Annotated in this window: 32 protein-coding genes, 2 pseudogenes and 1 riboswitch (1 of these 35 cut by a window edge); of the genes and pseudogenes, 11 read left to right on the forward strand and 23 right to left on the reverse strand. The window is 62.0% G+C overall.

The genetic code is table 11. From position 1 onward, the window contains the following. A protein-coding gene (locus tag GX515_00215; protein HHY31435.1) for a phosphoglycerate mutase (2,3-diphosphoglycerate-independent) crosses the window boundary here: on the forward strand, positions 1-43 show its 3' portion. The gene continues 1532 nt to the left of window position 1, outside the view; the window shows 43 of its 1575 coding nt (coding positions 1533-1575); its start codon lies beyond the left edge, outside the window; it ends in the stop codon at positions 41-43. Between the two features lie 121 nt (positions 44-164). Here the strand turns inward: GX515_00215 and GX515_00220 are convergent, their stop codons facing one another. Further along, entirely contained in the window at positions 165-2723 is a 2559-nt protein-coding gene (locus GX515_00220) for a DUF5110 domain-containing protein (protein ID HHY31436.1), read from the reverse strand. Between the two features lie 398 nt (positions 2724-3121). On the opposite strand from GX515_00220, the gene GX515_00225 reads away from it, so the two are divergent. The 4 genes from GX515_00225 to GX515_00240 all read left to right on the forward strand — a co-directional run bounded on the left by GX515_00225 (position 3122) and on the right by GX515_00240 (position 7726). After that, positions 3122-3868: a cell wall-active antibiotics response protein gene (locus GX515_00225; protein ID HHY31437.1), complete on the forward strand. Its 747-nt coding sequence runs from the start codon at positions 3122-3124 to the stop codon at positions 3866-3868. A 296-nt stretch (positions 3869-4164) separates the two neighbouring features. Then, a riboswitch (SAM riboswitch) is annotated at positions 4165-4321 on the forward strand. Between the two features lie 191 nt (positions 4322-4512). Then, positions 4513-5646 carry a methionine ABC transporter ATP-binding protein gene (locus GX515_00230; protein HHY31438.1) on the forward strand — a complete coding sequence of 378 codons (1134 nt, stop codon included), beginning with the start codon at positions 4513-4515 and terminating at the stop codon, positions 5644-5646. A 6-nt stretch (positions 5647-5652) separates the two neighbouring features. Next, on the forward strand, positions 5653-6315 hold the full coding sequence (locus tag GX515_00235) for an ABC transporter permease (GenBank protein ID HHY31439.1): 663 nt from the start codon (positions 5653-5655) through the stop codon (positions 6313-6315). Positions 6316-6895: 580 nt separating this feature from the next. Beyond that, a complete protein-coding gene (locus GX515_00240; protein HHY31440.1) occupies positions 6896-7726 on the forward strand; it encodes a MetQ/NlpA family ABC transporter substrate-binding protein in 831 nt (276 codons plus the stop codon). Between the two features lie 50 nt (positions 7727-7776). Here the strand turns inward: GX515_00240 and GX515_00245 are convergent, their stop codons facing one another. The 17 genes and pseudogenes from GX515_00245 to GX515_00325 form a co-directional block, all read right to left on the reverse strand. Next, positions 7777-8697, reverse strand: a complete 921-nt coding sequence (locus GX515_00245) for an alanine-tRNA synthetase second additional domain-containing protein (GenBank protein ID HHY31441.1) — start codon at positions 8695-8697, stop codon at positions 7777-7779. Between the two features lie 30 nt (positions 8698-8727). After that, positions 8728-9072, reverse strand: coding sequence for a DUF4387 domain-containing protein (locus GX515_00250; protein HHY31442.1), 345 nt, complete (start codon positions 9070-9072; stop codon positions 8728-8730). An 8-nt stretch (positions 9073-9080) separates the two neighbouring features. After that, entirely contained in the window at positions 9081-10457 is a 1377-nt protein-coding gene (locus tag GX515_00255; protein ID HHY31443.1) for a DUF1446 domain-containing protein, read from the reverse strand. 60 nt (positions 10458-10517) lie between these two features. Beyond that, positions 10518-11855: a methylaspartate ammonia-lyase gene (locus GX515_00260; GenBank protein ID HHY31444.1), complete on the reverse strand. Its 1338-nt coding sequence runs from the start codon at positions 11853-11855 to the stop codon at positions 10518-10520. A 119-nt stretch (positions 11856-11974) separates the two neighbouring features. Further along, complete coding sequence (locus GX515_00265) at positions 11975-13432, reverse strand: methylaspartate mutase subunit E (GenBank protein ID HHY31445.1); 1458 nt, start codon at positions 13430-13432, stop codon at positions 11975-11977. After that, a pseudogene (locus tag GX515_00270) lies at positions 13423-15021 on the reverse strand (hypothetical protein). The gene GX515_00265 and the pseudogene GX515_00270 overlap by 10 nt, the downstream one beginning before the upstream one ends. Positions 15022-15140: 119 nt before the next feature. Continuing rightward, entirely contained in the window at positions 15141-15572 is a 432-nt protein-coding gene (locus tag GX515_00275) for a methylaspartate mutase subunit S (protein ID HHY31446.1), read from the reverse strand. 254 nt (positions 15573-15826) lie between these two features. After that, positions 15827-16678 carry a response regulator gene (locus GX515_00280; protein ID HHY31447.1) on the reverse strand — a complete coding sequence of 284 codons (852 nt, stop codon included), beginning with the start codon at positions 16676-16678 and terminating at the stop codon, positions 15827-15829. Beyond that, positions 16654-18105 carry a HAMP domain-containing histidine kinase gene (locus tag GX515_00285; protein ID HHY31448.1) on the reverse strand — a complete coding sequence of 484 codons (1452 nt, stop codon included), beginning with the start codon at positions 18103-18105 and terminating at the stop codon, positions 16654-16656. The genes GX515_00280 and GX515_00285 overlap by 25 nt, the downstream gene beginning before the upstream one ends. Before the next feature lie 275 nt (positions 18106-18380). Next, the gene (locus tag GX515_00290) at positions 18381-18560 is read right to left on the reverse strand and encodes a hypothetical protein (GenBank protein HHY31449.1); all 180 of its coding nucleotides are present in this window, start codon (positions 18558-18560) and stop codon (positions 18381-18383) included. Positions 18561-18679: 119 nt separating this feature from the next. Beyond that, positions 18680-20044 (reverse strand): TRAP transporter large permease subunit, encoded by a 1365-nt coding sequence (locus tag GX515_00295; protein ID HHY31450.1) that lies wholly within the window; start codon positions 20042-20044, stop codon positions 18680-18682. Positions 20045-20418: 374 nt separating this feature from the next. After that, positions 20419-22155, reverse strand: coding sequence for a gamma-glutamyltransferase (gene ggt, locus GX515_00300; GenBank protein ID HHY31451.1), 1737 nt, complete (start codon positions 22153-22155; stop codon positions 20419-20421). A 124-nt stretch (positions 22156-22279) separates the two neighbouring features. Next, positions 22280-23581 carry a hypothetical protein gene (locus tag GX515_00305; protein HHY31452.1) on the reverse strand — a complete coding sequence of 434 codons (1302 nt, stop codon included), beginning with the start codon at positions 23579-23581 and terminating at the stop codon, positions 22280-22282. Positions 23582-23625: 44 nt separating this feature from the next. Continuing rightward, on the reverse strand, positions 23626-24231 hold the full coding sequence (locus GX515_00310; GenBank protein ID HHY31453.1) for a glycoside hydrolase family 5 protein: 606 nt from the start codon (positions 24229-24231) through the stop codon (positions 23626-23628). 154 nt (positions 24232-24385) lie between these two features. Continuing rightward, the gene (locus tag GX515_00315) at positions 24386-25525 is read right to left on the reverse strand and encodes a succinylglutamate desuccinylase (GenBank protein ID HHY31454.1); all 1140 of its coding nucleotides are present in this window, start codon (positions 25523-25525) and stop codon (positions 24386-24388) included. 1270 nt (positions 25526-26795) lie between these two features. Beyond that, a complete protein-coding gene (locus GX515_00320; protein ID HHY31455.1) occupies positions 26796-28514 on the reverse strand; it encodes an FAD-binding protein in 1719 nt (572 codons plus the stop codon). A gap of 281 nt (positions 28515-28795) precedes the next feature. Next, the gene (locus GX515_00325; protein ID HHY31456.1) at positions 28796-29536 is read right to left on the reverse strand and encodes an ABC transporter permease; all 741 of its coding nucleotides are present in this window, start codon (positions 29534-29536) and stop codon (positions 28796-28798) included. A 123-nt stretch (positions 29537-29659) separates the two neighbouring features. Here GX515_00325 and GX515_00330 point away from each other — a divergent pair, with 123 nt between their 5' ends. The 5 genes and pseudogenes from GX515_00330 (at position 29660) to GX515_00350 (ending at position 36652) form a co-directional block, all read left to right on the forward strand. After that, on the forward strand, positions 29660-33406 hold the full coding sequence (locus GX515_00330; GenBank protein ID HHY31457.1) for a UvrD-helicase domain-containing protein: 3747 nt from the start codon (positions 29660-29662) through the stop codon (positions 33404-33406). Positions 33407-33662: 256 nt separating this feature from the next. Beyond that, on the forward strand, positions 33663-34127 hold the full coding sequence (locus GX515_00335; GenBank protein HHY31458.1) for a MarR family transcriptional regulator: 465 nt from the start codon (positions 33663-33665) through the stop codon (positions 34125-34127). A gap of 239 nt (positions 34128-34366) precedes the next feature. Beyond that, on the forward strand, positions 34367-35347 hold the full coding sequence (locus GX515_00340) for an SDR family oxidoreductase (protein ID HHY31459.1): 981 nt from the start codon (positions 34367-34369) through the stop codon (positions 35345-35347). 80 nt (positions 35348-35427) lie between these two features. Beyond that, positions 35428-35796, forward strand: coding sequence for a nucleotidyltransferase domain-containing protein (locus GX515_00345; GenBank protein HHY31460.1), 369 nt, complete (start codon positions 35428-35430; stop codon positions 35794-35796). A 760-nt stretch (positions 35797-36556) separates the two neighbouring features. Continuing rightward, positions 36557-36652: pseudogene (locus GX515_00350) on the forward strand (DUF4365 domain-containing protein). Positions 36653-36836: 184 nt separating this feature from the next. Here GX515_00350 and GX515_00355 read toward each other — a convergent pair. The 3 genes from GX515_00355 to GX515_00365 all read right to left on the reverse strand — a co-directional run bounded on the left by GX515_00355 (position 36837) and on the right by GX515_00365 (position 41243). Then, positions 36837-38903 (reverse strand): iron ABC transporter permease, encoded by a 2067-nt coding sequence (locus GX515_00355; protein HHY31461.1) that lies wholly within the window; start codon positions 38901-38903, stop codon positions 36837-36839. A gap of 39 nt (positions 38904-38942) precedes the next feature. Continuing rightward, positions 38943-40019 (reverse strand): ABC transporter ATP-binding protein, encoded by a 1077-nt coding sequence (locus GX515_00360; GenBank protein HHY31462.1) that lies wholly within the window; start codon positions 40017-40019, stop codon positions 38943-38945. A gap of 96 nt (positions 40020-40115) precedes the next feature. Continuing rightward, complete coding sequence (locus GX515_00365) at positions 40116-41243, reverse strand: extracellular solute-binding protein (GenBank protein HHY31463.1); 1128 nt, start codon at positions 41241-41243, stop codon at positions 40116-40118. A 585-nt stretch (positions 41244-41828) separates the two neighbouring features. Between GX515_00365 and GX515_00370 the strand changes: the two genes are divergently transcribed. Beyond that, the gene (locus GX515_00370; GenBank protein HHY31464.1) at positions 41829-42251 is read left to right on the forward strand and encodes a transposase; all 423 of its coding nucleotides are present in this window, start codon (positions 41829-41831) and stop codon (positions 42249-42251) included. A gap of 178 nt (positions 42252-42429) precedes the next feature. Here the strand turns inward: GX515_00370 and GX515_00375 are convergent, their stop codons facing one another. Together GX515_00375 and GX515_00380 are read right to left on the reverse strand one after the other, a co-directional pair. Then, on the reverse strand, positions 42430-42633 hold the full coding sequence (locus GX515_00375; protein ID HHY31465.1) for a hypothetical protein: 204 nt from the start codon (positions 42631-42633) through the stop codon (positions 42430-42432). Between the two features lie 365 nt (positions 42634-42998). Beyond that, positions 42999-43724, reverse strand: a complete 726-nt coding sequence (locus tag GX515_00380) for a DinB family protein (GenBank protein HHY31466.1) — start codon at positions 43722-43724, stop codon at positions 42999-43001. Between the last annotated feature and the right edge of the window lie 70 nt (positions 43725-43794).

Below are 43794 nucleotides of genomic sequence, written 5' to 3' on the forward strand. Positions count from 1 at the left end.
GGCCTACATGGCTCTCACGCGCGGGCAGGGCGAGATCTTCTGACGGCGCATGAGGATATAGCCTGACCTCCCGGTCTTTCGGTCCACTTGCTCCCCGGGACGCGAAGGGCTGCGGAGGGATAAAGGTCCCATACAACTCCGCGCTGGTGAGCCTCCGTTGTACATCAATCCCCTCCCCGTTCCGCCTCGCCGGGCTCGACCCTCCACCCGGTCCTGTCGACGACTACGCGTACGGGCCGTGCCTCGTCCGGGATGTCTATCTCGATGACCTCACGTTCTGGCGGCGACCCCGCATCGGCTCTTCCGTCGGCCGCACGCTCAAGCCCGCCCTCCTCGCCCGCCCCCGCGCTGGCGCGCCGGGCCTTTCCCAGACATGCCCTGCCCCCCGGCACGCCGACCTCCGGTGGAGCGCCGTGGAAACGGAGGCGATAGCTTTTCCTGCCGCTGCGGTATTCCGATACTACGGGAGTGATTTGAAAAACGATCTCTTTCTCCGTGGCGCTGCAACGGAACTCGGTGAGGCTGTATTCCCCATCCTCGTGCCTGCGGGTGAGGCCGTCATCTTCATAGAGGGTGTACCGGGCCTCTGAGCCGCTAGATGCGTCGAGGTACACGTCGAGACGCATGGTCTCTGCCCGCGCCTCACCCACGTAGTTTACGGGGGCAACAGAGGGAATCACCGAGCCCGCCTTGACGAAGAGAGGCAGGGTATCGAGAGGCGCGTCCACGAGATAATCTGTCTTGCCGGGGTACCTGCGGTCGGTCCAGTAATCGAACCAGGTCCCCTCCGGCAAGTACACGCATCGCTTGACGGCCGCCGGCTCGGTTACGGGCGCGACCAGGAACGATTCACCCCACAAGAACTCGGTGTTCAAGTTGTGCGTTCGCTCGTCATCGGGATAGTCCAGGACGAGCGGACGCATGACAGGCAGACCGGTCTGGCTCGCCTTGTAGAACTCATTGTAGGTGTATGGAAGCAGCGCGTACCGAAGTTTGATATACCTGCGACAGATCTCTTCCACCTCGGGTCCCCACGCCCAAGGCTCGTGAGGGCGCGTGTCGTGCATGGAGTGCGCCCTGAAGAATGGGGTGAAAGCACCGAGTTGCATCCACCGCACGAAAAGCTCTGGCGTGGCGTTTCCCTGAAACCCGCCGACATCGCTTCCGACGAACGGCACGCCTGAAAGGCCGATGTTCATGCACAAAGGAAGCGACATCGCCAGATGTTCCCACCAGCTGCAATTGTCGCCAGTCCAGACCGCCGCATACCGCTGTATGCCCGCATAGGCGGCCCTGGTGAGGATGAACGGGCGGGCTTCGGGCTTAAGCAACCGGAACGCCTCGCACGTGCTCCGGCACATCTCCAGGGCGTATGCATTATGGATGCGGCCGAACGTGCACGGGTCGCCATCGTTCTCAGCCATCAACTCGTCCGGCACGGTGGCCTTCGTGCGGTCCTGGGCAGGAGATCCTTGCGCGGTAGACCTCTGCGTGGAAGGCGTGGGAGGCAACGAGAAATCGCTGGGTTCGTTCATGTCGTTCCATATGCCTGCCACTCCCTTGCCGAGCAGCGCGTCGTGTTTCTCCGCCCACCACCTGCGAGCCTCCTTCTTCGTGAAATCCGGGAAAGCGGCTTCACCCGGCCAGACACGGCCGTGGTAGACCTCGCCAGTCAACCATCGACAAAACAAGTGCCTCTGCACGCCTTCGACGTACACACCGTAATTCGGATCCCTCTTCACACCTGGGTTCACGATCGTCACGACCTTGAACCCCTGCGCGCCGAGGTCGGCCAACATGCGCTCGGGGTCCGGGAAGCGCTCCCGGTCCCAGGTGAAGACCCGGTAACCGTCCATGTAGTCGATGTCAAGGTAGATGACGTCGCAGGGGATGTCTTTTTCGCGGAACGTATCGGCCAGGTCCCGCACGACGGCCTCCGGGTAATAGCTCCAACGGCACTGCTGGTAACCGAGGGCCCAAAGGGGCGGCAGGGGCATTCTCCCTGTGAGGTCGGTGTACGTGCCGAGAACCCGCTTCAGATCGGGGCCGTAGATGAAGTAGTAGTCCAGTTCGTGGTCGTCCACCTTGAAGCTATAGCTTCCGTCGGACGCCACGCCAAGATCGAACCAGATCCTCCCGGCATAGTCCACGAGCGTGCCGGTAGCCCATTCCCCGTTGAAAGTCAGGAGCAAAGGGATGGACTTGTAAAGCGGGTCCTTGGTGGGCGTGTGCAGTGGATCGTCAGTGTTCCACATGAGGTACTCCCTGCCCCGCTTGTCCAGGAAGCCCGTCTTTTCTCCCAGGCCGTAGAAATGCGTTTCACCGTCCATGGCCTTGGAACACATCACGGTGTGGCGGTTCCAGGTCAGGCCGTCGCCCGCGTCCTCGCACACAACGCGGCCGACTGAATCGCACATCCTTATCCTAGCGTCCGCTTTGACAACCTCGACGGCCAGCTCGGCGGTGCGAAGCACGACCGCGACGGCAGTGTCCTGGACGGTGAAGGCCTCGCAAGAGGACGCGTTCACCACCGCGAAGGAACGCCTGCCCGTGAAACGGTAGTCGCGATTGAAGGTCACGCGCACCGAGTTGCTGTGCAGCACGGCAATGCGCAAGATGCCCCCCTCGCAGTGGAAGATGACGCAATCCCTTTCTCGCTGAAAGCTCTTCACGCGACCGGCACGTTGTCTGCCATTCGAGACAGTTTTCCACAAGGAAGCCACGCTCCACCCCTCCTCAAAGGTGCATGCAGACGCGCGGAAGGGGCTCCCGAGGACGGGGGGCCAAGTCCGTCCCGCCGCCCCCCGCCGCGCCGCCCGGCCCCCGGGCCTTTCATCTAGGTTCCCCGGCCAGGGCGATGAGTTCGCGCTTGCCACGAGGAGCCTGACAAGAACAGGTGATCTCTCCAAGACCGCGCACTGCTATTCACAAAGGTGCAGGATTGACAACTTCCGGTATAGTATGCCATCATCATAAGGGCCCGCGAGGACAGCTGTGCCGACGGCTCCCTTGTCTTGCCAGCTTCCCCGGCCTCCGATTCGACCGGGCGGCGGCGTGCGGCGGAGCCGGGCGGAGCGCCGGCTGACCGCTTGCGGAGAACGTCGAGAAGGGAGTCGGTGACATGGGCCACCCCCGGATTCATTCAGTCCTGCTGGGCCTTCTCATAATCGCGCTCGGTGCTGTATGGCTTCTTCGCAACCTCGGCATCGTCAACACGGATATCGGCAAGCTCATAGCGACGTACTGGCCCCTCTTGCTCATCGTCTGGGGCCTAGATTCTATGTACTGCGCGCTATCTCCTCCACGCCAAGATGGCCACGGCCGGTCACACGCCTTCCCGAGCGTGTCCGTCGTCTTCGGGCTGATCCTCGTCGCCCTTGGAGTCAGCCTGATCGGTCGCAATCTCGGCCTGTACAGTATCGACCTTGACATCATCTGGCGCCTTCTGTGGCCGATCTTGATCATTCTCATTGGGTGGAGCCTCATTCGCGGGCCGCTCGCCGCCGGTGGCACGCACTGGGCGGTCATGAGCGGCATCGAGTGCAAGGCCCCTGGATGGAGCCTTGAGAACGGCAGCTACGTCGCGTTCATGGGCGGAATCAACCTCGACCTCACCAAGGCGAACATCCCGGATGGCACCACCACCCTCAGCCTCACGGCCATCATGGGCGGAATAGACGTCAAGGTCCCCGCGGACCTTGCGTTAGAGTGCCAGGGCACCGCCGTCCTGGGCGGCGTCACATTCCTGGGTGAGGAGAGCGCTGGCATCGTGTCCTCCCGTGTCTACAGCCGGCCGGGTGCGAACGGCACAGGCAAGAAGCTCGTCATAGACGCCTGGACCATCATGGGCGGCATCGGGGTCAAGTAGGTCGGCCGCTGCTGGGACCGGGGCGGGGCAAAGCCAAGATCAAGCGAAGGCGGCCCGTCGGGCCTTCTTGCCCTCGCGAGAACGTGGACGTCGGTGGGGCATGGACGGGCGCCGGACGGGTCGTTCGATGACCTGGGATGTGAGGACCCTGTCACACGAGGACCCCGTCATAACAGGAGTCTTGCATGTAGAGAAGTGAAGAAAAAGGAAAGAACGGGGCCTATTGACACGTAGTGGCACACGTGGTAACATGCAGCTAAAATCGAATATCGACCGCGCCTGACGGCTTATGCTTGCTCTTATCAAGAGAGGTGGAGGGACTGGCCCGATGAAACCCGGCAACCTTCCCCTGTCGCGGCTGACTTATGTAGGCTGCGCTACGGGAAAGGTGCCAAGTCCAGCGGGTGAATCCGGCAGCGGGTGAATCCAGCGGATTGAACCGGCAGATGAGGGAAGTAGGACGAAATGATATTGGGCCCTTTCCCACTGCGGAAAGGGCCCTTCTCATTGCGGGAAACCGGCGCGGAGAAGAGACTCGCGCTCTGCAACGAGAGGCCTTCCGCCGGAGATTCCTCATGAACTGAACTGAACCGAACTGAACTGGACGCGCATCTCGTTTGCGACGATGAAAGGAACATGCCCAGATGGTTCAACTGGAGTCCGTGTGCAAGACATTCAGGGTGGGCCCCACCACCGTCGTGGCCCTGGACAACGTGAGCCTCGCAATCCCACGGGGTGAAATCTACGGAGTCATCGGGCTGTCAGGAGCCGGAAAGAGCACCCTGGTGCGGTGCATTAACATGCTTGAAAGTCCCGACTCAGGCCGCATCTTCGTGGACGGAGTCGAGCTCACCGCGCTGCGCGGCAGGGCGCTTCGCGAAGCGCGGAAGAAGATAGGCATGGTCTTCCAGCATTTTAACTTACTATCATCGCGGACCGTCTTCGAAAACGTCAGCTTGCCGCTGGAGATCGCCCGCGCGCCGAGGCGCGAAAGAGCGGAAAAGGTCCGTTCACTCCTCCGGCTGGTGGGACTGGACGACAAGGCGGACGCCTACCCCAGCGAGCTCAGCGGTGGGCAGAAGCAGAGGGTGGGGATAGCGCGGGCCCTCGCGAATGATCCGAAGGTCCTGCTCTGCGACGAGCCCACCTCATCGCTGGACCCCGAGACCACCAGGACCATCCTGAGGCTCCTAAAGAGAATCAACGCCGATCTCGGGATCACCGTCGTTCTTATCACCCATGAGATGAACGCCGTCAAAGAGATATGCGGGTCTGTGGCAGTCATCGAGAGCGGGCGGCTGATCGAGGCCGGCCCGGTGCTGGACGTGTTCACCCGGCCCAAGCACAGGACCACGCAGGCCCTGGTCTGGGGGCTGACGCGCCTTGCCGCTCCTCCGGATTGGGCGCTTGAGATCCTTGCAGCGGCAACGAAATCACCTCGCAAGAGGGTCGTGCGGCTTTCGTTCGTCGGCAAGGCTACGGGAAACCCTGTGATCTCGTCGGTCGTCCGTGACTTCGGGGTGGACGTGAACATCCTCACGGCTCACATCGATCACATCGGCGGTGTCCCGTTTGGAACCATGCTCGTGGAGCTGTCGGGTGAGCCGGCGAAAATGGACGCAGCGCTGGCGTTCTTGGGCGATGCGGGTGCCCGCGTTGAGGTGGTTAAGGACAGTCGCGAGCTCTCCGGTGAGACGTGGACATCCGGCGAACCGACCGACGCCTGCACCTCGGGCGAGGCCGAGGGCTCTCGCGCACACGGACGGGGATGGGAGTGATGTCACTTGTCTAGCACGCTGTTGTTCAACGTGGTTCTCGCCAGCCTCGGTGAAACCCTCTACATGGTAGGCGCCTCCGCAGCGCTTTCCATCGTCATCGGCCTGCCGCTCGGGGTCGCGCTCGTGGTTACCGAGAGAAATCACATAATGGCCAACGCGCCCGTGAACCAGGTCCTTTCAGCGCTTGTAAACGTCGGGCGGTCGATCCCGTTCGTCATCCTCATGGTCGGGATCATGCCGTTCACGCGGCTCGTCACCGGCACGTCCATAGGCACCACCGCGGCGATCGTGCCGCTCACAGTCGCGGCGGTCCCGTTCGTTGCGCGGGTGGTCGAGACCTCCCTCAAAGAGGTGGATGGCGGCGTGGTCGAGGCCGCCCAGGCCATGGGCGCGTCCCCCTGGGAGATCATCATGAAGGTCCTCCTGCCCGAGGCGATGCCCTCTCTCATCCTCGGGGCGACGTTGACCGCTATCAACCTAGTGGGCTACTCCACGATGGCTGGCGCCATTGGCGGCGGTGGGCTGGGGGATCTGGCGGTGCGGTACGGATACCAGCGCTTCCGCGGAGACGTGATGCTCATCACCGTCGTGGTGCTCGTGCTTCTCGTCCAGGCCGTCCAAATGGCAGGAGGAGCCATCGCCCGGAAGGTCGGGGCCCGGAGGGGCTGAGTGGGGGTGCGAAAACGCTCCCGGCCTTCGGGAGGAGCTGCCGATGATTGCACGAGAGGACAAGGCGGGCCATAACCACCAGGAAAGGAGGTGCGGTCAGATATCGAGGAACGACGCAACTACGGGCCAGATCTCGTGAGAGCACCCTGCCCGGCCCGGCGTGCCGCGCCCGGCCACCCGGACGCCAGAGCGTCCGAGCGGGACGGTAACTCCGGCGTCCCGGCGCGCGACCCGCCCGCTCTAGTGCAGCGCGAGGTTGCGGCGGCCCGTTCGGACACCGGCCGTGCGCAAATCCGCGCTGCGTGCTTGAACCCGCGGGGTCGCAGCTCGCAGAAGGGTCCCGAAGGAGGACCCACACGCGCCCGCCCATCCACCCGTCGCTCGCGGCTCGTGGGCGCGGATGCTCCTCGGGTCCGGCTTTGAGAAAAGCCAACTTGAGGATTCGACGAAATGAGGAGAGAGGTTGATACACATGACGAGCTCGCACACGAACAACTTGCGTACAAACAAATCTAACGGGCGCATCACTAGGCACCTGGGCTTCAAACCTGCCCTCGCACTGCGTCTCGCATTTCTGTTCATGCTCACGCTTACACTCGCGCTGGCCTACGCATGTGCGCTCGGAGCCAGCGCCGCGGGCGCGGGCGCGGCAGGCGCAGGTGCTGGCACTGGCGCGAGCACCATCAAGCTCAGGGTGGGCGCAACGCCCGTGCCACACGCGGAGATCCTCGAGCAAGTCAAGCCGCTGCTCGCGGCGAAGGGGATATCCCTTGAGATAGTCGAGTTCACCGACTACGTCACCCCGAACTTGGCGCTCGCTGAGGGCGATATCGATGCTAACTTCTTCCAGCACGTCCCCTACCTCGAGCAGTTCGCCCGCGATAGGCGGCTAGCCATCACCTACATCGCGAAGGTCCACATAGAGCCCATGGGCGCGTACTCAAAGAAGATCAAGGATATAAAGGACCTGAGGGACAGGGCGAAGGTCGGCATCCCGAACGACCCCACGAACGGTGGGCGCGCCTTGCTGCTCTTGCAGCGGGCAGGCCTGATAAAGCTCGATCCCAAAGCCGGGATCACCGCGACCAAATTCGACATCACGTCGAATCCGAAAAACCTCCAGATAGTTGAGCTGGAGGCGGCACAGCTTCCAAGGTCCCTCGAGGACCTGGACCTCGCGGTCATCAACTCCAATTTCGCGCTCGAGGCCAAGCTCGTTCCCACAAGGGATGCCCTGTTCATCGAGGACAGCCAGTCCCCGTACGTGAACGTGCTCGCCGTAAGGACGAGCGACAAGGATAACCCGGCCCTCAAGGAGCTCGCACGGGCGCTCACCTCCCCGCAGGTGGCCGAGTTCATCAACAAGACCTACCCTGGGTCGGTGGTCCCGGCGTTCGGACTCGAGTTCTAGCAACGGTCCGACCGGGGCGGGGGCGGCGGTCCCGGTGGGACTGGGCTCGCTCATGCCCCCGCCCCCACCCACTGACGGCTCGCTCCGGGATGCTCGCCTCCGTCCTCGTCGCCCACCAAGCCGGCGATGAGGTAGTGATCAGCTAAGCGGTCATATAGGATCTCCTTCTCCATCCTGAAGCCCTTGATCTCGCCGGTTGACGACACGTGAATGCGCGGGCCCGAACAACTGATGACGCGATCTCCCATGCGTATGTGCTCGTCGTCCACCTGGGCGATGGGGACATCCCGCCGGATGTACTCGCGGACCCTTGCCTCGATCGCGTCTAGGTCTATGTCAGGGCGCTCCCTGAATTCCATGACATAGCCCTTCCATACGTCGGAATGGAACTCCGGCAGCTTGTAGCCGAAGTCCATGAAGACGATTGCGGTGAGGTCCTCGGCGCTGTGGGCCATTTTGCGGTACTTCAGTGAGCGATACACGACCTCCGCTATCTCGTGAGGGTAGGGCCCAAAGACCCAGGGGCGTGTGACCAGGACCTCATCCCCGATGCCGATGAGGAGCTCTGCGTTGGAGCCCACAGAGGGGTATACCAGGTCGAAGTGCTCCACAACAACCCTCTTGCCAGCGGTGACGGCTGCCCGTATCGCCTCTCCGACCTGCCATGGCTGGGCAAACGCGCACTCAAGCCTGGCGTCCACATGGTATGTGTGGCTGTCGAACTTGCCGCGCCGGGCGTCTTCCAGGACGGGGGCGGGACGGACGTATATACCGTCATCGTCGTTGGTGAGCACGAGCCCAGGAAACATGCCCCTGACGAGGAGCGACTTTCCCGCTCCGGCGTCGCCGATCACGCCTATGAGCCTGTCGGTCGGAGAAAGGTACCTCTGGGCGACCAGGCTCGCCAGGTGCATCAGCCGCCTCTTGCCCCTGGGCGCGTGGTAAATGGCTCTATCGAGGGTTATCTCCATGACCGTCCACCCGCTGTCCAGTTATGCCAGCTATGGCTGGCTTCTTACGCCCGCGATCTCGTCCGGCACGTCAATGTCCAGGAGTGGCGCGTGCTGCTGCGCGCCGTACACGTCGGTGTCCCCGGGGGAGCCACACGGAAGGGCACGTGCGATCGTAGCCTTGATGGCCTTAGCGGGATCGAAGTAGATGACGCCAAGGACCTTCTCGGGCGTGATGCCGTAGAGCTTGGCTATGAGCTCCTCGTTTATGAGCCTCGCGGCCTTTGCCCGCCTATAGGTCTCGAAATCCGAGAATATCATGTCCAGTGTCAGCTCAAAGGGGCCGGAGTTCTTGCTCCGGATGACATCACATACTTCAGGCAGCTTCACACTCATAGAGACCATCACCCCATCTCTCTGAACTCGATCGGGAACGGCGCCCCAAGGTCGTCCACCTCGAGGAGGTGGTTCATGGAGAACTCGTACACTTCCCCGCCCCTGAGGTCCGACGGCGAATAGAGGAACGCGAGATTGCCCGCGGTAGCCTTGCGGCCTTCGTATCCGTAGTGGAGCATCGTCGACCTTGCGAACCCGCACACGGCATCGGCCTCGTCCTGGGTGCGGGCGATCGCCTCTATGACTATGCCCAGCTCATGGGAGGCGGTCTCCTTCACCGGCTCCAGGCTCCCCATAACGCCGTTCTTTCCGTATACGTGGACGATAATGGTGTAGTCCTCCGGTGCAACGCTCGTGAGCTTCGTCCGTGTCTCCTCCTTGACCGCCTCGATTATCGAGTCGATCTGTCTTATCATGATCGGGTCGCGGGTGCCGGCGATCGACACGGTCCTGTAGCCCACCTTCCGGGCGCCCTCAAGCTTCAATGTCTTGACGGGCGACGGCACGTACTTCGAGCCCGTGACCTTGACGGCCCTCTCGCTTATCTGCTCAAACCTGGACTCGGTAAGGTCGATCATGCCGCCGGGGCCGGGGAGACGATAGGGGTCGGACTTTTCGTACAGGGTATGGCCTGCGACCGACACCGTGGTGCACCGTCTCTTGGGGTTGGGCGGCTCGACGATGAAGTAGTCCGGGCCCAGCCGGCCGACGAGGCAGTCGCTCCCGCTGCCGGGCACAGCCGCTATGGCCCCGCACTCCAGGATCTTGCCCATGTGCATGGCGACACCTTTCTCGTATCCCCTCATGATCCCCATCACCGCGAACATCGACGGGTCGTAGGACCGCCCCGCGATGACCACATCGGGCTCGCCTTCCAAGGCCTTGATGAAGGGCTCGACACCCATCTGGGCCACGATGTGCGTGGTCGCGTCGATGGCCTCTTCCGTGAGCTGTGGCACCGGGCCGAGGGGTCTCACACGCCCCTGCGCAAGGGCCTTCTTCACCGTAGCCTTGTCAATGTCGGCCCAGATCACCGCCACCCTCAGCCGCCTGCCAAGCTCCCGGGCGATCTCGTCCACTATGTCGAGGTTCCACTCCACATGAGGACGGGCACCCGACCCACCTGCGGAGCCCACGAGCACCGGCACCCGCCTCTCAACGCCGGCCTCGATCATGAGTTTGAGGTCGCGTTTGACTGCCGCCCTCGTGGTGAACGACTTCCCCATTCCGAGATAAGCCGGACCCGGGTCGGTGCTGCCGGCATCACAAGCTATGCAATCCACCCCCCCGTCCACGGCGTTCTTGAATGATTCCACGGGAAAGCCATATCCGAGGATGCCTGCCACCGACAGAACCGTGATCTCGTCTCGATTCGCCGGACTCATCTTGTCCATACTCCCCCTCTCAAAAAGCTGCCCCTTTCAACACCCCGTGAGCCTACCGGTCTACCCCACGTGCACCACGGCCACCGGGGCGGCCGGGCTCGGGGCTGGGGCCGGGACCGCCGGTGCCGGTGCCGCGCATTCCCTCACCCTTGCCCTGATTCTGGCCTCTATGAGCCTCAGGGTGCGCTGCATCTCATTGTAGACTATCATGAAGCCTTCGTCGACGCCCATGCCCGGCTTGGCGAGGATCTGGTCGGGCCTGCTGGCTATGCCGATGTGGACGCACACCTGGGCGGACCTATCCGTCTCGTTGCAGGTGCCGCCGAGATACGCGCCGACCCCTTTGCGCCTGCAGTAAAGGACCGCCTCGACGATGTTCTCGATGCCACCTAGGTCCGGGGTTTTGATCTGCACCATGTCCGCAGCGTGGGCATCCACGAACTCCCGGATATCCTCAAGAGTATTACACCACTCGTCCGCCACGATCTCCACGCCCACGCCCTTGTCATGCACCATGCTGGTAAGCTCCGCAAGGATCTTCATCTGGCCCTCCCTGTTCTCCACGTCCACCGGGCCCTCTATACGGAGCTTGAGCGGCGCGGCCGCCTCCTCAAGGGTCTTGAGGTACTCAACTATCCTCGGGAGGTTGTTCTCGAACGCCATCCCTATGGTGCCGTACACATCCACGTGGAGCACGGGACGGTAGTTCTCGCCGCCGAGCTTTCTTACCCTATCGCGAAGCCACTCGATATAGGAACGGAGCTTCTCGCCCCTCGAGCCGAGCTTGGTCTCGACGTTGTTTATGAGACCGTGCGGCAGCACCTGCGCGCGCTTGATAATGGCCTTGTCGGCATTGATGTACCTGTCATCGCCTGATTGGACGAATATCGGGACCGGCGAGAGGTTTATCGGAAGGCCGTACTCGGAGCATATCACCTCGGCCATGGTGATGTGCTTCGCTTTGGCTACCGCATCCAAGAGGGCCTGGGTCACGCCATAGCGAATGGCGGTGTGAAGACGCCGTCCGTCCACCGTGATCTTGTCGAACTCATCCGCCAACGCGCGGAACTCCGACACCTCTAGCCCCTTGAGCCTCGGGGCTATGTGCCTCTCTATCACCGGCATGAAGTCCGACGCGAGAAAGAGCGGGTCCCTGCCTCCCGCTCCCGAATACTGGACGGCGGCGCAGTCGCCAAAGGCGACCTGCCCGTCATCCAAGAGAAGCATCACCGAAACCGACTCGCCCGCTTGCCTGACCGCCGTGAACCCCGGTGTCACAGGCTCGCCCACGTAGGCAAACCCGTCCTGGAATGCGCCTTTCTTGATGGCCCTTTGGTCGTCGAAATAGAAGCCAGTCTTTCCCGCTGAGGCGATCACATCAACGATTCTCGTGCCCATTGCATGCAGCCCTCTCATTGATCACATACTCTCGTACCTGCAAACCACACATCACACATGCTCATCCTCGTGCACGGGACCCTGCCCTGCACACATCACCGCAAGTTCGAGCTGTCTTTCTAGCGCCGCGGTCTTCCGACAAGCATGCCTTTTCCGATAGCGTAGATATCGTCGACCACCATCTGGAATCCTGGGTCGCGCCCCTCGTGCTTCCCGCGCCTCGCCAGCGCTGCATCGTTGAACTCTCTGACCTCGCTCGGAACCGGGAGATTCCCGAAATCGAGGAACCGGACTGCACCGCTGTCATCCCTGACCGGCATCACCTTGCCCAGATTATACCTGCTAGGGGCGAACGGCACGTCGATCGTTCCGGCCTCGAAAGCCTTCACTGTTCCCCGAGCTATGTCTCCGTCTCCCATCTCGAGGGTCCTCTCGATAATCGCGCGGGTCAACCTCACGATCATGTCGCGCTCAGTGACAAGCTCCTCGCTTTCAGGCAGTCGTTGATCGCGCAGCATGGCTATCACCTGTTTGCTCGTCCTGAGCCCCGCCGCGTTGGCTTCTTTGGTAGGAATGCCTATTGCCTCGTGCGGCGACTTGGTGATGACCTTGGTGGCATGCGAAAGCGCGGCCGCGGCCGCACCCCAGGCGATGACGCCGAACGCCCTTGCCTCGTCCTGGGGGAACCCACCCATCCATTGATGGAATACCGTGGTCAGGTGAACATCGCCGTAGCCGAACCTATCGAGGTACTCCCTGGTGAGGGTGCGCAACGTTTGCACCGCAGCCACATCTTGAATCAAGTTGCCGAGCTGGCCGTAGCCCACCGTTATGCTCTTCACCCCCTGCTCAGCCGCGAGGAGCGCCTCGATGATGCCGACGGCATGGGAGATCGCAGGCGGGACCAAGGTCCCGGTGAGCGGGCCGAAAGGCTCACGGTTTATCGGAGCTCCCGCCTCTTCGTACAGCCCGCACAGCCTGTCGACGTACTGCCAGTGAGCGATGCTGAGCGAAATGGGCACGTCCTTGGCGTATGGAACGTTGTAGGATATTCCCCCGCCTTCAAAGGACGTGAACCCTGCCCCCAGAGTGATCTCCGCCAGCAGCCTCGCGTCCGGCGTGCCGTGCCTGACCTGAACCGGCACCTTCAAGGCATCGACTATGCGGCGGCAAGCTGCGACGCCATAGTTGACCGCTGGGAAACCGTTCAGCATGGACCGCCCGGAACGCTTGCTCTCTTCGAGCCCCTCTTGGGCCTCATCGTACCTGTTTTGTCTTGTGTAGCTGTCGATGGTGGTTGGAAGGAGATCCGCCTCGCCCTCGTCTTGAAGATACGTGAGGAGCTCGATGTGTTTCTCTAGGACGGCCACACCCGCCCTGGGCTGCACGAGGGTGATGCCTTTCTCTTCGCTTTCGCGGAGTTTCTGAGTGAAGACCTTGGATTTAGGTAGCGACCTGTGGAATTCAAAAGCCTCTTCAAGGTCCACTTCCTGCCCGGTAGGCCAGGAGCTTAGGACCTCAGAGCGCTGCATACGAAAGACCTCAGGATCAAGCCGTTCATTTACTACTACGTCCACTGGAGAGCCTCCTTTGCCTCCCGCCCCCGCCCCGACATCTCCCTGGAACCAGCCGGAATCGAGCGGTTCACCGGCCCGCGCTGGCCGGCCCACGAGACCGCCGGGTCCGGGCGTTGCACCCACTCGAGACTGGACCTCATCACTTTGAGCGCCGTGTCCGCGTCCACCTGCGCCAAAAGCCCAGCTGCGGAGAGGATGTAGTCCCGGTCGACTGCGAGACCCGGGTTCCTGGGCCTGAGCGTGAGCTCGGCCTCGTTTTCCGCCACAGCCTCGGTGAGAATGCGCCAGGCCGATTCGTTCCTGACGATGACCCCGCCGGTCCCGATGACCACAAGGACGGCCGAGAGGTCTTTGCCTCTCTGAACGTACGTCGCCCCAAACGGAGTGTACACCGTCTCCAATACCCCCACGTGCCTCAAAACCGCTTCGCGGCACGCCAGCATGGCGAGGACGGTGTCCAGCTCCCTCTCGGACGGCGTCTCGGGGACTCTCTCGGTCTCCTCCGAGAGGCGCTTCCCGATAGCCAGCGCCGCAGCCTCTCCGTCGTCCACCTCGGCGGCCCCCTCGCCGCCTCCCGGCTCCGGGCTCGCGGGCGTGCACCCAAGCCGGCCGGCGATTTCCATCACTGTCTCCCTGCCCAGCAGCGACACCACCTTGTCTGGGCCCACAGCCTCCACGAGCGCCAGCGCGCTCACGCGCACCCCGAGGTCGCCCTCGACAGTCCTCTTGGCATAAGGCTCAGGAAGCCCTCTGAGCATGACCCCGGGCTTCGTGGGATCGCCCTTGGCAATGGAGTGAACATCCGTAGTCGCGCCACCAACGTCCACGACGATGATATCGCCGAGGCCGGGCTGGGATCTCGTTCCTCTCGCCAGGAGCTCGGCGGCCTTGAGGACGGCGGCCGGGGTGGGCATCACTATCCCGCCCGCGAACTCCTCTGCCTTGGCAAGGCCTTTGGCAACCACTATCCTTTCCATGAAAACCTGGCGGATGGTCTCTCGAACCGGCTCTATGTGGAGCACCCCGAATTCCGGCATGACATTCTCGGTGACCCTCACGCCAAGGCCCGCGGAGGCCAGGATATCCCGCACCTTGCTGGCCACGACGCGATTGCCCGCCACGACCACCGGGGCGTTCACCCCCGATGAGGCAAGCGTCGTTGCGTTCTTCAGGATGACGTCTTTGTTGCCACCGTCGGTTCCGCCGGTGAGCAAGATGATGTCCGGATTCTTGCTCCGAATCTCGGCCGCGTCCTCGGCGGTGAGCTCATACCCGTATGAGCCTACAACCTTGGCCCCCGCCCCCAAGGCCGCCCTACGCGCGGCCTCGACGGTGAGGTCGGGCACGAGGCCGATGGCGACCATCCGTAGCCCACCTGCGGCAGAGCTGCACGCGAGTCTATGCTTTATCTCAAATGCCGAAAGGTCCACTCTGGACTCGAGTTGCGCCATAGCCTCGGCCAACCCGATGGTTATGTCGGTGCTCACCGTGGTGGGTGCCATCGCCGTGCCCGCCAACTTCGATTCATCCATATCGATGAGCGCCACTTTCGTGTACGTGCTTCCGAAATCGACAGTGAGAACGCCTGATTTTGCCAAAACGTTCGCGGCTGGCGTATGGCGCACCGCCCAGCGATGTCAGTCCCCGGCAGCCGAACGCCGATATCCGACCACCGCTCCGATGGCCAATCGCCGCCGCTCCTCCCCCTCTATTTCCGGTCTGTCGCTGTGATCCCGAGATCGTTTCTGAGATCCTCTATCGCCTCATCGACTTGGGTCCCAGGTGGGTATACCCTGTTGAATCCCATATTCAAGAACCTTTGTTTCACTTCCTCGAAATCCTGCTTGCCAACGACGATATTCCCCCCGACATAAAGGAGGATGTTGCCGATGCCAGCCTCGATGCACTTCTCGCGCAACCCCCTGCAATCAAGCTCGCCATGGCCGTAGAGAGATGACACGATTATCGCGGATGCGTCCGTCTCAATGGCCGCGTGTACGAATTCGTCTTGAGATGCCATCACCCCGACGTTAACCACCTTGAAACCGGCGTCCCTGAGGATGCGCTCCATGATCTTGTTTCCCACTGCGTGAACGTCGGCACCGATGACTCCGATCACCACTGTCTTGACATCAGACAACGATCATTGCCCCTCCCAACAGTCGTTTTTCAGCTGAACCGAATTGTCTAACTATGTCGCCAAAACTTCGCGCCACTTTCCGGCGGGGTAGTCCTGCCCAGGGTTGCCGGTGCTTGCGCGACGGGGCGTGGAGAATTCGGCTGTCTTAGGCGCCGAATTCGAACGAGGCGCGCCGCAAGCGCGCCGTCCCCGGAGCGCAACACCGGCAACCCTGACGCCGTCAAGAAAGGAGACGAGAACTTATGGCGCCATACTTAGGGGCCCGGCCTGAGCCGGTATCGTTTCGGCGGTCGCCCCCTCGTTCCGTAGTCAAGCGACACCTCCACCCTGCCCTCCCTCTCGAGGGCTTCGAGATACCTCCATACAGTCTGGTAGGCTATGCCGGCACGGGTGGCAATGGCGTCCGCCCCAACCCAGCGCCCGTGCGGCACATCCCGCAAGGCTTTCAGCACCAGTTCCATGGTCTGGACGGAGAGGCCTTTGGGAAGCTCCTGTCTCGTCGACGCATGCTCGGCGCGGTGCCCGCCGGGCCCCTGCGGACCACCCGGGCCGCCGCTGCCCGCACCGCCGCTCCCTCTTCCGCTCACGCTCCCGCCCCCGCTCGCACCGGCACTCCCGCTGGCACTTGCACTTGCGCTCCCGTTTGCACTCGCGCTGCGGCTCCCGCTCTCGCTCCCGCTCCGGCCTCTGCTGGCATCGCCGCCTTGCGAGTGAGGTGCGTAGGCGGTCCTTTTCACCGGCGTCAGGTGTACCCTGATCCTGGAGATAAAGTCTGCTGCCTTGATGGGCTTCACCGCAAAGTCGTCGGCACCGGCCTCCCGGAACCTTTCAGCAAGCGCAAGACGTTCGTCCACCGTCAAAACCACCACCGGTACTGACGGATCGCGCTGCCTGATGGCTCTCACGAGAGCCACCCCGTCCATATCGGGCATGTGATAATCTACGACGATCACGTCGAACCTCGCGCCGGCGTCTAGAAGACCCACAGCGTCCCCAGGCTTTGAGGCGGTTGTAGCCTCCCATCCCGCAACCTCAGCGATGGCCCTGAGGGTGTAAAGGATTCCCTCGTCATCATCCACAGCTAGGATCCTCGGGCCTGCGGGCATCCCGCGTCACACTCCACCAGTTGGCTTTCATGCGCCATCGCAGGATCGGCGCCAGGCAGCACGATACGGCAGCGGGTCCCCAACCCTTCCGAGCTGTCTATCGTCACGGCTCCGCCGTGCTCTGTCACGACCTGCCTGACAAAGGCAAGCCCCATCCCCGTGCTGCCCTTGGTAGAATAACCTTCTTCAAAGCATCGTTCAAGTACATCAGCGCTCATGCCCTCCCCGTCGTCCGTCACGATTATGGACAGGTCGTCGCCGCACCGGTCGAAACGCACCGTAACGCTCTTCGCCCCGGCATCGATCGCGTTGTCGGTCAGGTTCGTGAGCGCCCGGACGAGGCGCACCTCGTTCGCCATGACATCGGGCAGGGCTTCGCCGACCTCAATTCTAACCCTGCCGCCCGTTTTCTCCTCAGGAAGGTGCGCCGCGAGGCGGTCAGCCACCTCACGCCCCGAGAGCCTTCTCATGAAGCCGCCGCTCATAAGCTCCCTTATCATCATGTCCATGCGGTCTGCAGCGAGGGATATCTGTCGTGCGTGGCGGCCTACCACAGGGCTGCCACTAGGAAAGTCCGCCATCGCAGATGCCAGGCCCTGGATCGTCGTGAGTGGCGTGCGGAGGTCATGCATCAGCGCGTGCATCTCACGGTAATTCCTCGCGAGCGCCGCCTCGCTCTTCATGCGCTCGATCTCAACCGACCTCGCCCGCTCCACTTCGGACAGCCTCAAAAGCTCATGATAGTCCACCATGAACTTCGCGGTGATGACGCCGTTGGCTATGAATGCGGAGGCGATGATGAGCGCAAACGTGTTGAGGAGCGGAGCAGCACCAAGGACCTCCGCCGCTGCCTTGACATCCCACGAGAGCTCGCCGTGCCCGAAGCCAAGCCCTGTCAGAAACGGCACGATGTCGAGCCACTGAAACCCGAACAAGAGCTCCGTGACTATCACCACTGCTTCCCAGCGACTGCGCGTCACCCGGGTCCCGCTTATTCCGAGCGTCGCAACCACGGCGAGTATGCTCAGGACGGCTGGCATTCGGAAATCGTAGGTTATGCCGTAGATCTGCTGTATCAACCAATAAACCAGCGGGACCACGCACACCGGAACAAGGATGTAGCCGAATGTCCCCCAGACCCGCTTGATGACGACGGCCTTCCGCTCGCTCTGGGCGCCGGCGCCGCCCGTCTGGCCCGCGCCCCTTTGCCCTCTCCTCATCACGTCCGCGAGGGTCATGGCTCCGAGGTATATGGGAACCGCCCTGAGGGTGTTCATTACCACCAGGCGGACACATGCGTCCAAGAGGACGGCGACCTCTGACTCCTCCAGTGCGCGGGTGAGCAACGAAACAAGGCACAGGCTGTTCGAATTGACGAAGACGGGCAGCAAGAGAGACAGCGCGAACAAGGATGCGCCGTACCACATGACCGATATCACCCTTTGCAGCGTGAAGGCCTTGCGCCGGTCTTGCCGGTGGCGGTGCCTCTTGCGGGAGGCCCGACTCCCAGGGGGGCACGCTGGCGGAAGCCCTGGGCCTTAGCGCCTGAACCCGGCAAACGATAAACGGCAGGCGGCAAGCGCAAACCAGTGCCGCGGCTCTGCAATGCATCCACTGCCACTTGTCTACCCTACCCTGAAAATGGCAGTCGGGTGACGTTTTCATCCTCTCACTGGCGCCAGCCACAGGCTGGCATGGACGACTACTTTACAAGCAAGAGCCGCAAGATGAGAGGTATCAGCACCATGCCCCCGACGATCTGCGACACTAGTCGCCGCTCTCGCAATATGTTTGCCACCACCGCAGCCGCGATCGACCCGAGAATCACCAGGTAAAGCGGCGTAAGAGGGGTCGCGAAAGCAAGGTCGACGTAATTCGACATTCTATTTCCCCCTTGACGGGTCGTTTTCCTTCAAGCAGGCTCCCTGCACGGCCGCTGAGGATGAATCCAATCCCATCTCCCCCGCGGACGGCAGCGCCTGGAGATTAGTCCCACCGTGTTCAGAGAACCTTCGCCACCAGCGGCCACAGCCAGGCCACCGCAACCGACCACGCGATACATACCACCACGGGACCTATGGACTCTGCTATTATACTCGATCGAAGCCGGGCGCCCTTACCTGCCGCCTGGCTCACCAAGGTGGGCACCACCGCGATGGGTGGCAGGAGATCGCCTATCCCGGCCAGGAGCGAGAGCCCCGCGGCCGTTACTATCTCATTGCCCGAAGCTATGGCGAGCACGAGCGGAATGCCCATCACAGAGGCGGACGCGTAAGCGGAGACCGCCCCGAACGCGGGCACCACAACGGCTGCAACGAGCGGGAGGAACCGCCCGGGGATGTCCAGGGAACCTGTGACCAAAAGGCCGCGGGCGCCCGAAAGCGTCATCACCTGCACGAACATCCCTGCTCCCACCAAGATCCCCATGACCGGCAGCGCGAGACCTACTCCCTCCACTACGCTCTTCCAGAGGGAGAACCGCTTCCCGCAGAAGAGAGTGACGAGGGTCCCCGCGGCAAAGATGAATGGCAGGCCAGGATCAGGTATCCTGCCGTTCGAAACACGGACCACTATCATGAGTCCCAGCACCACGGCAAGCGGAAGGTACACGAGCCCGCCCCTCAGAGCCTGACCGCATCTCTGCCCTCGCGACCCCTCCCGGCGGTCCGTTCCGCGGCGGCGAGGGCGCGCATCGCCGCCACATCCCGTGACGCAGCGAGAGCCGGTGCCGCCCTGACCACGACTGCCGCGATCACCACCTTGACCTGCCGGGACCGCGCTCGCCCAAAGCGTCGCCGCGATGGCAAGCGGCACGACCATCACCAATAGAGGAAGGTCGAATCCCACGTAAGGCATGTCAATCCCGGAACCTATGATCATCGCGGGGATGTTCACTGGCGGCGCTATCATCCCGAGCAGGCAGCCCAGAGCCACGAACGCGCCCGCCCTGACCGGCGGGAAACCGGACTCCACTAGAACGGGAAGCACGAACCGCCCCGTCGTGAGTGCCGCAGCCGTAGAAGAACCGGTGAGCATGCCTGGCAGCATCACGAGGATCATCGAGGCCAACGCAAGCGGCACACGCCTCGTGGCAAACCTCCGCACCATCTGCGTGGAGATTTCCTCGAGTATGCCGGCGTCCTCGAGAGCCTTCATGAACACCATAGCGGTCGCCATCACGATTATGACGTCAAGATACCCGAACGCGCCCTCCACAAGGTGGTGCAGCGAGGCCGCCTCGCCGCACGCCACAAGGCCCACCAGAGCGGCACCCGCTGTGGCTAGCGCCGCAGGGAGCCTCAGGGCGGTGCCCAACACGAGGAACGTGGCGATCATGATAATGAAGGTCAGTGTTTCTGGACCCACGTGCATCACTCTTCCGGAAAGTACTTCGTGCTTCGTAGTGGTTCCTCATGGCAGCGCGCGGGCGAGGACATGAGCCGTCTGAGCGCGTATGGGCGCCTGAAGTGGCTGCCACCGCTCCCACCGCTCGCACCAGCCATCGGAGTGCCGAAAGAAAGCTTGAGATGGAGGGCTGTCGCGGCAAGGGCGAACATCAGGCAGCAGGCGGCTGCCGGTTCCCGTCGGCTTGGAGGCCTCACGTCCCAAGCTCCGGGCCCGGGTACCGGCAGCACGCCCCTGCCGGACCGGCTACGTTGCCCGGGCACGCTCCCCGGGCGCTCGCTCGGGTCGAGACCCTAAGCGACGCCCGGGGGTCCCGCGGCAGCATCCGGACCGGATCAGTATCCGATCGCGGCACCGTCGCGGCGCGGGTCCGCAGCTCCGACAAACTCGCCGGTCGTGTAGTCGATCATCACGCCCTGGGCACCACCGAAGTAGAGATCATAGTCAGCCTTGATCGAAGAGTCATCGATGGGATACCCGAGATTCTTTAGGCCTTCAAGGACCTCAGCGGGCACCCTCGATTCGCACTCGAAGCTGTCGCTGCCGTCCCGCACATAGAACCTCGGGGCCTCGATCGCCTCCTGGAGGCTCATATTGTGGTCGATGATGTTCACAAGCAGGGTCGTCATGGTGCTGATTATGCGACCGGCACCAGGCGTCCCGATTGTGAGCAAGGGCTTTCCATCCTTTAACACGATGGTCGGCGAGATCGTCGTCCTCATCCTCTTGCCAGGTGCGATGCAGTTGGGGCTAGTCGGGTCGGTCGAGAAGTTGTACACCTCGTTATTGAGGATGATGCCGGTGCCAGGGACCATCACCCCCGCGCCGAAGAAGGAGCTTATGGTCTGAGTGAGAGCGACCATGTTGCCGTCCTTGTCAGCGACGGAGATGTGGGTTGTGCTGGGCGACTCGTACTTCCCTTCCGTGCCCGTCGGGGCCAGGATCTCGGCCGCCTCCTCGAACTCGCCGGGCTTGATCTCCTTCGCCGGAGTCATCCGATCCATCCTGATCTCAGATGCGCGGAGCCTCGCGTAGTCCTTGGAGAGCATCTCCTGGAGCGGCACGAAGCTGAAATCCGGGTCTCCGACATACACCCTGTTATCCATGAAGGCACGCTTGAGCGCCTCGGAGATCACATGGATGCTTTGCACGCTGGTATAAGGCATAGAGGAGAGGTCGAAGTTCTCGAGGATGTTCATAGCCTCTATTACGGTCGCGCCTCCCACGGGCGGCGGAGCGGATATGAGATCGTAGCCACGGTAGTTCCCTCGCGCGGGCCATCTCGTCACAGGCTTATAGGCGGCAAGGTCCTCTTTGGTGAGAAGCCCGCCGTTCTCCCTCATGGCCTTGTCGATAGCGTCGGCCACCTCTCCGCGGTAGAAGACGTCAGGTCCGCCCGCCGCGATCTTCCGCAAAGTCTCGGCGAGCTCGGGATTCTTCACGATGAACCCAGGGGCGGGCGGGAGCTGGTTGTCAAGGAACACTCTCGAAAGCCCCGGATCGGCTAGGATCTTCTCATAGTTGTCCTCAACCACCTGGGCAACTGTCTCGCTGAGCGGGAACCCTTCCTCGGCAAGCTTTATGGAAGGAGCGAGGACTTGCTCAAGGCTCATTGTGCCGTACTTCTCCAAGGCCTCGCTAAGGCCCGCCACAACGCCGGGCGTAGCCACGGATTGCCAGCCAGTCGACGGCATTCTGGACTTGGCGAACTTCTCGGCCGCAAGTTTCGGAGCCGTGGAACGGTAATCGATGGCGATCGCTTTGTCCTCTTTGGCAAGGTATATGACCATCATGCCTTCGCCGCCGATTCCGGTGGCGTTGGGCTCCACGATACCGATGGCAAACGCTGTCGCGACCGCAGCGTCAACCGCGTTGCCGCCGGCCTTTAGGATGTCCACGCCGACCTGGGCCGCTATCGGACTCGCCGCCGCCACCATACCGTTTTGGGCCCGGACTTCCTTGAGCACGGTGGCGGTGGTCGAGGCCGCCTGACCGGCCTGTGCTACAAGGAGACCCAGGAGCATCAGGACCGTCAATACAAGCGCGAAGCGTCTCGTGACCCGTCTTGCCATTGCTCTAACCTCCCCATCCGTTCTTTGTTTGTGATGTTTGTGTTACTTGTGGACTGCCTGTGCCACGCAGACTTGCCTCCTCGGCAAGGAGGCACCTTGAAGTCAGAAGTCGCTGTCGAAGTCGTTATCTGAGATACGCTCCGACTCCGTCCTTGACGAGCTCTGCATAGGTGGGTACGCCCGTCCACTCCGGTCTCTCGCCGTACGCCGCCCCGTGCGCGCTGAATATCGCCTCGATGGTGGCAAGCTGCGTGCCAACTCTCTTCGCAAGCGGATTCACCGGATCATTCACCACGTCCGGCTTCTCCACGCCGTCCTCCTGCCCTGGGTTGGGAGTCTCGATGAGATAGCTCGCCGCGCCGGTGCGGTCTCCCCACTCCCTGTGCGAAAGCCCGGGAAAGTCGCTTGCCGAGGGCTCGATGTTCATGATGATCCCCTGAGCTTCCAGGTCGAGCGCCGCCATGACTGCAAGGTCCAGGTTCTTCGGATTCGCCACAAGCATGTTCGCAAGCCTCGAGGTGACGCCTGACTCGTGAAGATCAATCGCGATCGAGGCGTTCTCCCGGCTGATGAGTTGCAGAACGCTGTAGGCAAGCTGCTCGGTGGGCGTGCCGTCAGGCCTTCCCGGGTAAACCCGGTCGAGGTTGCGAGCTTCAGGGGCCTCGAACTGTTGTCCCGACGGATAGTGAACGTACTTCTCCGGGTCCGGCCCCTGATGGGCAGGATTCGTCCTGCGGTCGCCGTACCTGAAGAACCTCGGACCGCTCGCAGTGTCGATCCTGACCCAGCCTATCTCTGGGTGAAGCGTGTCCGGATAGCTTGCACCCGAGTTGTTCACATGGGGCACGACTATGACCCTTCCGGCGGTCACTTGGGCGCGTTCCACGATCATCGTTGCCGCTATTATGCCGGCGATTTCATTGGCATGCGTTCCGCCCACGATGACCGCGGTGGGCCCGGGCTTTCCGCTCTCGAGGTAGTAAACGGGCGTATCCATCGGCGTTCCGCGAAGCGGGGCGTGGTAGTCTGAGAGCCACCCTATCCTCGTGACCCCGTATCCGGGACGCACGTCATGCGAGACCGCGGCTTGCGCCACAAGGCCGGTCGTCCCCGCGGGGTCCGCAGCGGCGACTGCACCCGTTCCGCCGGCTCCGTCCTGCCCGCCACCAGTTGCGGCAACTGCGATGCTGCACGCCATCATAGTGGCCAGCGCCGCAAACGCGAACACGATGACGAGGCCGGGACGTGCGGCGAGGGCGCACGACACGCCAGGGGTCGCGGGCGAGGTCCGGACCCTGCCCGTTGTCGCCCTGCTGATCGTTGTCCTCACCGTGGTCGCTCTGACGCACGTGCCTTCGACTTCCCGAAGCCCGCGCCTCCGATAACCACGCCTAGTTACGCCAGTGAACGGCATAGTGCCTATCATGTTGTGTGATCAGCTCCAGTCCGTATGGTGGTCTCTTGCCCGGCTTACTTGGCCGAAAGCATGCTCAGGAGCTCTGCCCCGGCGGCGGTCCGGTCCTGCACTACGGACACCGGGATGTTGTGCTGCTGCCCGAGCTTGTCGAAGAAGCCGTCGTCGTTCCCGGCGGCAAGCACGATGATCTTGTGGGCATAACCGGCAACAAGCTGGGCTATCTCGTCGGACTTGGCGCCGCGGCGAGCGGTTCCGCCCATGTGGACGAGGATCACGTACATTCCATTCTTCTTTGCCGTCTCGAGAAGCGACTTGACCCTAGCGATCTCCTGATCTACGTTCACGCCTGCGGAACCCAGGCCTTTTGAGCTCACGCCCACAGCGACGATGAGAGTCTTTGCGCCAGCTATGTCCTCGGGCTTGGCAAGCGCCTTGTAATCAGCGAGCGGCCCGCGCTGCTTGTCGGTGAGAAGCACCTTGATCACGAGACCGTCCGGGCTCTGTCCAGCCGAGGTAATGACCGCGGGAAGGCCGGGCTGGGGGCCCGCAGTGGCAGACGACCGATCGGAGCACAACCCGAACGCGCAAGCAGCGACCGCCGCCATGGCGAGAGCAAACACCACGAAACCATCCTTCTTAGTCAAATCTCTCATGAACATGACCGCAACTCCCTTCGACTCGTGCTGCCAATGCAATATGAAAGCCCTTCTGAACCGCTGGAATCCTCCCCCCCCCTTCCTTCGCCCGCTGTCGCATCGGCGCGAGCAGCGCGGCACAACGCTTTGGCATGAGGAAACAAGCCCGCCTACCCACCTACGGCCGCGTCCCCTCCGCGACATCGCGGGTCGCCGGACGCTGCCCTTTGGAGGCTGCCAGATACTGGCCGACACCGTTGTTCACTATCTCGGCATAGCTGGGAATGCCCTCTATGGCGATCTCCCGGTCCGGATTCACCATGGAGAATGCCGCGCTTATCGCCATCACGGACGCCACATGCCGCCCGGCCCTAACGGAAAGGGAGATCCCCTCTTCGGAATAGGGAACATAAAGCCTGCCGCTCCCGGCCGCTTTCGCGTACATCGGGTCCTTGCCGGAGACGACGAGCTGCGCATTGGTGCGGCCGCGAAGTCTTCCCTGAGCCGGATTTGGGCACTCCAGCAAAAACGCGTACGCGTTCGTATGGTCTCCCCACTCGCGGTGGCTGAGTCCCCGAAGGTTTTGCGGCGACTGCTCGATGTTTATCTCGATTCCCTGCGATTCCAGGTTCATGCTGGCCATGACCGCTATGTCCATGGCCCGGTCGTGAGCCACGATGGTGTTGTTGGTCGGGTATTCCGGGGACGACTCGTGCATGTCGATTGCCACGTCCACGTTCTCCCGCCGGATGAGCTCCATCACCGCATAGGCAATCATGGAGGTGAGGGGGCCCTTCTCGCGGCCAGGATATGCCCTGTTGAGGTTCCTGGATTCAGAGCCGGCAAGCTTTTGCCTCATGATGGGCTCAACGTAGACGGTGGGATCCGGCCATTGGTGTACCGGGTTCGACAGCCTGGCTCCGTAGGGCATGATGCGGTCACCATTCGGGGTTGGGATGCGGTACTCCCGTGGATGGGCCTCTTGCGGCAGATTATGGGTAAACCCCGAAGCATTGACGTAGGGTATGACTATGAGACGACCGCGCTTCACATGGGCGTTTTCGGCAAACACAAGGGCCGCCACCGGGCCCGCAGCCTCGTCGCCGTGAGTGCCACCGACGACAAGGAGCGTTCCTCCGGGTTCGTCCCCTTCGTACATGAGCACCTTCGTGTCACCGGCGGTTCCCGCAAGGTTCGGGTTGTACTCGGAAAGCCACGTGACCCGCGAGACATACGGCGAAGGGTACACTTCGAGGTCTTCGGCGCCCACGGAGGTGAACCACGAGGCCGAGAGGGCCACGGCAAGAAGGGCACACATTATTATGACCACGCCCTTGAGCGGCGTCCCCACCGCCCATGAACCATGCGCCCCTGTCTGGAAAGGTTCTCGACGCGTAGCGCTAGGGTGCGCGCCTGCGCCGGTTCGCTCGGAGCTCGACAACTTTCGACACACCTCCGACACACCATGCCTACGATATGCCCCGAACACACCCAGGGGGCTCTTGGACACTCCCGCCTTGAAAACAGCAGTCGGGTGCCGCTTTCATCCTCTCGGTGGCGACGGCAGCTGGCCGCCATGGACGACTACCTTGAAAGTGGCCGACGGCTGCCATCTTCATCTTCATCCTTCCGTTGGGACCAGCTGCAGGCTGGCATGGACGACTGCTTTTCCAGGTCGGTTATCTGCATTTGCAGATTTAGACCAAAGACCACGCTATCCCTGTTTTCTCTCTTATTTCCCGCGTAGACTCATCGGGACACCGGCGCGCGGCTGACGTCGGGGTCTTCCTGTTTTCTTTCATGTTTCCCGCATGGACCTATCGGGCCCGCCACCGACCCACCGATGACCGCGACGTCATCGCGACCGCCCGAGCGCTGCCGGCACGAGAGACCTTGCAGCGTGTGTTGGGCCGTGCCCGCTCTGCCCAGGGAAAATCCGACCGGAGTGGGCAAGGCTTGGTGGTACGGATATCCCGAAGTCTTTGTCTACTTTGAGGTGAACAAGGGAGTCCCCGAGTCGCAGCATCGCTACACGTGGAACGTGCAGTACGGTTTCCAGCGGGCTACTTCTCCGTGGACAACAATGAACCCGAATGCATTCGTCGCCTGGCCGCGCACGGGGACCCGGCGGCCGAGAGTGCCCCGGCCCCGGCGCGGCCGCTTCTTCTTCCCCGGCATCCAGCCTGGCCGCCGCCGGCGAGGAGAGGCTCGTGCTCACGCCCACGGACTTCGCCGGCCCATAGAGCCCCGGAGTACGACGCCCTGTTCCGGTAACTTGGCAGTCCGCCTCTTCCTATGCTGCGGCTATGCGGGGTCCCACCTCCCCCGCCGACAGCCGACAACTGAACGCGGCCGGGGACGCGGCAGGGACGCTCCAAAGTGGGGTGCAGAAATGCTTCCGACTACTCGGAGGGATTGCGGCTGATCGCACGAAGGGACCGGACTTACGGCGTGCCTCGTTCGTGTTTGGCGCGTGGGTGGGCAGATTCTCAACGCCTTGCCACAACGTGACCGCGTCGTGGCAGATGTTGGATGTCTCCCTCAGCAGGTGCTATGCGTAGCGCAATGGAGGCCCGCCGATCAGTGCGCTATCGACCGAGCCACGGTGCTGTGTACGTCAGGTTGCCTGAGGGATCCATCCGCACCTCGATCCGCCCGCCGTAAGCCGCGTCCGGCTGTGGAAAATCGCGTCTGAAATGGCTCCCCCGGCTTTCCCTCCGAAGCAACGCCGAGCTCAAGATCACCTTGCTCACCGTAAGTGCCACGTGCAAGTCCATGCTCGCGCGCGCACTGTCGGCGGCACCACACACCGCGTCACATGCAGGAGTGATGCCTCGGCAAGACGAGTTGCTCTGAGTGACGCCATCTCTTGTCAACGAGTCGATTTCGCCAATAGCCTGCTGGAGCCCGTCTTCATCTCGGACAAGGGAACAGGCTTTGAACATAATGGACCTGAGCCTGCCCAGGTGTCTTGCCTCTGTCGGCGTGCCATCACCCGCCGGCGCATAGTGCGCCACCGCGGCACCCTGACCCCCCTTCGCAGCACGCCATGTTTCAGCAGCGTAGCGCGCGCTATTCCTGCCAGCCCTCGTGCCAAACACTAAGGCCGAGGCAATCATGTTCCCGCCGACCCGGTCAGCGCCATGAGGCCCCGCAGCTGCTTCACCACACGCGTAGAGGCCCTGGACAGACGTCCGCCCGTGTTCATCGATGACGATCCCGCCGTTGAAGGCTTGGGCAAATGGAGCTATCTCAACATCCCCTGTAGATAAGTCCGCTCCCATCCCACGCAACCAGTCCAGCCACTCGCCGAGTCCGCTCTTGGGAGGCTCACCACCTGTTGCTGGCGCAATCCGTAGGGACACGCCGCCGTGGCGAGAGGCCCGACCATTCGCGATCTCGCCATAGATGGCTCTGTCGATCGCCGAGGACGGACAAGCGCACGTATATGGAGCGTGAGTTGCACGCAAAGCGCACAGCTTGGCATACTGGTCCGCAGAGAAATGCTTTGACGTCACATCCTCCCCGAGCCCGTTCGTCAACACGGGCCTGAGGCTGAACAGCTCCTCGGCAAAGAGAGCGCCGGGAACCGGCCAGGCGATCCCGAACGCAAACTGCACAAACTCCATGTTGGTCAACGTCGCCCCAGAGAGCAGAGCGAGGTAATGGCTGTACCCGATGTTGCACGGGTCCCCCAGATTGAAGGAGAAAAGGCCTGTGCCTCCACCACTAGCGAGCACGACCGCGCCTGAAGAGATATCGTATGCGCTGTCGCTCTGTTTCTCAAGAACCCGGACCCCCGCACAGCGTCCTGACGACGCTAGAAGCGACAGAACAGTGCTCTCCTCAATGATGTGGATCCTGCGGGACCTCACCGCATCAGCCAAGACCTGCCGCGTCATGTTGACATCAAATGCCCTCACCGAACGTTCCCTGCGGTTGAAACAATGACACCCTCGCACGGGAGTGAGGGGGACTCCCATTCCAGCGAGGTCCGATAGGCGTGCGGGAGCCTCATCCGCAAGCACCTCTGCGAGCCTCGGAATGCTCATTCCCTGAGCAGCGTCGAGGATGTCTCTCAGGTGTTCTGAGGGAGAATCAGCGGGGTCCTGCACGCCGGTCGCAGCCGAGATGCCCCAGCCTCGGGAGAGATGGCAGAAGCTCGACCCGCTGTTGCCAAGGCGGCCGCGAGTCACAACGGCCACGCTTGCGCCCTCTCCAGCGGCTGCGATCGCCGCCGTGATGCCGGCGACCCCTGCTCCCACAACCACCACATCGAAATCACGGCCGATCACTTTCCCTACCACCCCTACCACCCCGTTCCGCGGCTCAGTCTGAATGCCACGACGCATACTCGAATTGCCCTAAGCAATCGCCGGTTCCAGAGAGCACGCCCGCCGCGAGTCATTCCTCGTATTGCGGGGACGGCATCCCGAGCGGGGCACGCCGCCCCACCCAAGATCTGGCTGGTTGGAGAGGTAGCTGGGCCCCGAGGCCCCGTAGGACAATCACCTGCAATCCAAGGCCCAGGAACACAAGAGAGAACCAGCAACCTCAGCAGACCAAGACAAGACGCAGAGAACCTCGGCTACCGCGACGCAATGACATCGCGGAGCCCGTCCCCGATGAAATTGATGCACAGGACTGTAAGGAGGATCATGACAGCCGCAGGTATCCATACCCAGGGTCTCAATTGAAGAACCTCGAGCGTACGCGCTGGCTCCAGCATGTTACCCCAGCTTGGTGTGGGCATGGGAACCCCCATCCCCAGAAAGCTCAACCCCGCCTCGGTCAGGATCGCGTTCCCCACCTGAAGGGTGATCTGAGCGAGAAGAGGAGGAATGGCGTTGGGCAGGATGTGCTTGATGATGATTCGCGAATCGCTCGCTCCCATGGCCCGTGCAGCCTCGACAAACTCGCGGTTCTTGAGCGACAAGAACTGCCCTCTGATGAGCCGGGTTGCTGGGGGCCAACTGAGGGCGCCGATTATCACGATGACCTTTCCCAGGCCAGGGCCCACAAGAGCAGCGACCGTCAGCATTATGAGAAAAGACGGGAACGTCATGAAGATGTCCGTGAGCCTCATGATCACCATGTCGGTTGGGCCGCCGTAATACCCAGATATGGCTCCCAAGGCTACGCCTATCAAGGCTGAGATGAGCGTTGCGCTGAGCCCGACCGCGAGAGATACTCGCCCGCCGTGGATAAGGCGGCTCCAAATGTCGCGGCCCAGAGCGTCAGTACCAAGCCAGTGTTCAGCGCTGGGCGGTGAAAAAGACGCCTCGCGGGTGGCGACGGCCGCGCTTGCCGCGCCGGGTCCGCTCCACACAAGACAGGTCGAATCCGCGTCAGGTCAAATCCGCGTCCGCAGCTGGAGGATACTCTCCGTCGCGTGGCGTAATACTCCTCTATTGGCCGGGACTGAGTAGGCAAGACTAACTGAGCAATAGGGATGATTTACGTGCGATACCTCGCGGATCTTCACGTCCACTCACACTTCTCGCGCGCGACGAGCGACCACTGCCGGCCGCGCCCTTTGGCGGCCGCCGCGGCGCGCAAGGGCCTCACCGTCATCGGGACGGGTGACTTCACTCACGCGGGATGGCGCGCCGAGCTCGACGCCGAGCTCGTCCCGGCGGAAGACGGGCTCTACCGCCTGCGCGAAGCAGGCCGCGACGCCAGCGAGGCACAGGCAGGGGGCGACGCACGCAGGTACGGGGATGGGGATGGCCACGGCTGTGGCTATGGCGATGGCGATGGCGATGCGCACGGGCATGCGGATGGGCAAAGGACAAGCCAGTCCACCGGCACGCGCCGGGCCCACAATGCCAGAGCGACCGCGCGCGAAGGTATGCGGGCGGGCGCGCCAGCCGACGTGCGCTTCCTCGTCACCGGCGAGATCAGTTGTATATACAAGCAAGACGGCCGCACCCGCAAGATTCATCACGTCGTCCTCGTCCCCAGCCTCGACGCTGCCGCACGGATCAGCGCGGCCCTCGAGGCGCGCGGCGCGAACCTCGAGGCCGACGGCCGACCCATAATCGGGCTTGACAGCCGCACGCTCCTCGCCCTGGTCCTTGATACGGAGCCGGAGGCCGCACTGATTCCCGCCCACATCTGGACGCCGCATTTCTCCCTCTTCGGCGCGAATTCGGGTTTCGACACGCTCGAGGAGTGCTTCGGTGACCTCGCCGGCGAGATCACGGCGTATGAGACGGGGCTATCGTCAGATCCCCCGATGAATTGGAGGCTGTCCGCGCTGGACCGCCTTACGCTCGTCTCGAACTCCGATGCGCACTCCCCCGACAGGCTGGGGCGCGAGGCGATCGAGTTCGAGGCGCCCCTCTCCTACCAGGGGATAGTTGAGGCGCTCCGTGGCAAGGGCGGCCGCGTCGCGGGGACGATCGAGTTCTACCCCGAGGAAGGCAAGTATCACTACGACGGCCATCGGGCCTGCGGCGTCTGCTGGCATCCGAACGAGACTTTGGCCGCGGGCGGCGTGTGCCCGGTCTGCGGGCGTCCGGTCACGATTGGAGTGCTGCACCGGGTGGCGGAGCTCGCTGACAGGCCCGAGGGCTTCCGGCCGGCAGGTGCAAATCCTTACACCTCCCTCGTCTCACTGGACGAGATCGTGGCCGAGGCCCTGGGCGCCGGCAAGGCGAGCAAGCACGTGCGCGAGACCACGGACAAGCTGCTCGACGCGCTCGGACCGGAGATCCCCCTGCTCCGTGAAACGCCCCTCGAGGACGTCGCCGCGGTCGCGGGTCCCGTGGTCGCCGAGGCCGTGCGCAGAGTAAGGCATGGCGAGGTTTCCTATCGGCCGGGATATGACGGGGAGTATGGCAAGCTCACCATCTTTCGTCCTGAGGAGCGGCGCGAGCTATCAGGGCAGGCTGCCCTTTTCGGATTCGCGCTTTCGGGAGCAGGCCGCTCCGATGCAATGGCGCCACGCGCCACAGACCGGCATCATCGGCATCGAGGGGCCGACCTCGGCATGGAAGGTGCTCTTGACGGGATGACAGAGGATGCAGCCGCGCAGGAGCCCGAGCTCGAGCTGGCAGCGCCCCGGGCAGTGGCGCGTCAACTCAACCTCGCCATCGTCGGTTCGTCCCCGCCGGAGACGGCGCCGTCTTGGCTTGAGGGGTTGAACGCATCTCAACAACAGGCGGTCACAGCGCGCAAGGGTCCCGTCATCGTCACAGCTGGCCCCGGCACGGGCAAGACCCGTACCCTGGTCCAGCGCATCGCGTTTCTCCTCCACGAGGGTGTCGCGCCTGAGACGATAACGGCCATCACCTTCACACACCGCGCCGCGGACGAAATGCGAACGCGGCTCGAGTCCACGGTCGGACGCGGCGCCGAGCGCGTCCACGTGGGGACCTTCCACCGCTTCTGCGCGGAGGTCATCGGGGAAGCCCTCGGTGCCCCGCCGCTCGTGCTGGACGAGAGGGAGGCCGGAGTCCTCGCGGCGGAGGCTGCCGCATCAGTCGCGGCTGCGCGCGGAACCAAGCGCATCGCTGCGCCAGCCGAGGCTTTCTCGCGGCTCAAGAGCCGCGGCCTGCTGCCCGGCGACCCGGGCGTGCCTTCCGCGCTCGCGGAACCGTACCGGCGATACCAGGAGCTCCTCGCCGCCGCCGGGGCGTACGACTACGACGACCTCCTCCTCGCCGCGCTCGAGATGGTGCAGAATGACAAGAGGGTAAGCCGCGTGGCCCGGGAGCGGGCGACACACCTGCTGGTGGATGAGTTCCAGGACGTGAACCCCGTCCAGTATCAGCTGGTCCGGACGCTTGCGGGCGACGGCCGCAATCTCTTCGTGATCGGTGACCCCGACCAGGCGATATACGCTTTCCGGGGAGCGGACCGCCGCTTCTTCGCACAGCTCTCGGCGGACTTTCCCTCGGCGACGCACGTCCGCCTGACCGTGAACTATCGCAGCTCGGACACGGTCGTGCGTGCGGCAAACGCCCTCATGCCGGCGGCAAACGCAACAGCCGCCCGCCCGGGCGGTCAGCTCGTCAGGTATGTTGCTGTCGATGCGCCCCGGGAGGAGCCCCGGGCAGTCGTGCGCGAGATCGAGCGCCTCGTGGGCGGCACAGGAATGCTGGCGGCGGACCGCCACGGCCAAGAGCACCCGACGCGCCAATTCAGCCTTGGCGAGATCGCCGTCCTCTTCCGCACGAGCCGCCAGGCGGATCCGATCGAGCAGGCGCTCCTCGCCGAGGGCATCCCGTACCGCTCTCTCGGCCAGCGGGCGGTTCTCGCCACGCCCGCCGTGCGCGAGGCGCTGGACATCCTGCGTTGCGTCGACAGGCCCACCGACCTGCGGTTCCTCATCGCGCTCCGCGACACGCGCTTCAACCCCGGCGCTGAGGCTCTCGGCATGCTGAAGGCTCGCGCGGCGACCGGTGCTGCGACGGGTCCGGCGGCGGCCTGGGCCGGGAATCAGAATGTCCCGCTTGCCGAAGTCGCCGCTGCTCTGGTGCGCGAAGACTGCCTCCCTCCCGACGCGCGGGTCAGGATCAAGGCGCTCCTTGATCTCCTCGCCGAGCTGGGCGCCCTCGCGCCGACCGCGACCGCAGCGGACCTCCTCCTACGGGCCGCCCCTCCCGAGGCCGCGACGTCTTCGCGTGCGCTTCGGCAGCTCGTTCGGGCCGCCCAGGACCGGTCGCTCTCGGAGTTCCTCTTTCGACTTGCGACGGGGCAGGACGCGGACCACGAATCCCGCGAGGACCTCTCTCGCCCCGGCGAGGGCGTCACCCTCCTGACAATGCATGCCGCGAAGGGTCTCGAATTCCCGGCCGTGATCCTTGTGGGACTCGCTGACGGCATCGTGCCGTGGAAGGACTCACTAGACGGCGAAGCCCTGGAGGAGGAACGCAGGCTCTTCTACGTCGCCGTCACCAGGGCCGCCGAGGAGCTTGTCCTCATCGGCCCGCCAATGGAAGGCACATGCGAAAACGTGGCAGGCTGCGAGTCGCAGAACAGGCCCCAGGGCCAGAGCCAAGGCCAGAGCCAGGGCCAGGCCGAGCCCGCACCCCGGCTTTGGTGCAGACCCGCGTCTCGGTGCCGGTCATACGCACGGTCCCGATTCATATGTGAGCTCCCCTCTGATATCCTCAAGTTGATTGACGCTGCCGCTGACACGGGCAAAGCCGCGAGGCGGAAGAGCATCCCGCTGCAGCACAGGTTGTTCTAGACGCGTGCTTCAAGCGCGGTCCGGAACTCCCGCGACCCTGCCGGTCGCGCCTGCCCGTCGCAGGCTCAGATTGCAACGTTGCGCCTGGCGGCCGTATCGATTCGCTCGTGAGTCGCTCCTGGGCGCGACGCGGGCGGCTTTGGAGCGCGCTTCCGGGCTCGGGTCCCCCGCGCACTCGTCTGCTTGACACCTGTGGCGTTGACTAGTAGTATGATACTGCGAACATCGTATATTACGACTATGGGAGTGTTTGGGCATGCCTACGCAACCTGATCTCGAGCAATACACCGAACGACTGAACGAGCTGATCCTAACGATCGGCCAGCGCCTGCTGCTCTTCTTCGCCTCGAAAAGCTCCGACTTCACCCTGAGGGAGATGTTCGTCCTCGAGGTGCTCGGCAGCCGCGAGTCGCCCGCCACCATGTCCGAGCTTGCGTCCGCGCTGGCAGTGCCGCTCACTACGATGAGCAGCATAGTGAACCGCATGGTCCACAAGGGCTACCTGGAACGGTACAGGACCGAGGAGGACAGGCGAATCGTCCTCGTCCGCCTGTCGGCAGCGGGTCGCGCAGTGTTCGACCAGCACAGGCGGGATTACATCCGCTCCGTCAGCGAGGTCCTGGGGACGCTCAGCAGCGAGGACCAGCACAAGCTCCTCGGCCTCATCGGCGACGTGCTGACTGCTATGTCAGGCAGGCCGGGCGGCGGCGTGCGCTCGTGATGTTCGGGCGGCGGGCGGCCATGATGCCCCTCTCTGTAGGACAAGGGGAAGGAGCAGCCGGAAGGCAGGAAGAGGGGCGAGATAAGACGGCAAGGGCTCCAAGGAGGAAGATGGATGAACGCGGGAGCGAGAGTGAGAGCGACAGCGAGAGCGAGAGCGAGAGCCGGACCGCGAGCAGGAGTGGAGGTCCGAGTTCGAGTTCGACGAGTCCAACCAGTCCGGGCGGGAGGGGCAGAGCTATGATAGCTATAACTGGGGCCACAGGCCACATCGGGAACGTCCTGGTCCGGAAGCTCCTCGAAAGGGGCGACGAGGTGAGGGCTCTCATCCCGCCGTTCGAGGATACGACACCCCTTCGCGGGCTGGAAGTGGAACAGGTCGAGGGCGACGTGCTCGACCTCGATTCACTGCGGCGGGCTTTCGAAGGGTGCGATACGGTGTTTCATCTCGCCGGGGTGATCTCCATCGCGTCCGGCAAGTCCGACCTGCTCAACAGGGTAAACGTGGACGGCACGAGGAACGCTGTCGAGGCGTGCTTGGGGGTCGGCGTAAGGCGACTTGTCTACACGAGCTCCATCCATGCGATAGTCGAGCCGCCCCGCGGGACGGTCATAGACGAGACCTGCGGCTTCAACCCCGACGTGATGCGCTGGGATTACGACAGGTCCAAGGCTAGGGCGACGCTAGAGGTGCTCAAGGCGGGCGCGAGGGGCCTCGACGCGGTGGTCGTGTGTCCGACCGGAGTAACAGGGCCGTACGATTTCAGGGTGTCTGAGGTGGGCCAGCTCATCGTGGACTACGCAAGGCGAAAGATGAAGGCGTACATGGACGGCGCCTACGACTTCGTGGACGTGCGCGACGTCGCCGCGGGCCACATCCTCGCGGCCGAGAAGGGGAGGCCGGGCGAGGCCTACATCCTATCGGGGGAGCGGATAACCGTGTCAGGCCTCATGAGCCTCCTCGAAGAGGTGACAGGCGTGCCTCGGCCGCGGCTCAAGCTGCCGAACTGGCTGGTGGACCTGGCCGGCGCGCTCGCCCCCCTTTACTCGATCGTCACTCGCAGCAGGCCGCTCGTAACCACGTACTCGCTGCATGTGCTGCGTGGGAACTCCGTCGTGAGCAGCGCGAAAGCCCGGAGCGAACTGGGCTACACGTCCCGCCCACTGCGCGAGTCCATTGAAGACGCTTTCAGATGGCTCAGGGACAACCACAAGCTGTGATTGGTAATGAATTGGCAGATCGTCCGTTTGTTCTTGACATGCACGGGCCCTTGTGAACCGTTGACTAGAGTAGAGCCGCTTTGATAGAGTGTACTTGTCAGGACGACATCTTTGGCAGGACGGCGGGTGAGGCGTGGATGGTCGCGGATATGGCCGCAAAGGAGTTTATTGCATCAGTGACGAGGGTTCTAGTGGCTAGGGCGCGGCCGGAGAGGGTGTACCTAATCGGTTCGTTCGCCCGCGGCCAGGAGGATTGCGACAGCGACATTGACCTCTTGGTTGTCAAGGACACTACTCTTGCCTACGAGGCCTCAGAGAGGGGATCCTCCTCGTCCCCCATGTCCCGGCAACTATCGTCTGCTTCCATTGTCAGCAGTGCGCGGAAGTGTCCGGTTCGAGACGTCGGACGCAACACATGCGGGAGGATGCATGATGTGCGTCACTCATGAGGCTCATCCCTGCTTGGCATCACGCATCAAGAGAGTAATGGTGACCTACGTCATCCTTCCCGCATCATGCAGTCCCCCTATCACAGGTCCATCATGAGGTGTTCTGCACATCACGCATTCCCGCTTGACCCGTGACCTGTGTCATCCGTGCCGATCGACTCATTCCCTGTGGCAGGTGATCCCCGCGAAGTGTTCCATACATCGCCCATCTCGTCGGAAGGCTGGTGCACGCCACTGGACCGTCCTGAGCCGTTCCCCACATCAGGTTTCCATACGGTCCGGTGACGGATATCACAGGTCCTATCCTCACGCGTTCCCCATATCATCCGGGTAAGAAGACATGTGCGGCGGGTCACCTTTCCGGCTCCACCCGTTCCGCACATCAGCATATCGGCATTACGCATATCAGCATTACGACCGTGAGTCTTCCGGGAACGGTCTTCCCCAAACCACACGCTCGACACGCTCGACGGCTACAAGTGCGCACAGCCGAGCCAAGCCTTAGCTCAGGGGGCGCGTGCGCGCATCACGGAACCACGGACAGCGAACCATGGCCAGCGAACGGGCCGGTTATCCGGCCCAGTTCCTGGACACAATGAGGGTCCTGTACCCGGAGGACTGGTCAGACCCGAAGACGGTGCGGCCCAAGAAGAGGGAGTTCCTCGAGAGGTTTATGAAGGACGGTTGTTACCTGATAGACGTCTCGGACGTGCCACTTGACAGCTCTCAAAGGGCCGCCGTGGTCCGATTTGAGACTGGCGAACCACCGAAGCTCTACGTGATCCCCTCAACGGCGTGGCGTCGACCAGACAGACTGTTGGTGTCCCGGGATTACGAGGGCAAGAAGAGCAAACCAGCATGAAAAGTCAAGCGGAGGTACGCTACGTGAAATCCCACGATGATGGGGACAACCTCAGATGAAGTGGTGCTGATGCCTCGCCTGCCGGGAGGATAGTCGAACAGTTCCACCACGATTGTTCATGGGGACCCGGCGTTTGCCGGGTCCCCCTCACCTCGCGGCCCAGCAGTGTCCGAAGGCCTTAGCCGAACAACCCGCCCTTCGCGGCGCTGCTCAGTCTGTTCACTGCGAATAGTGTGATTACGCCCGCCACTATGAGGATGAAGCCCAGCGCTGCTGCGTCTCCGTGAGTGCCTCCCGTGTAGAAGGTGAATATCCCCATAGTCATGGTCTCCCATCCTGGTATCGAAAGCAGGATTGAAGCTGCGCTCTCCTGTATCGATGTCATGAAGGAGAACAGCGCCCCTGCCAGTACTCCCTTCCAGATAAGTGGGAACGTAATGTCCTTGAAGATCTTCAGTCCACTCGCCCCCACGCATTCGGCCGCCTCCTCCATGGAACGGTGCACTACCAGCAGAGAGCTATACGACGACCGCACCGTGTAAGGAAGTCGCCTCACGGCCAACACTATTGGCAGTATGATCCATATGTTCCCCAGAGGTGTCTTGAAGAGTATCGGGGTATTGAAGGCCCTGATGTACGCGATCCCTAGCGCGGTGCCCGGCAGGGCCAGCACCAGCATTGTCAGAACGTCCAACGCGCCGCGGGTGCGCATCTGAGTCCTGGCCATGATCCACGATACTGGCACCCCGATCAGGATGCACATGATGATGGCCAAGATACAGAACTGGAACGTGTTGATGATGTAGCCCGGCGCGTACAACAACACTTTTTTGTAGTGGACCGTGGTCCACGACGTAGGCAGAGGAGACATGGACCAACTCCGCGCAAATGAGGCTAGGCCGACGCCTACATAAGGCATGAAGCTCACGAAGAGGAGCAGGCTCAGGAATACCAGAGCCAGCGTCGCCCATTTGCCTTTAAGCGGTTTCCTCTCCACTGCCCTGTACGAGAGAGTGCTGTAGTCTTTCAGCGCCACGTACTTCTTGGCTATCAGCAGGAACACTATCGACAGAACCACCATGACGGCACCCACTGTGATGCCCATCTTGAACAGGTGTCTGTCCGTGAACTGCTGAATGTCCATGTATGCCAGCGGAGCGATGAAGTTGGTCAACCCCACCACCATGGGGGCAGCAAAGTCTGCGAAAGCTCCGATGAACACCAAGAGCGCTCCAGTAACGAAACCCGGTACGGTAAGCGGAATGGTCACGTCAAACAGGCGTTTAAGGCCGATGGATCCCACACTTTCGGCCGCCTCCTCCAGTGAGGCGTCGATCTTGCTCAGGGAATCCAAGACATTCAGCGTAATCAGCGGGAACAGGTGACACGTCTCCACCAGCAATAGTCCATGCCATCCATAGACGAAGTTGAACGGCAAGTGGTCGTACAGCCAACTAGACAACGTGGGCCACGACTGCTCCAGCGCTGCCGCCAGTTGGTAGAAGAGCTCGTTCACAGTGCCCCCTCTGCCCAGAATGAAGATGAAGCCCAACACACCTACTAGAGGGGGCATGACTATAGGCACGGTAGTAAGGAAACTGAAAACCCTCCTGCCGGGGAAGTCATACCTGACAAGCAGATAAGCCACTGTAAAGCCAATGATCGATGTGGTGATCACCGTGGCGAACCCCAGTAGCATGGAGTTGGCCAAGGCCTTCATGTACTGCTTGTCTCTGAACACGTCCAGGAAATAGTTGAGCGAGAACGCCTGCCGCGGCAAGCGCAGGACCTCCTGGACCAAAGCCCTGGCTTCCTTGGCTTCGGCCAAGGCGGCCTCCGGATCATGCTGAACTTCGGCCATCGATGACGCCTTCTGCGCCACACGGTCCTTGGCATCCTGCCATTTTGCTATCAACTCATCTTGAGGGAACGTTGCCCTGCCAAGCGCTCCTATCATGCGGTCGATAGTGTCAACACACCTGCTTAGCTGAAGCGCTATGTCATGGGCAGCCGCCGAAGCGCCTTCCATTTCGCCGGCGTGCACCCTCTCCTCAAGCAGATCGGTGGTGAGAACCACTTCGTTGAGTGCAGAAAGCGGTATGTCGGCCGTGGAAAACGAGTCGACAAATAGCTTCACGAGAGGGAATATGACGAATACGAGCAGAAATAGATATATGGGCCATACCCATGGCCTGGACGCCCTCAGCCATCTCCCCAAACCAGTCATTGTCTTCCCTGAAGACATCAGACAACCACCTGCCTGTCCATGGTCAAGGCCAACACGCTAGTCCGGTATGACAAGTGCAGCAGATTTCGGAAAAGCGAAGTACACATCGGTGCCCCAACCCAGTTCCTCACGATGGAGAGGATTCCTGATGTCCGCCTTGAGTACGAGGCCGGTCGCATGCTCCATTTCGTAACGCAGGGTATTCCCCATGTAGCTGGCAAAACCTATCTTGCCGCGTATGATGTTGTCCTGCCCAGCCTGCCCAGAAGGTTGTGCAGTGTGGACTACCACGTTTTCGGGTCTGAATGCCACAGTGCATTTGTCTCCAGGCTTGACCGTCAAGTGGCTGTACCCTATGATTGTGCCTAGCTCCGTGACGACTGTGATGTCTTCGCCAACAGCCTCCACAGTGCCGGCTACAAGATTGTTAGTGCCGATAAAGTCAGCCACAAAGCGTGTCGCCGGTCTCTCATACAGATCGTGCGGCGTGCCGACCTGAACCAATCTGCCGTCGCACATTATGCCGATGCGGTCCGAAAGCGTGAGGGCTTCTTCCTGATCGTGAGTAACATACACCGTAGTAATGCCCAATGACTGCTGCAGTTTACGGATTTCCGCGCGCACTGATCCTCGGATCTTGGCATCCAAGTTGGACAGAGGTTCGTCGAGGAGCAGGACGTCCGGATTGAGCGCGAGTGCTCTTGCCAGCGCCACACGCTGTTGCTGGCCTCCAGACAACTGCCCTGGATAACGAGTCTCGAAACCCACCAGCCCCACCTTGGTGAGGGCTTCATTGACAATTCCAGGCCATTCGGACTTGGGGACCTTCTTGAACTGCAGACCGTATGCTACATTCCTGTACACCGTCATATGAGGCCATAGGGCGTAGTTTTGGAACACCATGCCGATGTTCCGCTTGGATGTTGGGATGGCCTGGACCTCACGGTCGCCGAACATGATCTTGCCCTCGTCAGGTGTATAGAAACCGGCGATAAGGCGTAGGGTAGTTGTCTTTCCACAGCCTGAAGGTCCAAGCAAGGTGAAGAGCTCGCCGTGTTTTATGTGCAGATCCACTCGGCTCAGCGCCTCAACATTCTTGAACCTCTTCGTGACCCCAGTGAGCCTAATATCCATGCACTTCACCTCAAGTCAAGCGACTGCCCAGAGTAAACCCACGGGCGAGACGAACTCGCCCGTAGGTTCTCTCGGAAATCCATACTATCAAGCTGATCAGTACTTGGCTTTCAGAGCATCTAGCTTGGCAAAGATGTTCTCTCTAAAGTACTTGTTGACTTCGCTCTCTCTGCTCTGCGACAATGCGTTGTCGTAAGTGTTCTCCACGGTGCCCTCAAAGTAGCTCCTCCGACCGCCATAGAACGTGACCGCAAGCTCAGCAGTGGATCCGGGAGGGCCTTCCACGCGCAGCTCAGGCACCACCGGGAAGAGACCGCGTTCGATGAACAACCTCTGACCTTCATCCGTGAGCAGGAACTCAATGAAAGCCTTGGCGGCATTGGGGTTCTTGCAGTTCTTGATTATGGCGATCGGCTCAGGTGTGACATATGCTCCCGGAGGGGCAATGAACCTGATGTCGGCTCCGTTGAGGAAGTTCTCAAACGCCATGTAGCTGGGGACTGCAAAGCCTAGCGCATATTCGCCCTTGGCTACCACGCCGGGAACATCGACTGACCTTGCGACGAACTGTCCGGTGTAGGCGGCCAACTTCGAAAGCCACTCCCAGCCCTTCTCCCAGCCGTACTTCTGCAGAATGACCTCGTAGGTCGCATGGTTCGAACTGGAGTTGTCAGGCGTGCACTGAGCTATCTGGCCCTTGAACTTAGGATTGGCCAGCATGTCCTCCCACGTCTTGGGCGGTGTGGCTCGCAGCCGCCTTGTGACAAGGCCTTCGTTGTACACGATACCGTAGGGTTCAAGCGCAGTGCCGACCCAGAAGCCTTTGGGGTCCTTCAGAGGCATGGGCTTGGGTGTGCCCATAGTATCGGGTATACGGTCCAGCAGTTGCTTAGGAACCTCGTGTTTGATCAGAAATCCATCAGCTGCCAACATGTCGTAGAGCACCGTCTCGCCGCCCCACACTATGTCGGCCTGCGGGTTCGCACCCCACTCGCGGATCAAGCCCACCGCCAGCTGAGTGCCTTTGGCGGTATAGTTGGTCTTTACGTCGACACCGTACTTCTCCTTGGCCCACACTTTAAAAGCATCGAGTGCAGCTACGCTGACAAAACTGGCAACGGGGGTAATTACGCTCAGCTCAGGCTCGATCCTCGCCGGAGCGGCTGAAAGCGTCGCAGACGCCATCATTATGACCGCCAAGACCAGCACCAGAAGCCTTTTCATCAGACTACCTCCTTGCACAGAATATCGCTCCTACCGCTCGATGATGGCCAACTGCCATGATACAACCGCGACGATCGTGGCGTTCCCCTTCAAGCAGAATCCATCTAGCTTGCACAATGTGGCCGGCTGACCTGCCGGACGCAGGCTGCGGCCGGCCTAGTATCGCCAACACATCACCTCCATCCAAACCGGGCATGACAGAGAACGAGGGCGCACAAATGAAGCGCAAAGGCTCCATGAGTGGCCCTCTCCCTATCTCCGTGCCACGTTCATCTAGCTCTAACATTCTGTATTCGCCACCGATTCACTTAATCCTGCCACATCACTGCCAACATGACGTCAACGCATCCGCAAAACTTGTGATTGGGCCTCTGCGCCTGGCTGAGACTACGGCGAGAGTGCGGAGCGGCCGGTTGTAAAACCCACCGTGGGGTCCGAATGGGAATTCTCCCGCCTCACCGAACTAGAGACACCGAATCCATGGCAAGGATGAGATGTCTAGAACGCGGTACGAGGCTGAGCCTGATCCGGTTTCGTGGACACATAGGGGCTTGGAGGCGTAATCTTCAAGGGGGGGGTGTCCACATGCCACAGACGAAGCCGCCATATCCGCCACAGCTCAAGGCAGAGGCAGTTCGCCTGGTCCGCGAGAGCGGGAAGCCTATGGCGCAGATCGCGAGAGACCTGGGGGTATCAGTGGAGTCGCTGCGTAACTGGACCAGGCAGGCTAAGATCGATGCTGGGGAGCGTGAAGGGCTAACGACTGCCGAGAGGGAGGAGCTCACCCGGCTTCGCCGAGAGAACAGGATTTTGCGCGAGGAGCGTGAGATTCTAAGAAAAGTCGCAGCCTTCTTTGCCACGCTTGAGACCGAGCTACTCGACCGGCGCAGCTGGCCAAGCCGTCAGGCTTTGGCCTCGGCCATCTTCGGATACATCGAGGGGTCTTGTAGCCGGAAGCGTCGGCACTCGACCCTCGGATATCTGCGTCCTGCGGAGTATGAAACGTGATGGGCCATCACAGAGAGAAATCACAAGGAAGACAGACAGTCCGTCGCGTAGCCCTGGAGTGTCCACGAAACCGGATCAACTCCAGCTCGCACGAATCGCTCGGCCAGATTGCCAGTCCCAATCCCCGCGTCCAATACCCGCATCCCTGGCCTTACCGACGCGCACTCAACAACCGCGGTCAGCACATCTTCATATCCAGCGAATGGAAACTCCCCGTCTTCTTGTACGGAGCGGTCATAATCAGCTGCCCAGCGATCAAAGAGCCCGACGCGGCTCTGTTGAACACGGTTCTGCTGAGCACGGTCCTGCCGATCACGATCTTGTTTGATATGGCTCTCTTGAACATGATCCTGATCGTGACGCGCGTGGTCCTGTTGAGCACGATCCTATTCGACGCCGTTCCGTTGGGTCATCTAGTCCGAGCCTCCTTCCGCCCGCGCGATCGGTGACCACGCGTCGTCCGTCGTCACTGATCCAACTCCGGTCGCTGCAGGACTCTTTCCCTCCACAGGGGTCGAGCGACGTCGTCCATCTCTTCGGCGCTTCGCCTCGCACTTTCTCTCCCTGCATAGGGCTCGAGCAGAAGGCTCTCCCACCGCTGAGAGCACAGAATCAGGATCGCAAGCAGGCAGAACGGATAGGCGCCAAAGCTTGGTACCTCGTGACGCTTGAGCCTGACCTCGACAATGAACTGGGTCTTCAGCGCATCGGAGACCTCATTTCCGGTCCTAACATGTCTGGCACGATTCAGCCCGGAGGCTCCTGATCACCGTAGTCCCGGACAATCCGCCTAATGCTCTTCCAATGAAGAAGCTCATGCCTTACGAGTCGTCTAAGCACCTTTCGAACCGACCAGTCCTCTTCCCCCCTGGTCACCCGCGCCGTATCGTGTGAGCCGGCCAGTTGCGTCAAGAAGCGTTCCGTCTCGCGCCTGCTCCGCAGCAACTGCTCGCGCCAGTCGGCGCCAGCACCACCGACCAGGCTAGTTGGATCCGGGCCCGAGTAACCGATGGCAGGAAGGTAATAGCCCACTTCAGTCAGAGCGATATGCTCAACGATCTGTCGAATGGTGCGCCAGCGAGCCCACTCTGCAAACTGACGATACGGTGGGTCCCAGTCCAAGACCGAGTCGGGAAGACCTTCGACGGTGGCTACAAGGTCTTGCCTCGAGTAGCTGAGTAACCTAAGACACTCCGCGATCTCGTCACTCGTAGCAGGAGCCAGATCATGCTCAAAGAGCACCTCGTTACCGGACACCTCTTCTACGACAGTGATGTCGCCCGGGGCAGCCTCCGCCTCCACTGCGCTGCATCCATGGCGGGCCAACCACTGCTGGTACTCATCGAACTTGCCGGGCACACGCAGAAGGACCTCGTCGCGCGTGGGCGCCCACGTGGCAAACCCGGTGTGGTCGAGGCTCCACGCATTCCAGCCCCACTCGTTGCCTTTCCACTCATGAAGCCAAACTCGCATGTTGCCCCCCTCCCTATCCCGGCTAGCGGGATGCAGTTGAGATTCTGCCCCTCATAGTGGCATAGTTGCC

Source organism: Bacillota bacterium (genome assembly GCA_012842395.1).
Classification (GTDB): Bacteria; Bacillota; SHA-98; order UBA4971; family UBA4971; genus UBA6256.

What these genes read in the sequence shown, in the direction of transcription:
- GX515_00225 (HHY31437.1), top strand. Translation starts at nt 3,122, where the DNA reads ATGGGCCACCCCCGGATTCATTCAGTCCTGCTGGGCCTTCTCATAATC.
- GX515_00230 (HHY31438.1), top strand. Translation starts at nt 4,513, where the DNA reads ATGGTTCAACTGGAGTCCGTGTGCAAGACATTCAGGGTGGGCCCCACC.
- GX515_00240 (HHY31440.1), top strand. Translation starts at nt 6,896, where the DNA reads ATGCTCACGCTTACACTCGCGCTGGCCTACGCATGTGCGCTCGGAGCC.
- GX515_00245 (HHY31441.1), bottom strand. Translation starts at nt 8,697, where the DNA reads ATGGAGATAACCCTCGATAGAGCCATTTACCACGCGCCCAGGGGCAAG.
- GX515_00250 (HHY31442.1), bottom strand. Translation starts at nt 9,072, where the DNA reads ATGAGTGTGAAGCTGCCTGAAGTATGTGATGTCATCCGGAGCAAGAAC.
- GX515_00255 (HHY31443.1), bottom strand. Translation starts at nt 10,457, where the DNA reads ATGAGTCCGGCGAATCGAGACGAGATCACGGTTCTGTCGGTGGCAGGC.
- GX515_00260 (HHY31444.1), bottom strand. Translation starts at nt 11,855, where the DNA reads ATGGGCACGAGAATCGTTGATGTGATCGCCTCAGCGGGAAAGACTGGC.
- GX515_00280 (HHY31447.1), bottom strand. Translation starts at nt 16,678, where the DNA reads ATGCCCGCAGGCCCGAGGATCCTAGCTGTGGATGATGACGAGGGAATC.
- GX515_00285 (HHY31448.1), bottom strand. Translation starts at nt 18,105, where the DNA reads ATGTGGTACGGCGCATCCTTGTTCGCGCTGTCTCTCTTGCTGCCCGTC.
- GX515_00290 (HHY31449.1), bottom strand. Translation starts at nt 18,560, where the DNA reads ATGTCGAATTACGTCGACCTTGCTTTCGCGACCCCTCTTACGCCGCTT.
- ggt (HHY31451.1), bottom strand. Translation starts at nt 22,155, where the DNA reads ATGGCAAGACGGGTCACGAGACGCTTCGCGCTTGTATTGACGGTCCTG.
- GX515_00305 (HHY31452.1), bottom strand. Translation starts at nt 23,581, where the DNA reads ATGATAGGCACTATGCCGTTCACTGGCGTAACTAGGCGTGGTTATCGG.
- GX515_00310 (HHY31453.1), bottom strand. Translation starts at nt 24,231, where the DNA reads ATGTTCATGAGAGATTTGACTAAGAAGGATGGTTTCGTGGTGTTTGCT.
- GX515_00315 (HHY31454.1), bottom strand. Translation starts at nt 25,525, where the DNA reads ATGTGTGCCCTTCTTGCCGTGGCCCTCTCGGCCTCGTGGTTCACCTCC.
- GX515_00330 (HHY31457.1), top strand. Translation starts at nt 29,660, where the DNA reads ATGATTTACGTGCGATACCTCGCGGATCTTCACGTCCACTCACACTTC.
- GX515_00335 (HHY31458.1), top strand. Translation starts at nt 33,663, where the DNA reads ATGCCTACGCAACCTGATCTCGAGCAATACACCGAACGACTGAACGAG.
- GX515_00340 (HHY31459.1), top strand. Translation starts at nt 34,367, where the DNA reads ATGATAGCTATAACTGGGGCCACAGGCCACATCGGGAACGTCCTGGTC.
- GX515_00355 (HHY31461.1), bottom strand. Translation starts at nt 38,903, where the DNA reads ATGTCTTCAGGGAAGACAATGACTGGTTTGGGGAGATGGCTGAGGGCG.
- GX515_00360 (HHY31462.1), bottom strand. Translation starts at nt 40,019, where the DNA reads ATGGATATTAGGCTCACTGGGGTCACGAAGAGGTTCAAGAATGTTGAG.
- GX515_00365 (HHY31463.1), bottom strand. Translation starts at nt 41,243, where the DNA reads ATGAAAAGGCTTCTGGTGCTGGTCTTGGCGGTCATAATGATGGCGTCT.
- GX515_00370 (HHY31464.1), top strand. Translation starts at nt 41,829, where the DNA reads ATGCCACAGACGAAGCCGCCATATCCGCCACAGCTCAAGGCAGAGGCA.
- GX515_00380 (HHY31466.1), bottom strand. Translation starts at nt 43,724, where the DNA reads ATGCGAGTTTGGCTTCATGAGTGGAAAGGCAACGAGTGGGGCTGGAAT.